The 53,802-nt window shown below is 64.2% G+C and carries 53 protein-coding genes, 6 tRNA genes and 2 pseudogenes; 35 read left to right on the top strand and 26 right to left on the bottom strand.

The window, feature by feature from the left end; genetic code table 11:
* Positions 1 to 214 precede the first annotated feature (214 nt).
* Positions 215 to 556, bottom strand: coding sequence for a septal ring lytic transglycosylase RlpA family protein (locus ACYQ1H_RS08145; RefSeq protein WP_460027551.1), 342 nt, complete (start codon positions 554 to 556; stop codon positions 215 to 217).
* Between the two features lie 416 nt (positions 557 to 972).
* Positions 973 to 2,574 carry an FAD-binding protein gene (locus ACYQ1H_RS08150; RefSeq protein ID WP_460027552.1) on the bottom strand — a complete coding sequence of 534 codons (1,602 nt, stop codon included), beginning with the start codon at positions 2,572 to 2,574 and terminating at the stop codon, positions 973 to 975.
* 89 nt (positions 2,575 to 2,663) lie between these two features.
* Between ACYQ1H_RS08150 and ACYQ1H_RS08155 the strand changes: the two genes are divergently transcribed.
* On the top strand, positions 2,664 to 3,677 hold the full coding sequence (locus ACYQ1H_RS08155; protein ID WP_460027553.1) for an NAD-dependent epimerase/dehydratase family protein: 1,014 nt from the start codon (positions 2,664 to 2,666) through the stop codon (positions 3,675 to 3,677).
* A gap of 56 nt (positions 3,678 to 3,733) precedes the next feature.
* Positions 3,734 to 4,858 carry a Rieske 2Fe-2S domain-containing protein gene (locus ACYQ1H_RS08160; protein ID WP_460027554.1) on the top strand — a complete coding sequence of 375 codons (1,125 nt, stop codon included), beginning with the start codon at positions 3,734 to 3,736 and terminating at the stop codon, positions 4,856 to 4,858.
* Between the two features lie 49 nt (positions 4,859 to 4,907).
* Here ACYQ1H_RS08160 and ACYQ1H_RS08165 read toward each other — a convergent pair whose 3' ends face one another.
* On the bottom strand, positions 4,908 to 5,501 hold the full coding sequence (locus ACYQ1H_RS08165) for a YqiA/YcfP family alpha/beta fold hydrolase (protein WP_460027555.1): 594 nt from the start codon (positions 5,499 to 5,501) through the stop codon (positions 4,908 to 4,910).
* Positions 5,502 to 5,632: 131 nt separating this feature from the next.
* Between ACYQ1H_RS08165 and bfr (ACYQ1H_RS08170) the strand changes: the two genes are divergently transcribed.
* Positions 5,633 to 6,097 carry a bacterioferritin gene (gene bfr / locus ACYQ1H_RS08170; RefSeq protein WP_460027556.1) on the top strand — a complete coding sequence of 155 codons (465 nt, stop codon included), beginning with the start codon at positions 5,633 to 5,635 and terminating at the stop codon, positions 6,095 to 6,097.
* A gap of 81 nt (positions 6,098 to 6,178) precedes the next feature.
* On the opposite strand, the gene ACYQ1H_RS08175 is transcribed toward bfr (ACYQ1H_RS08170), so the two are convergent.
* Together ACYQ1H_RS08175 and bfr (ACYQ1H_RS08180) are read right to left on the bottom strand one after the other, a co-directional pair.
* Positions 6,179 to 6,385 (bottom strand): (2Fe-2S)-binding protein, encoded by a 207-nt coding sequence (locus ACYQ1H_RS08175; protein WP_460027557.1) that lies wholly within the window; start codon positions 6,383 to 6,385, stop codon positions 6,179 to 6,181.
* A gap of 107 nt (positions 6,386 to 6,492) precedes the next feature.
* Entirely contained in the window at positions 6,493 to 6,960 is a 468-nt protein-coding gene (gene bfr / locus ACYQ1H_RS08180; RefSeq protein ID WP_460027558.1) for a bacterioferritin, read from the bottom strand.
* A gap of 93 nt (positions 6,961 to 7,053) precedes the next feature.
* Here bfr (ACYQ1H_RS08180) and ACYQ1H_RS08185 point away from each other — a divergent pair, with 93 nt between their 5' ends.
* From ACYQ1H_RS08185 to ACYQ1H_RS08200, 4 genes are read left to right on the top strand one after another with little or no spacing between them, the layout of a single operon-like run.
* Positions 7,054 to 7,629 carry a YcxB family protein gene (locus ACYQ1H_RS08185; protein ID WP_460027559.1) on the top strand — a complete coding sequence of 192 codons (576 nt, stop codon included), beginning with the start codon at positions 7,054 to 7,056 and terminating at the stop codon, positions 7,627 to 7,629.
* A 39-nt stretch (positions 7,630 to 7,668) separates the two neighbouring features.
* Positions 7,669 to 9,555 carry an ABC-F family ATP-binding cassette domain-containing protein gene (locus ACYQ1H_RS08190; protein ID WP_460027560.1) on the top strand — a complete coding sequence of 629 codons (1,887 nt, stop codon included), beginning with the start codon at positions 7,669 to 7,671 and terminating at the stop codon, positions 9,553 to 9,555.
* A gap of 22 nt (positions 9,556 to 9,577) precedes the next feature.
* Positions 9,578 to 10,081 (top strand): hypothetical protein, encoded by a 504-nt coding sequence (locus ACYQ1H_RS08195; RefSeq protein WP_460027561.1) that lies wholly within the window; start codon positions 9,578 to 9,580, stop codon positions 10,079 to 10,081.
* A gap of 14 nt (positions 10,082 to 10,095) precedes the next feature.
* Positions 10,096 to 10,539: a universal stress protein gene (locus tag ACYQ1H_RS08200; RefSeq protein WP_460027562.1), complete on the top strand. Its 444-nt coding sequence runs from the start codon at positions 10,096 to 10,098 to the stop codon at positions 10,537 to 10,539.
* Between the two features lie 22 nt (positions 10,540 to 10,561).
* On the opposite strand, the gene ACYQ1H_RS08205 is transcribed toward ACYQ1H_RS08200, so the two are convergent.
* Genes ACYQ1H_RS08205 through def form a run of 6 tightly spaced genes read right to left on the bottom strand, consistent with a single transcriptional unit; the run spans position 10,562 to position 17,387 of the window.
* Entirely contained in the window at positions 10,562 to 11,929 is a 1,368-nt protein-coding gene (locus ACYQ1H_RS08205) for a sigma-54-dependent transcriptional regulator (protein WP_460027563.1), read from the bottom strand.
* Positions 11,926 to 14,091, bottom strand: a complete 2,166-nt coding sequence (locus ACYQ1H_RS08210) for a sensor histidine kinase (RefSeq protein ID WP_460027564.1) — start codon at positions 14,089 to 14,091, stop codon at positions 11,926 to 11,928. The genes ACYQ1H_RS08205 and ACYQ1H_RS08210 overlap by 4 nt, the downstream gene beginning before the upstream one ends.
* A complete protein-coding gene (locus ACYQ1H_RS08215; RefSeq protein ID WP_460027565.1) occupies positions 14,073 to 14,633 on the bottom strand; it encodes a DUF4390 domain-containing protein in 561 nt (186 codons plus the stop codon). The genes ACYQ1H_RS08210 and ACYQ1H_RS08215 overlap by 19 nt, the downstream gene beginning before the upstream one ends.
* Positions 14,624 to 15,928 (bottom strand): 16S rRNA (cytosine(967)-C(5))-methyltransferase RsmB, encoded by a 1,305-nt coding sequence (rsmB, locus tag ACYQ1H_RS08220; RefSeq protein ID WP_460027566.1) that lies wholly within the window; start codon positions 15,926 to 15,928, stop codon positions 14,624 to 14,626. The genes ACYQ1H_RS08215 and rsmB overlap by 10 nt, the downstream gene beginning before the upstream one ends.
* Positions 15,919 to 16,851 carry a methionyl-tRNA formyltransferase gene (gene fmt, locus ACYQ1H_RS08225; RefSeq protein ID WP_460027567.1) on the bottom strand — a complete coding sequence of 311 codons (933 nt, stop codon included), beginning with the start codon at positions 16,849 to 16,851 and terminating at the stop codon, positions 15,919 to 15,921. The genes rsmB and fmt overlap by 10 nt, the downstream gene beginning before the upstream one ends.
* Entirely contained in the window at positions 16,848 to 17,387 is a 540-nt protein-coding gene (gene def, locus ACYQ1H_RS08230) for a peptide deformylase (RefSeq protein WP_460027568.1), read from the bottom strand. Before def ends, fmt begins: the two co-directional genes overlap by 4 nt.
* Positions 17,388 to 17,537: 150 nt before the next feature.
* On the opposite strand from def, the gene ACYQ1H_RS08235 reads away from it, so the two are divergent.
* From ACYQ1H_RS08235 to ispB, 5 genes are all read left to right on the top strand, one after another.
* A complete protein-coding gene (locus ACYQ1H_RS08235; RefSeq protein ID WP_460027569.1) occupies positions 17,538 to 18,575 on the top strand; it encodes a LysM peptidoglycan-binding domain-containing protein in 1,038 nt (345 codons plus the stop codon).
* Entirely contained in the window at positions 18,575 to 19,690 is a 1,116-nt protein-coding gene (gene dprA, locus ACYQ1H_RS08240) for a DNA-processing protein DprA (protein WP_460027570.1), read from the top strand. Before ACYQ1H_RS08235 ends, dprA begins: the two co-directional genes overlap by 1 nt.
* Positions 19,691 to 19,726: 36 nt before the next feature.
* Positions 19,727 to 20,194, top strand: a complete 468-nt coding sequence (locus ACYQ1H_RS08245) for a Smg family protein (RefSeq protein ID WP_460027571.1) — start codon at positions 19,727 to 19,729, stop codon at positions 20,192 to 20,194.
* 64 nt (positions 20,195 to 20,258) lie between these two features.
* Complete coding sequence (gene topA / locus ACYQ1H_RS08250; RefSeq protein WP_460027572.1) at positions 20,259 to 22,586, top strand: type I DNA topoisomerase; 2,328 nt, start codon at positions 20,259 to 20,261, stop codon at positions 22,584 to 22,586.
* Positions 22,587 to 22,723: 137 nt separating this feature from the next.
* Positions 22,724 to 23,722: an octaprenyl diphosphate synthase gene (gene ispB / locus ACYQ1H_RS08255; protein ID WP_460027573.1), complete on the top strand. Its 999-nt coding sequence runs from the start codon at positions 22,724 to 22,726 to the stop codon at positions 23,720 to 23,722.
* Here ispB and ACYQ1H_RS08260 read toward each other — a convergent pair.
* Positions 23,668 to 24,527, bottom strand: a pseudogene (locus ACYQ1H_RS08260) (IS5 family transposase). The gene ispB and the pseudogene ACYQ1H_RS08260 overlap by 55 nt on opposite strands.
* A 177-nt stretch (positions 24,528 to 24,704) precedes the next feature.
* Here ACYQ1H_RS08260 and ACYQ1H_RS08265 point away from each other — a divergent pair.
* Positions 24,705 to 24,781: transfer RNA gene (locus ACYQ1H_RS08265), tRNA-Pro, on the top strand.
* A 296-nt stretch (positions 24,782 to 25,077) separates the two neighbouring features.
* Here ACYQ1H_RS08265 and ACYQ1H_RS08270 read toward each other — a convergent pair.
* Positions 25,078 to 25,166, bottom strand: a tRNA-Ser gene (locus ACYQ1H_RS08270).
* A gap of 341 nt (positions 25,167 to 25,507) precedes the next feature.
* On the opposite strand from ACYQ1H_RS08270, the gene ACYQ1H_RS08275 reads away from it, so the two are divergent.
* The 6 genes from ACYQ1H_RS08275 (at position 25,508) to ACYQ1H_RS08300 (ending at position 29,586) form a co-directional block, all read left to right on the top strand.
* Positions 25,508 to 25,855 carry a c-type cytochrome gene (locus ACYQ1H_RS08275; protein ID WP_460027574.1) on the top strand — a complete coding sequence of 116 codons (348 nt, stop codon included), beginning with the start codon at positions 25,508 to 25,510 and terminating at the stop codon, positions 25,853 to 25,855.
* Between the two features lie 353 nt (positions 25,856 to 26,208).
* Positions 26,209 to 27,573: a transglycosylase SLT domain-containing protein gene (locus ACYQ1H_RS08280; protein ID WP_460027575.1), complete on the top strand. Its 1,365-nt coding sequence runs from the start codon at positions 26,209 to 26,211 to the stop codon at positions 27,571 to 27,573.
* A gap of 7 nt (positions 27,574 to 27,580) precedes the next feature.
* Entirely contained in the window at positions 27,581 to 28,081 is a 501-nt protein-coding gene (locus tag ACYQ1H_RS08285; protein WP_460027576.1) for a CreA family protein, read from the top strand.
* Positions 28,082 to 28,304: 223 nt separating this feature from the next.
* Positions 28,305 to 28,664 (top strand): DUF488 domain-containing protein, encoded by a 360-nt coding sequence (locus tag ACYQ1H_RS08290; protein WP_460027577.1) that lies wholly within the window; start codon positions 28,305 to 28,307, stop codon positions 28,662 to 28,664.
* A 497-nt stretch (positions 28,665 to 29,161) separates the two neighbouring features.
* The gene (locus ACYQ1H_RS08295; protein ID WP_460027578.1) at positions 29,162 to 29,317 is read left to right on the top strand and encodes a hypothetical protein; all 156 of its coding nucleotides are present in this window, start codon (positions 29,162 to 29,164) and stop codon (positions 29,315 to 29,317) included.
* Between the two features lie 14 nt (positions 29,318 to 29,331).
* Positions 29,332 to 29,586, top strand: coding sequence for a cupin domain-containing protein (locus tag ACYQ1H_RS08300; RefSeq protein ID WP_460027579.1), 255 nt, complete (start codon positions 29,332 to 29,334; stop codon positions 29,584 to 29,586).
* Positions 29,587 to 29,757: 171 nt separating this feature from the next.
* Here ACYQ1H_RS08300 and ACYQ1H_RS08305 read toward each other — a convergent pair whose 3' ends face one another.
* From ACYQ1H_RS08305 to ACYQ1H_RS08330, 6 genes are all read right to left on the bottom strand, one after another.
* On the bottom strand, positions 29,758 to 30,444 hold the full coding sequence (locus ACYQ1H_RS08305; RefSeq protein ID WP_460027580.1) for a DUF2076 domain-containing protein: 687 nt from the start codon (positions 30,442 to 30,444) through the stop codon (positions 29,758 to 29,760).
* A gap of 209 nt (positions 30,445 to 30,653) precedes the next feature.
* Positions 30,654 to 31,946 (bottom strand): dicarboxylate/amino acid:cation symporter, encoded by a 1,293-nt coding sequence (locus ACYQ1H_RS08310; protein WP_460027581.1) that lies wholly within the window; start codon positions 31,944 to 31,946, stop codon positions 30,654 to 30,656.
* 122 nt (positions 31,947 to 32,068) lie between these two features.
* A complete protein-coding gene (locus ACYQ1H_RS08315) occupies positions 32,069 to 32,857 on the bottom strand; it encodes a ParA family protein (RefSeq protein WP_460027582.1) in 789 nt (262 codons plus the stop codon).
* A 94-nt stretch (positions 32,858 to 32,951) separates the two neighbouring features.
* Positions 32,952 to 33,680, bottom strand: a complete 729-nt coding sequence (dnaQ, locus tag ACYQ1H_RS08320; RefSeq protein WP_460027583.1) for a DNA polymerase III subunit epsilon — start codon at positions 33,678 to 33,680, stop codon at positions 32,952 to 32,954.
* 2 nt (positions 33,681 to 33,682) lie between these two features.
* Entirely contained in the window at positions 33,683 to 34,138 is a 456-nt protein-coding gene (gene rnhA, locus ACYQ1H_RS08325; protein ID WP_460027584.1) for a ribonuclease HI, read from the bottom strand.
* Positions 34,135 to 34,758: a class I SAM-dependent methyltransferase gene (locus tag ACYQ1H_RS08330; RefSeq protein ID WP_460027585.1), complete on the bottom strand. Its 624-nt coding sequence runs from the start codon at positions 34,756 to 34,758 to the stop codon at positions 34,135 to 34,137. Before ACYQ1H_RS08330 ends, rnhA begins: the two co-directional genes overlap by 4 nt.
* Before the next feature lie 187 nt (positions 34,759 to 34,945).
* Here ACYQ1H_RS08330 and ACYQ1H_RS08335 point away from each other — a divergent pair, with 187 nt between their 5' ends.
* Both ACYQ1H_RS08335 and rsfS read left to right on the top strand, forming a co-directional pair.
* The gene (locus ACYQ1H_RS08335) at positions 34,946 to 36,778 is read left to right on the top strand and encodes a lytic transglycosylase (RefSeq protein ID WP_460027586.1); all 1,833 of its coding nucleotides are present in this window, start codon (positions 34,946 to 34,948) and stop codon (positions 36,776 to 36,778) included.
* A 99-nt stretch (positions 36,779 to 36,877) separates the two neighbouring features.
* Positions 36,878 to 37,249, top strand: a complete 372-nt coding sequence (rsfS, locus tag ACYQ1H_RS08340; RefSeq protein WP_460027587.1) for a ribosome silencing factor — start codon at positions 36,878 to 36,880, stop codon at positions 37,247 to 37,249.
* Positions 37,250 to 37,365: 116 nt separating this feature from the next.
* Here rsfS and ACYQ1H_RS08345 read toward each other — a convergent pair whose 3' ends face one another.
* The gene (locus tag ACYQ1H_RS08345; protein WP_460027588.1) at positions 37,366 to 37,746 is read right to left on the bottom strand and encodes a (2Fe-2S) ferredoxin domain-containing protein; all 381 of its coding nucleotides are present in this window, start codon (positions 37,744 to 37,746) and stop codon (positions 37,366 to 37,368) included.
* Between the two features lie 101 nt (positions 37,747 to 37,847).
* On the opposite strand from ACYQ1H_RS08345, the gene ACYQ1H_RS08350 reads away from it, so the two are divergent.
* Both ACYQ1H_RS08350 and ACYQ1H_RS08355 read left to right on the top strand, forming a co-directional pair.
* Positions 37,848 to 39,428 (top strand): peptide chain release factor 3, encoded by a 1,581-nt coding sequence (locus tag ACYQ1H_RS08350; RefSeq protein WP_460027589.1) that lies wholly within the window; start codon positions 37,848 to 37,850, stop codon positions 39,426 to 39,428.
* 51 nt (positions 39,429 to 39,479) lie between these two features.
* On the top strand, positions 39,480 to 39,617 hold the full coding sequence (locus ACYQ1H_RS08355; RefSeq protein WP_460027603.1) for a hypothetical protein: 138 nt from the start codon (positions 39,480 to 39,482) through the stop codon (positions 39,615 to 39,617).
* A 115-nt stretch (positions 39,618 to 39,732) separates the two neighbouring features.
* Here ACYQ1H_RS08355 and ACYQ1H_RS08360 read toward each other — a convergent pair.
* The 3 genes and pseudogenes from ACYQ1H_RS08360 to ACYQ1H_RS08370 all read right to left on the bottom strand — a co-directional run.
* Positions 39,733 to 39,852 (bottom strand): annotated as a pseudogene (locus ACYQ1H_RS08360) (PsiF family protein); the annotation flags it as partial.
* Between the two features lie 253 nt (positions 39,853 to 40,105).
* Entirely contained in the window at positions 40,106 to 40,786 is a 681-nt protein-coding gene (locus tag ACYQ1H_RS08365) for a DUF2231 domain-containing protein (RefSeq protein WP_460027590.1), read from the bottom strand.
* Positions 40,787 to 40,929: 143 nt separating this feature from the next.
* Entirely contained in the window at positions 40,930 to 41,436 is a 507-nt protein-coding gene (locus ACYQ1H_RS08370; RefSeq protein WP_460027591.1) for an NUDIX hydrolase, read from the bottom strand.
* A 117-nt stretch (positions 41,437 to 41,553) separates the two neighbouring features.
* Here ACYQ1H_RS08370 and ACYQ1H_RS08375 point away from each other — a divergent pair, with 117 nt between their 5' ends.
* Positions 41,554 to 41,850 carry an FmdB family zinc ribbon protein gene (locus ACYQ1H_RS08375; RefSeq protein WP_460027592.1) on the top strand — a complete coding sequence of 99 codons (297 nt, stop codon included), beginning with the start codon at positions 41,554 to 41,556 and terminating at the stop codon, positions 41,848 to 41,850.
* 194 nt (positions 41,851 to 42,044) lie between these two features.
* A complete protein-coding gene (gene aspS / locus ACYQ1H_RS08380) occupies positions 42,045 to 43,832 on the top strand; it encodes an aspartate--tRNA ligase (protein ID WP_460027593.1) in 1,788 nt (595 codons plus the stop codon).
* Between the two features lie 112 nt (positions 43,833 to 43,944).
* On the opposite strand, the gene ACYQ1H_RS08385 is transcribed toward aspS, so the two are convergent.
* From ACYQ1H_RS08385 to ACYQ1H_RS08395, 3 genes are all read right to left on the bottom strand, one after another.
* Positions 43,945 to 44,100 (bottom strand): hypothetical protein, encoded by a 156-nt coding sequence (locus ACYQ1H_RS08385; RefSeq protein ID WP_460027594.1) that lies wholly within the window; start codon positions 44,098 to 44,100, stop codon positions 43,945 to 43,947.
* Between the two features lie 79 nt (positions 44,101 to 44,179).
* Positions 44,180 to 45,586, bottom strand: a complete 1,407-nt coding sequence (gene pntB / locus ACYQ1H_RS08390; RefSeq protein WP_460027595.1) for a Re/Si-specific NAD(P)(+) transhydrogenase subunit beta — start codon at positions 45,584 to 45,586, stop codon at positions 44,180 to 44,182.
* Between the two features lie 18 nt (positions 45,587 to 45,604).
* A complete protein-coding gene (locus ACYQ1H_RS08395; protein WP_460027596.1) occupies positions 45,605 to 47,149 on the bottom strand; it encodes a Re/Si-specific NAD(P)(+) transhydrogenase subunit alpha in 1,545 nt (514 codons plus the stop codon).
* Positions 47,150 to 47,447: 298 nt separating this feature from the next.
* Here ACYQ1H_RS08395 and ACYQ1H_RS08400 point away from each other — a divergent pair, with 298 nt between their 5' ends.
* The 10 genes from ACYQ1H_RS08400 (at position 47,448) to ACYQ1H_RS08445 (ending at position 53,597) form a co-directional block, all read left to right on the top strand.
* Complete coding sequence (locus ACYQ1H_RS08400) at positions 47,448 to 48,401, top strand: ABC transporter ATP-binding protein (protein ID WP_460027597.1); 954 nt, start codon at positions 47,448 to 47,450, stop codon at positions 48,399 to 48,401.
* On the top strand, positions 48,398 to 49,153 hold the full coding sequence (locus ACYQ1H_RS08405) for an ABC transporter permease subunit (RefSeq protein WP_460027598.1): 756 nt from the start codon (positions 48,398 to 48,400) through the stop codon (positions 49,151 to 49,153). Before ACYQ1H_RS08400 ends, ACYQ1H_RS08405 begins: the two co-directional genes overlap by 4 nt.
* Positions 49,150 to 50,562 (top strand): GldG family protein, encoded by a 1,413-nt coding sequence (locus ACYQ1H_RS08410; RefSeq protein WP_460027599.1) that lies wholly within the window; start codon positions 49,150 to 49,152, stop codon positions 50,560 to 50,562. The genes ACYQ1H_RS08405 and ACYQ1H_RS08410 overlap by 4 nt, the downstream gene beginning before the upstream one ends.
* A 2-nt stretch (positions 50,563 to 50,564) precedes the next feature.
* The gene (locus ACYQ1H_RS08415; protein ID WP_460027600.1) at positions 50,565 to 51,536 is read left to right on the top strand and encodes a DUF4340 domain-containing protein; all 972 of its coding nucleotides are present in this window, start codon (positions 50,565 to 50,567) and stop codon (positions 51,534 to 51,536) included.
* 35 nt (positions 51,537 to 51,571) lie between these two features.
* A complete protein-coding gene (mutM, locus tag ACYQ1H_RS08420) occupies positions 51,572 to 52,387 on the top strand; it encodes a bifunctional DNA-formamidopyrimidine glycosylase/DNA-(apurinic or apyrimidinic site) lyase (RefSeq protein WP_460027601.1) in 816 nt (271 codons plus the stop codon).
* A gap of 108 nt (positions 52,388 to 52,495) precedes the next feature.
* Positions 52,496 to 53,110: a methenyltetrahydrofolate cyclohydrolase gene (gene fchA, locus ACYQ1H_RS08425; protein WP_460027602.1), complete on the top strand. Its 615-nt coding sequence runs from the start codon at positions 52,496 to 52,498 to the stop codon at positions 53,108 to 53,110.
* A 128-nt stretch (positions 53,111 to 53,238) separates the two neighbouring features.
* Positions 53,239 to 53,315, top strand: a tRNA-Pro gene (locus ACYQ1H_RS08430).
* A gap of 4 nt (positions 53,316 to 53,319) precedes the next feature.
* Positions 53,320 to 53,396, top strand: a tRNA-Arg gene (locus ACYQ1H_RS08435).
* 21 nt (positions 53,397 to 53,417) lie between these two features.
* A tRNA-His gene (locus tag ACYQ1H_RS08440) sits at positions 53,418 to 53,493 on the top strand.
* Positions 53,494 to 53,521: 28 nt separating this feature from the next.
* Positions 53,522 to 53,597 (top strand) — tRNA-Lys (locus ACYQ1H_RS08445).
* Positions 53,598 to 53,802: the final 205 nt, after the last annotated feature.

Genomic DNA, 53,802 nt, shown 5'->3' on the forward strand with positions numbered 1-53,802 from the left:
AGCGTCCCGCAGGTGACCGCGGAAGGATCGGGCGGGGCTATCCGGGCTCGCCCGATCCGGAGGGGGAAGTTAAGTGGATAGGGGGATTGGTGACATTGCTGGCGATTCCGGAGTGCCGTGGCGGCTCCTGTTCCTTTCGCCAATTCCTCTATCTACGTGGCTTGACGGTCCTGTCGCTGCTCGCCGGAGGCGAGGAGCGTCCGCCGAGTGTGCCTCAGTCCAGGGCGGTGACTTCTACCTTGCCGATACCGCGGAGGCCGATGGCGCGGGCAGCCGCCTGGGAAAGATCGATCAGGCGGCCGCGCGAAAAGGGCCCACGGTCATTGATCTCGACGACGACGGATTCGTTGTTGGCCAGATTGGTCACCCGCACATGGGAGTTCAGGGGCAGGGACTTGTGCGCCGCGGTCAGCGCATGCCGGCTGAAGCGTTTCCCGGAGGCGGTCTTGTGGCCATCGAAACCGGGACCGTACCAGGAGGCATGGCCCACGGCCTGGTAGGCCATGGTCTCGCCGGAAGCCAGCAAGGTTGTCGCAAACAAGAGCTTTTTGATCATTTTTCACCTCGATCATAGGTTGTCATGAGCCATGGGTTGCATGGTTTCATCACGGGTTGAGCAATCTCGCGCCCACGCGAAACGGTCTTCGGTGGAGGCCGATCCCGTTTGCGGTGTCAGGTGCCAGGATTGCCGGGGAGAATCAGCCTCTCGGCTGACAGGCCAGGAACCCACCGTCGCCGGGCGGCGATTGCCACGTCGGTTTCGCGCTGGGTACCGTTCGGTTCACGGACGCCATGGCCCGTGGATGTTGTTCAGGTAAGTCGCATGGACTGGTTGACAGTGGTTACAGTGTAACCATGATGGTGGGCGACGATCAAGCCCCGGCCGACGGTGCCGCCACTGCCGCCTTGCCGTATGGGCGGCATGCCTCCCCGATACCGCGCCCGGATGGTCAGGATGGGCGTTGTGCCGTTCTAGCCTGGCGATGCGCCGGCGTCGCGTGACCTGAGCTTGCGCATTTCCACCGGAGAAATGCGTCCGCGGGCGGAAACCTTGTCGTAAATCTCGCCGAAGGCCTGCTTGCAATAGGGCAGCTGCTCCCGCAGGTGGTCGTAGGCGCTGTGGTCGAACATGCGGCGGAAATCGGTTTCACTCAGCAGGGTCTTGGCGTAGAGCGCCTGGTAGCCGTGGTGCTCGATGACGAAGCGCTCCAGCAAGGGCAGGGCGGTGCGGCCGTCGAAGCCAGCCTTTTTCGCTGTGCCATAGGCGCCGATGTCCACGTACATTTCGTCGACCTTGCCTCGGGCGTCCCGATACGGGTGGACCAGCCCCAAGTGCCGGGGATTGTCGAAGATTGCCATCGGCGAGAGCCACAGCGGGTAGATGTCGAAGTGCTCGTCGAAGTATTCGATGGACTGTTTCAGCCAGGCCATCGGCATCAGCATGTCCTGTACCACATGATGCTTTTCGCGCAGCCGGCGGGTGGTCTCGGTCTCGGTGTATTTCAGCAGTTCGATGCGCGGCGGCAGCGCCCAGCCCAGCAGCCAGCGGAACAGCGGATGATTGCCGAACGGGATGATCTCCTCCATTGCCCAGAAATAGCTCCGGGTGTGGCGGTGCAGATAATCGCGCAGGGGAACGTACTCGACCACCGGCCGGCCGGCCTTGAGCAGGCTCTCGACATGTTTGTAGAACCAGGGCTGGTACCAGCGGCCGATGCGGTTGACCGGACCCTCCTGCCCCGGCGTGTCGGTCAGCGTCCCGGTCATGATGACGCCGGTATCGCGGCTGTAGACCAGTGCCTCGACGTACTCGTTGGCGTCAACCTTGCGGCATTCGCGGTCGAAGCCCGCACACAGCTCGTCCAGGGTGGTGACCGGCTGGTAGTGGACGCGGACGTATTGCCGCGCCGGAATGATCTTCAGCTCCGCGGCGACCAGGAAACCCAGCGTGCCATGGCTCCAGGGGATCAGATGGAACAGCTCGCTGTTCTCGGTGGCGCTGCAATGCACCCGTTTGCCCTCGGCGGTGACGATGTCGAAGGACTCGCAGATGTACTGGAACAGGCCGTACTTGTGGCTGCTGGTCTCGACGCCGAAGCCCATGATCAGTCCGCCGACGGTGAGGTCATCCAGCTCCGGCACCACCGGCAGGATCCAGCCCTGGGCGATCAGGGTGCGCGAGACCTGTCCCATGCTGGCCAGCGGCTCGACCCGGACGGTCCCCTTTTCGGTATTGATCTCTAGGACATCGTAGAGGCCGATGCGGATGTTGCGCCGCGACAGTTTGTACTTCGGCACCATCTCGCTCATGGCCTGCCAGCCCGAGCGGGCGGTGCAGAGCTGTTCCCTGGCGCCGGCCTGCTGCCAGTCCTCGATCTGCCGGATCACGTCCCGAACCCGCTGCTCGTGCCGGCTCGGGGCCGAACGCAGGCGAAACAGGATATGGTTGCGCAGGTAGACGTAGCTGCTGTAGAGGCAGGAGATCGGCAACAGCACCAGGGTGGCGAACAGCCCGCGGTGGTGGGTCAGGATGTACTCGAACAGTTGGCCGGCCGGCTGCTTGTCTTGGCTCATGGAAACCCGTGCTTGGTGGCATTGTCGGCGGTTGCGCAGATTTCGACATGGTACCATTGACGGCTTATGCGAGACTGCGTCAAATATCGATGGGCCACGGCAAGATACTGCTGACGGGGGCGACCGGCCATCTCGGGGCCAACCTGCTCAGGCGTCTGCTCGCCGACGGCGAGGAGGTCAGGGTTCTGGTGCGCCCCGGGCGCGACAACGGTGCCCTGGCTGGGCTCGATGTGGAGCGGGTCGAGGGCGATCTGCGCGATCGGGGCTCGGTGTTCCAGGCCATGCGTGGTTGCGACCGTATCCACCATTGTGCCGCCCTGGTCTCGACCATCCACGGCAATGCCGCGCACCGGCGCGAGGTGTTCGATACCAATGTCCTGGGCACTCGCCATGTGCTGGATGCCGCGCTCGAGCTGGGTGTCGACAAGGTTGTCGTCTCGGGTTCTCTGAGCGCCACCGGCTACGAGGGGGATCGGCCCAGTCACGAGGCGATGCCGTTCTATCCCTTCGATCGGCATCTGCCCTACGGTTTCACCAAGCATCTGGTGGAGCACCATTGCCTGCAGGCGCATGCCGATGGACTGAACGTGGTGGTGGCCACCTCCTGCGCCATCGTCGGTCCCCATGATTACGTCCCCTCGCGTATCGGACAGGTGCTGGTCGACTACGCTCACGGTCGCCTGCGAGCCTATATTCCGGGCGGATTCGAGTTCGTCTCCGCGCGCGACATGGCCGAGGGGCATGTGCTGGCCATGCAGGCAGGGCGTTCGGGACAGAAATACATCTTCAGCACGGCCTATTCCAGCGTCGATGACCTGCTGGGGCTGTTCGGCGAGGTCACGGGCAAGCCCAAACCCCGCCTGCGCCTGCCGCCGCCGGTCATGGCCGCCATGGCCGAAGTCGCCGACAGGACCTGGTTCCGGGTTTTCCCCAATCGTCCGCGCCGCTTCACGCCGGCGGCGGTGCGCCTGCTGCGCATGCGGCGCCGTGCCGACCACGGCAAGGCGCGCGAGGAACTGGGATTCCGTCCCACCTCGTTGCGCGATGCCGTGCGGGACGCCTACGAGGATTTCGTGCGCCGGGGCTTCATTCGGCCTCGCTGACCGGGGCGCCGCACGTCCCGCGCTGTCCATCACCCAAGCCATGGAGACCATCGCCCATGCGGAATGCCCTGCACCCGACCCGAGAGACCTTGCCGCCGCCCACCTTTGAGGACGCCCGCAATACCCGCCAGAAGGCCCGCGCCTCGGGTCTCGATCCCGAGCGCTGGTATGCGGTCGAATACGATCAGGCCATCAAGAAGGGCGAGGTCAGGGAAATCGTCTTCTGGAACCTCTCCATCGCCGTATTCCGGGGCGAGGACGGGGTCCTGGGCGCGGTACAGAACCGCTGTCCGCATCGGCACCTCAAGCTCAGTCATGGCGCCGTCGACAAGTGCCAGCTGCGCTGCGCCTACCATGGCTGGTCCTTCGACCGTGACGGCTGGCTGACCGACTATTCTCACGACAGCTTCGGCAAGTCGCTGATCAAGCATCAGCTGCGCACCTACCCCATCCAGGTGCTGTATGGCCTGATCTGGATCTTCCCGGGCGATGCGGAGCAGGCGGAAACCCTCCGGCCGCCACAGATTCCCGAGCTGCTGCGTGACGATCCCTGGGCCGGTTTCACCGTCGACTACACCTGGAAGACCCATCATTCCATGGTGATCGACAATATCTGCGACTTCGCCCATGCCTTCCTGCACCGGAAGTACCAGCCCTTCGTCGACGCCAAGCTGACCCATTACGAGGCCGATGACGACCGGGTCTATCTGACCTACGACACCTACATGGCCGAGGGCAAGTTCTCCAAGTATTTCGTCAACCGTCAGCGCGTCAACACGCGGTCCATCGAAATCTGCTACGAGTACCCCTACCAGTGGTCGAACACCGGTGACAGCATCAAGCATTACTGCTTCCTGCTGCCTATCGACGAGCGCACCACCCGGGTGTTCTTCGTGTTCTATTTCGACAGCGTGAAGATCCCGCTGATCGCCATGAACGCGCCCAAGTGGCTGACCCAGATGGTGCTCAATGCCTCGGTGCCGCTGCTGTTCAAGCCCTTGCTGGCCGAGGACGGGGTGGCGCTGGAGGCGGAGCAGATCGGTTACGATGCTCATTGGGATGCCCCGCCGATCGAGCTCAACCCCGTGGTGCCGCTGTTGCAGAAGCTGACCGTGCAGAAGTGGCAGGATTTCCTGGACCGCTCCGGGCCTGTCCGGGTCGCCCGCCGCCAGGCGGGCTAGGGGGTACGCGCGCCGGATGGAGGGCTGTCCGGCGCCGGGGTTTTTGCCGTCAGTCCGGTTGCTGCCCCGCCGGCTGCGATGCCAGGCCGGCCTGGCTCAGGATCTCGTCGAGCAGCCGCGGGAAGCTCTGCAGGCCGTGGTCGCCACCCTCGATGACGGTCTGGCGGGCACCCGCATAGCGTGACACCGCCTCGCGGTAGTCGAGCACCTCATCGCCCGTCTCCACGATCAGCCAGAACCGTGACGGCTGCCGTAGCGTCGGCACAGCCAGCGCCTTAAGTTCCTCGATGTGGCGCCCGGTGAACGCGAAGGTCTCGCCCGTGTAGAGATTGGTGTGGGTGCCGATCCAGGGTTGCAGCGTCCTGTCGGCATAGGTGGCGGGGTTGATCAGGATGGCCCGCAGGTCGTGTTTCTCGGCCAGGTAGGTGGCGTAGTAGCCGCCCAGCGAGCTGCCGATGAGCACGGGTTTGCCATCCTGGGCGGCAATGGCGGCCTCGACCTGGTCGATGGCCTGACGTGGGCTGACCGCCAGCTGCTCGCACCAGAGCCGATCGCCGAGCCCCTGCTGCTGCAGGCGGGTGTGCAATAGCCGAGCCTTGGTCGAAGTCGGTGCCGAACGGAAGCCGTGCAGGTAGATGATCATCGGGTGAGGTGCTGGTGGGTGGCCGGCGATGCGAGGGCGCCGCCCCCGCGATTGCTCGGCGGGCAGCAAGGCGTTAGGCTTTGCCATAATCTGTATCTGGGTCGTAAGGATATCAACCGGAGGCAATCCCGATGAAAGGCGATAAAAAAGTCATCAAGCATCTCAACAAGGTCCTGTCGAATGAGCTGACCGCGATCAACCAGTACTTTCTGCATGCCCGCATGTTCAAGAACTGGGGGTTGAGCAAGCTGAACGAGAAGGAGTACCACGAGTCCATCGACGAGATGAAGCATGCCGACCGGGTGATCGAGCGCATCCTCTTTCTGGAGGGGTTGCCGAACCTGCAGGATCTGGGGAAGCTCAAGATCGGCGAGCATACCAAGGAGATGCTGGAATGCGATCTCGCCTTGGAGCATGAGGCGCTTCCCGAACTGAAGGAGGCGATCGCCTACTGTGAACAGATCGGCGATTTCGTCAGTCGCGACCTGTTCCAGTCGATACTGGAAAGCGAGGAGGAACATATCGACTGGATCGAGACCCAGCTCGATCTCATCGCCCGGATCGGCGAACAGAACTATCAGCAGTCGATGATGTGATTGCGGGGGCGATGCGGAGCCGTTCTCTCGTCTCCGCCATTCGCGACGCCTGCCGGATCGGCCGATCCGGCAGGCGTTCTGTTACGCGGCCGTCAGCAGATGGCGGTCATGATGCCGGGTTTCGTCGACGCACTCGCTGATCAGCTGTCGGGCTTCCGGTGCGCACTTGCCACACTGGTCGCAGGCGCCCAGTTCGCGGCGCAGGCCACGTAGATTGCGTACCCCCTTATCGCGCACGCACTTCCTGATCTGGCTGTCGGTCACGCTTTTGCAAATGCAGACGTACATGGCTTGTTCATCCGGTGGAGTCGGATGACATCCTAGAGCAAACAAGAACGGTTATCAATAGGCGCCGATGTCATTCCCTCTGCCGTGGTAACCGATTCCAGTCACGCCTACAGCTGCGCCTGGAGATAGTTGTCCAGTCCGATCTTGCCGATCAGTCCCAGCTGGGTTTCCAGCCAGCGGGCATGATCCTCCTCCGTGTCCCTGAGCAATTCCAGCAGCAGGTCGCGGGTCGGGTAGTCCCGGACCTTTTCGCACAGGGCGATGGCCTCCCGCAGCTCGGCAATCACCCGGTACTCGAGGCTCAGGTCGTTACCGAGGATTTCCGGCACATCGCGCCCGATGTGCAGCGGTTGCCGCTGATCCAGGCTGGGGATCTCGCCGAAAAACAGGATGCGGCGTACCAGCGCGTCGGCATGTCCCTGTTCCTCCTGCATTTCATGGGCGAGATGTTCATGGAGCCGGGTCAGGCCCCATTCCCGGCACAGCCGGCCATGGAGGAAATACTGGTCGATGGCGGTCAGCTCGCCGGCCAGCAGATGATTGAGCGTGGTGATGACATCGGGATGGCCTTGCATTGCGGTATCTCCTGTAAAGAGGGGCTGCGGCCTGGGTGACAGGCGCCCGGTAGAAGCGGTAATCTGCCAGTGAAGTGCGTATACTAACTCGCTTTGAAAAGCCAGCAGCGACTGGCGCGCCGTTTCTTCCTCAATCCCCCCGTTGCCATGACCGAAATCCAGTACGAGTTGCGCGAGAAGGATTTGCTCGCGTTCAACGATCATCAGCTGAAAAGTGCCGAAAAGCTGCAAAAGACCCTGCGCCGGCATCAGGCGACCATACCCGGCCTCATGATCCTGATCGCCATGGTCGTGTGGTTTTATTACCAGGATACGCTGACGGCCGCCTGGATCGGCGTTGCCGCGGTGGTTTGGGGGCTGGCGGCGCCGTTCTACATTCGCTGGAGCACGCGGCGCAAGATTGCCCGCCTGTACACGGACGAGGACAAGACCCGCATCCTTGGCGACTACACGCTGCGGATCGAGCCCAAGGAACTGGTGGAGCAGAGCAAGGAAGGCGAATCGCGCATACGCTGGGACGACATCCTGCGCATCGAGGCGATCAAGAATTATGCCTTCATCTTCGTCTCGCTGGATTCGGCGCTGATCATCCCCCGGGCTACCGTCAAGCAGGGTGACATCGTCGAGTTCTTCAAGGAAGCCGAAAAGCGCATTGAAAAGGCGTCCTGATCCCGGCTCCGGCCAGTGCCAGACTTCGCGGATTCCAGCATGATCAATGCCCGCTCGCTGACCCTGCGCCGCGGCACCAAGGTTCTGTTCGAGAATGCCAGCTTCACCCTCAACCGGGGTGACCGGATCGGCATCACCGGCGCCAATGGTGCCGGGAAATCGAGCCTGTTCGAACTCATGCTCGGGCATCTGCAGCCCGAGGCCGGCGATCTGAGTCTGCCGCCCGGCCTGGAAATCGCCCATGTCGCCCAGGAAACCCCGGCGGTCGAGGATACGGCGCTGGATTACGTGCTGGAGGGCGATCGCGAGCTCAGGTCGATCCAGCACCAAATCAGCGAAGCCGAGTTGGCCGGTGATGGTCTCGGACTGGCGCAACTCCACGTCCGCTTCGAGCAGATTGGCGGCTACGACGCGCAGGCCCGCGCGGCGCGCCTGCTCCGTGGACTGGGTTTCGCGCCGGGGCAGGAGACCTGGCGGGTATCGCAGTTCTCCGGCGGCTGGCGGGTACGTCTCAATGTCGCCCAGGCGCTCATGTGCCGGTCCGACATCCTGCTGCTGGACGAACCCACCAACCATCTCGACCTGGATGCCGTGATCTGGCTGCAGGACTGGCTGGCCGGCTATCCCGGCACGCTGTTGCTAGTGTCCCACGACCGCGACTTTCTGGACGATCTCGCCACCCACATCCTGCACATCGAGCAGGGCCGGGTCAGCCTGCACACCGGCAATTACAGCGCCTTCGAAACGCGCCGGGCGGAGATGCTGGCGCAACAGCAGGCGGCCTACCAGCGGCAGCAGCGGGAACTGCAACGCGTCCAGGGCTTCGTCGACCGCTTCCGTGCCCAGGCCACCAAGGCCCGGCAGGTACAGAGCCGCATCAAGGCCCTGGACCGCATGCGCCTCATCGCGCTGGCGCAGGCGGATTCGGCGCTGGAATTCCGCTTCGAGCGCCCGGAACGGTCGCCCTCGCCGCTGCTCAAGCTGGAGGCGGCCGCGGCCGGTTACGGGGCGCAGGTCATCCTCGACGGTGTGGGTCTGACCATCAACCCCGGCGACCGGATCGGCCTCCTGGGCCCCAATGGCGCGGGCAAGTCCACCCTGATGAAGGTCCTGGCCGGCGAGTTGTCGATCCAGGCCGGCGAACGCCTGCCGGCACAGGATCTCCGGATCGGCTATTTCGCCCAGCACCAGCTGGAGCAGTTGCGCCCGGAGGAAAGTCCCCTGTGGCATCTGCAGCGCCTCGATGGCCGGGCGGGCGAAAAGGAGCTGCGCAATTACCTCGGCTGTTTCGGCTTTCGCGGCGAGCAGGCGCTCGCTCCCATCGGCCCCTTTTCGGGTGGCGAGAAGTCCCGGCTGGTTCTGGCCTTGCTGGTGTACCAGCGGCCCAATCTCCTGCTGCTCGATGAGCCGACCAATCACCTCGATCTGCAGACCAGGGACGCGCTGAGCCTGGCCTTGCAGGATTACGAGGGTGCCCTGGTGGTGGTCTCGCACGACCGCTACCTGCTGCGAACGGTTGCCGATGATCTCTGGCTGATTGCCGATGGCCGGGCGAGCCCCTTCGACGGCGATCTCGACGACTATCGCCGCTGGCTGGGCGAGCATCGCCTGTCCCTGGCCGGGAGATCGCAGCCGGCTGATGCGTCCTCGCCCAGGCCGCAGCGGCGCCAGGCCGCCGACCGGCGGCGGGCGCTCAGACCGCTGATGAGCGCGGTCGAGAAGGCCGAACAGGCCATGAACCACTGGCTGGTCCAGCGTCAGGCGATCGAGGAAAAGCTCGCCGATCCCGGGCTGTATCTGTCTTCGGCCAGGGACAGCCTGCAATCGCTGCTGGCCGAGCGGACCCGCATCGAGGCCGCCATCGCCGAAACCGAGCACCGCTGGCTGGTCGCCGCGGAAGCGCTGGAAGCCGCCACGGACGAATAGCCCTCTGCCATCGCGTTCGCCAATGCCCCTGATCAAGCTGTTCCTGGATATCTGCCGGTTTCGCCTTGGCCCCCAGGACGTGCCCCGGTCGGGTTTCCTGCTGGGTCTGGTGCTGGCCCTGAATGCCCTGGCCAGCCTGTTGCTGGGGCTGCTGGAGGTCGACATGGCGACGGCAGGGTTGCAGACTCTGGTGGCGCTGGCCCTGTTGACGGCGTTCATCTTCGCCAGTCTGCGCCTCTCGCGCCATCCCGGCCGGTTCCAGCAGACGCTGACGGCGGCGCTGGGCTGCGATGCGCTCATCACGGCGCTCGCGCTTCCGCTGTTGGCCGCCGGTCTGCTGCTGCCGTCGGTGCAGGTGACCGTCAGCCTGATGCTGCTGGCCACCATGCTGTGGGAAATCGCCGTGATCGGGCATATCCTGCGGCATGCCCTGGACCTGCCCTATCTGGCCGGACTGGTGGCGTCGCTGGTCTATACCATGCTGAGCCTGAAAGTCATGGCAACCGTTTTCCCCGCGCTGCATTAACACTGGAGGATGCGATGACCTACGCAACCATTCTGCTGGCCCATGACTTCTCGGCCGGCGGCGGCAAGGCACTGGAGCGGGCGGCGGCGCTGGCCGGAACGTTCGGCGCCCAGCTGCACCTGCTGCACATCGTCGAATATCTGCCACCGGTCGATACCTCGTTCGGCGCCGTCTCGCCATTCGAGGTTGATCTCACCGACCAGATGATCGCCTCGGCCAGGAAGCGCGTGCACGCCTTGGCGGGCGAGCAGGGCATCGTCGTCGAGCATTGCTGGGTCGAGGTTGGCAGCCCGAAGCTGGAGATCATCCGCATCGCCAGGGAAATCGGCGCCGACCTCATCGTCCTCGGCACCCATGGGCGGCATGGGCTGGGGCTGCTGCTGGGTTCCACCGCCGCGAGCGTGGTCAACCACGCCCCGTGCGACGTACTGGCGGTACGCCTGCGGGACGCGGATTGACCCCGGCCCCGGCGAGCATCCGCTAGCGCTTCTCGCGAAAGCGGATGCCGAGCGAGTTCAGCTTGCGGTAGAGATGGGTGCGTTCCAGCCCGATGGCGGCCGAGAGCCGCGCGACGCTGCCGGCGTACTTGTCGAGGTGAAATTCGAGGTAGGCCTTCTCGAAACGCTCCCGGGCCTCCTTCAACGGCAGGTTGTAGAAATCGGGTAACGGCTGTCGCCCGCCGGCGGATTCGACCACCGGTTCACCGACCGCCAGCTTGACCTCTTCCAGTTCCACCTCCTCGCCATTGCCGAGGATCAGCAGGCGCTGAACCAGATTCTTGAGTTCCCGGATGTTGCCGTGCCAGGGATAGTTGCGGAGAAAGTTCTGCGCCGCCACCGGGAACTTGCGGAACGGCAGTTTCTCGCGACTGACGAAATAGTCGACGTAGAACTTGAGCAGGTCGGGTATGTCCTCGCTGTGCTCCTTCAGCGACGGCACCTTGAGCGAGACCACGTTCAGCAGGTAGTAGAGCTCGGCCCGGAAACGGCCGCTGCGGACTTCCTCTTCCAGCGATTTGCAGGTGGAGGCGATGATGCGGACATCGACGTGCAGCAGCTCGGTCCCACCGACCCGGGAAAAGGAGTTGGATTCCAGTGCGCTCATCAGCCGCACCTGGGTTTCCGGCTCCATGTGTGCCACCTCGTCGAGAAACAGCGTGCCCCCGTGGGCCTGCTCCAGCAGCCCATGCTGGATCGTCTCGCCATCGACGCGGCCGAAGAATTCCACTGCCGAGTTGCTGCTGGCGATGGTGCCGACGCCGACATCGATGAAGGGGCCCTCGCGCCGGGAGCTGTTGGCGTGCAGGTAACGGGCCAGGGTTTCCTTGCCGGAGCCCGGCTCGCCGATCAGCAGTACCCGGGCGTCGTGCTGGGCCAGCCGCCTGATCTGCTCGCGCAGGCGCTCCATCACCAGGCTTTTGCCGATCGGCTCCACCGGTACGTCCATGCGCCGCTTGAGTCCCAGGTTTTCGCGTTTCAGTTGCGCGGTTTCCAGCGCCCGCTCGACGGTGACCAGTAGCTTGGCCATCGACAGCGGCTTCTCCAGGAAGTCGTAGGCGCCGAGGCGGGTGGCCTCGACCGCCGTTTCGACGGTCGCATGACCCGACATCATCACCACCGGGCACAGGTCGTCCTCGCGCAGCCAGTCCTTCAGCAGGCTGATGCCGTCCTCGTCGGGCATCCAGATATCCAGCAGGATCAGGTCGGGGTGGTGCTCCAGACGCAAGGTGCGGGCCGTGCCGGCGTTCTCGGCCGCGTGGATGATGTAGCCCTCGTCCTCCAGGATGTCCTGCAACAGCTGGCGGATATCCGGTTCGTCATCGACCACCAGGATGGTTTTTTGATTCATGCGCTGTGTTCACCTTTGGCCTGGAGTGGCGCCACCGGCAGTTTGATGAGGAAGCGGGCACCGTCCGAATAAGTCATGTCCAGGCGGATCTGGCCGCCCAGCTCCTCGATGATCCGCTTGACGATGGCCAGTCCGAGACCGGTTCCCTTGGTTTTCGTCGTCACGTAAGGCTCGAAGATACGCTCCGCCCGGTCGACCGGGATGCCGGGACCGTTGTCGCTGACCGAAATTTCGACGTGGGCATCGACGGCGCGAGTCGCAATTCTCATTTTACCTGATTGTCCCTGGGGCATTGCTTCCTGAGCATTCTTGATCAGGTTGTGCATGACCTGCCGCAGCTTTACGGGATCGGCCTGGACAACGGGCAGGTCCCCGGCCAGCGTCAGTTCGAAGCCGATGCCGGAAGCCGAGGGATACAGCCCGGTGACCTCCTCGATCAGGGTGTTCAGCGCCACCGGGCGCAACTGGGCATGGCCGGGCTTGGCGTACTCGGCGAAGGCGTTGACCATGCTCTTCATGGCTTCCACCTGCTGGACAATGGTTTTCGTCGATTTTTCCAGCACTTCGAGCTCGCCATCGCGCAGGGTCTTGGCCAGCTTGTGCCGCAGCCGTTCGGCCGAGAGCTGGATCGGCGTCAGCGGATTCTTGATCTCGTGCGCCAGGCGCCGCGCCACCTCGCTCCAGGCGTTGCTGCGCTGCGCTTGGATCAGGGTGGTGACATCATCGATGACCAGAACCGTGCCGACGGTTTCACCGGCCGGGCCGAGCAGGGGCGTGCCCCGACACAGCAGTTCCTGGTGACCATCGGGGCCGATCAGGCTGATCTCCTCGCGCCAGCCCCGCTCGCCGCCAGCGTTCAGGTGCGGCGCCAGCTTTTCCATCAGCGGCAGAAGATGCGGGTGGGCGCCGCCGAGCACCTCCAGCGGCCAGCCGAGATACTGGTGGAATTCCGCGTGCAGCACGCTGTTGGCCGCCTGGTTGGCGGTCTGCAGATGTTGCCGGGCGTCCAGCCCGATGACCGCCGACGACAGGTTGGCCAGCACCGTCTCCAGATAGGCGTGCTGCCGCTCGACTTCGCGCTGGGAACGCTGGGCCTCGTCCCGGGCCTGGGCGATCTTGTCGGTCATGGCATTGAAGGATTCGACCAGAAAGCCCAGTTCGTCCCGGTGCCGGACCGGCAGGCGCATTTCGTAGTCGCCCTCCGCCAGCGCGCGGGTGCCGACGGCCAGCAGGCGGACCGGCTCGATGATCCGGCGGATGCTGAGAAAGGCCGCCCAGATGGCCGCCAGCAGGCTGAGCAGCAGCACCAGCGACAAGGTCAGGCCGAAGGTCAGCTTCAGCGAGTTGCGCAGGAAGGTCAGTTCCTTGTAATGGAGATACGCCGATTCGACCGTGTCGGTGAGCGCCGCCAGGCGCAGCGGTACCGGATAGATGGCCTGCAGGAAAATGGCGTCCTCACCAATCAGCGAGACCACGGCACGTATCTGCATGCCCTCCGGCTGTGCCGGTTCCAGGCCGACATAGGGCTTGCCCTGCCGGACCTGGACCATGATGCCGATCTCCGGCAGGTCGGGCAGGATACTGTCGGTCTGCGCGCCGCTGACCGCGATCACCTGGCCCTGGCGGGTAAAGAGCGTCAGTTCGGCATCCTCGCTTTCGTTGAGTTCGCTCAGCCGCACCGACAGCAGCGAGATGGGCGAGGTGGCAAGCTGCTCGGCGGTCCGCTCGGTCTGGGTGAGCAGGCTGCGCATGCGCTCGTCCAGGGCGTTGCGGCCGAGTTGCAGGGCATCTTCCATGGCATGGTCGATACGCACGTCGAACCAGCTGTCTATGCTGCGGTCGAGGAACTGCATCGAGTAGTAGAAGACGATCGACACCGGTGCCAGGGTCAGCATGCTGAACAGGAATATCATCCGCGACGTCAGGTGCGAGCCGGCCTCGCGCTTGCGCAGCTGGCGCACCAGCCAGACGGCGTTGACGACCACCAGTCCCAGCAGCAGCAGCGAGGCCAGCGCGTTGATCAGCACCAGTCCCGAGTACAGTTCGCTCAGGCGGGAAGCGTCCTGCGTCGCCGAGCTCATCAGGTGCAGGGACGCCACGATCGCCACGAACAGGGCGATGATGGAGACGGTCAGGGGCGGTTTCAGGGTTCCAGCGGCCATTCGAACGGGGGGCTGTCGAGCTGCCAGTTCGGTGCCAGATAGGCAACCACCCGCAACGGCAGCGGCAGTGATTCCACATCCAGCCGCAGTTGCAGGCAGGCACGGTAGCGCTGCCGGGGCTCCAGCCGGTAGTCGGCGCCGATCTGCCAGCCGCGGAGCCGGCTGAGCGTTTCCAGCATGGCGGCGAGGCCGGCGAAGTTCTGTACCGCGCCGCTGACCTGGTCGGCAATCTGGTAAGACTTGGCCAGGGGGTGATAGCGCAGCTCGATGCGCCGTTCCTCCTCGGCAATGGTTTCGGCGAACCAGAACGGACGCTCCCGACGGATGGCGAACTGTACCAGCAGCGTCAGCGGCACGCCGTTTTCCAGTGCCTCCAGCATGGCGGGCTTGAATCGGTAACTCACGTCCGCGCTGATGCTGCTGGTGTCGTTGCGCCGGCTTAGGCTGGCGCTCTGGATGAAGATGCCGTAGGGCTCCTCTGCCATGGCCACCGGCAGCGCCAGCATCGCGGCCAGAGCCAGCAGCAGGACTTTCAGCGGCATGGGGTGTCCGGTGTCTTGCTCAGCCGGGCATAGTAGAAGCCGTCCATGCCCTCGCTCGCCGTCAATATCTGCCGCCCGTGGTGGACCGCCACGCCCCAGTCGGCCGTGATCGGCTGTTCCCGCGCCGCGGGATGGTCCCGAAGGAAGCGGGCGATGGTCTGTTCGTTTTCCTGTCGCAGGACCGAACAGGTGGCATAGACAAGTTCCCCGTCCGCCGCCAGCATCTGCCAGGCCGCTGCGAGGATGCGCTGCTGCTGGCGGGCGAGTTCGTCGATGTCGGCTGCCTGGCGGAGAATCTTGATGTCGGGATGGCGGCGGATGACGCCGGTGGCCGAGCAGGGGGCGTCGACCAGGATGCGGTCGAATGGCCGTCCGTCCCACCATGCCTCGGGCCGGGCGGCATCGGCGGCGATCAGTCGGGCGTCGAGTCCGCAGCGGTGCAGATTGTCCCGGATCCGCTGCAGACGCTCGGGCGCGATATCCACGGCCACCAGCTCCGCGAGGTCGGGGCAGGTTTCCAGCATGTGAACGGTCTTGCCGCCGGGAGCGGCGCAGACATCCAGCACGCGCTGGCCGGCGCGCAGGTTCATCAGGCCGGCCGCAAGCTGCGCGGCACCATCCTGCACCGATACCAGGCCCTGGTCGAAGCCGGGGATGGCGTCGACCGGCAATGGCTGCTCCAGCGTCAGCGCCGAGCTGCAGTAACCGGCCGCGCGAGCCGGAATGCCTTGCCGGGTCAGTTGTTCCAGGTAGTCGTCCCGCGCAATCCGCAGGCGATTGACGCGCAGGGTCAAGGGCGCCGGTTCGTTGTTGTGCTGCAACAGGTCGGCGCAGGTCTCGGGCCAGTCCCGTTGCAGCCACTCGACCAGCCAGGCCGGGTGGGCCGTGGCCGCGGCAAGGTCTGTCGCGGCCAGTTCCTCGAGCCTGGCCTGTTCGCGCTGGTAACTGCGCAGGATGCCGTTCAGCAGGGGCCTGGCCCAGGGACTCGCCGCCGCCACCGTCTCGCCGACGGCCGCATGCGGCTTGACGCGCATGTCCCGCAGCTGGAACAGGCCCAGCAGAGCCAGGGTACGCACCCGGGCATCCTTGATCGGCTTGCGGGTCAGCAGTGCCAGGATCTTCGTCAGCCGGAAATAGCCGCGCAGCACGCCATAACCGAGCGCCTGCACAAAGGCGCGATCATTGGCGTTCGGTATCAGGGCGAGGGTCGATTCCAGGCGTGCCGTGAGGGATTGGCCGCCCTCGATGACATCGACGAGGAGATCGGCGGCGAGTCCCCGGGTGTTCAAGGACATGGGCCCAGTCGCAGATCGGAGCGGGGGTTTGCATTGAGGAAGTCCCGGGCGCTGATGCGTTTGCCGCCCGGCAGCTGGATTTCCAGCAGTTGCAGGGTACCCTGGCCGGTGGCGACTTCGAGTCGGTCGGCCACGATCGCCAGCATGCCGGGCGCTCCCCGGGACGCCTGATCGATGGCCCGGGCGCGCCAGATGCGCAGCGTCTGGCCGTCGTAGCGGGTTTCGGCCACGGGCCAGGGGTTGAAGGCACGGATCTGCCGCGCCAGTTCCTGCGCGGGGCGGGACCAGTCGAGGCAGGCCTCTTCCTTGCTGATCTTGGCGGCATAGGTCACCTGCGTCTCGTCCTGGAGCACCGCCGCAGCGGCACCCGACGCGATGAGCGGCAGGGCTTCCATCAGCGCCTCGGCGCCCAGCAGGGCCAGGCGGTCATGCAGTTCCCCGGCGGTTTCGTCCGTGCCGATGGGCGTAGCCTTCCTGAGCAGCATGGGGCCCGCGTCCAGGCGCGGCTCGATGGTCATGATGGTTACGCCGGTCTCCGGATCGCCGGCCTCGACGGCGCGCTGGATGGGCGCCGCGCCGCGCCAGCGCGGCAACAGCGAGGCATGGATGTTGACGCAGCCGAGGTGGGGCAGGTCGATGACGGCCTTGGGCAGCAGCAGGCCATAGGCCACCACGACCATGAGGTCCGGCGCCAGGCGGGCCAGCTCGTCCTGGGCCGCCGGATCCTTCAGCGTTTCCGGCTGGAACACCGCCAGGTTGGCGGCCTGCGCGACCGCTTTGACGGGGCTGGGGGTCAGCCTGCGACCACGCCCTGCCGGACGGTCCGGCTGGGTGTAGACGCCGCACAGGGTATGCCCGGAGGCGATGAGGGCCTTGAGGGGAGGGGCCGCGAATTCCGGGGTGCCGGCAAACAGTATCCTCACGCCACACCACGCAAGCGTGGCGACTCGTGCCCGGCCTCGCGCTGTCGCTGCTCCTTCTTGACCTTCTTGCGCGCCAGCTGGCGCTTGAGGGGCGAGAGGTAGTCGACGAACAGTTTGCCGTCGAGGTGATCCATTTCATGCTGGATGCAGACGGCCAGCAGACCATCGGCCTCCAGCTCGAAGGGCTGGCCATCCCGGTCCAGGGCCTTGACCCGTATTTTCTCGGCCCGCTTGACCTTTTCGAAGACACCGGGCACCGAAAGGCAACCCTCGTCGGATTCCTCCTCGCCCGTCTTCATGATCAGTTCCGGGTTGATGAAGGCTTGCGGGCTGTTCTTTTCCTCGGAGATGTCCAGCACCAGGATGCGCTGCTGCACGTTGACCTGGGTGGCGGCGAGGCCGATGCCGGGCGCGGCGTACATGGTCTCGAACATGTCGTCGATCAGCCGTCGGGTGCCGGCATCGACGATTTCGACGGGTTCGGCCTTTTTCCGCAGACGCTCGTCCGGAAACTCGAGTATGGTTAGGATAGCCATGGCATGGGATCTGTTCAGGTATCTGAATTTAGCGAGGGATTCTAACGAATCCCCCACTTCTTTGTATCGATCGGGTTGAGAGACCGCTGTCATCGGCAAGTTCCGGTCGGGCCAGCAGCACGGGAGGTAGGACAGTTGCGGAGGAGAACGGTGCAATCGTGCCTTGAGGGCTTTGCCTGCCGTTTTGGCTTGGCCGCCTGGCTGCTGGCCGTGTCCAGCGCTGGCGCGGTCGAATGGAATCCCGAACGCCCGGAGGCCTACCGCGTGGTCGAGGGCGATACCCTGTGGAGCATCGCCGGGCGCTTCCTGCAGCGGCCCTGGGACTGGCCGCAGGTCTGGCGGGGCAATCCCGGCATCGAGCGTCCGGACCGCATCTATCCGGGCGACCTGATTGTCGTCGAGGGCCGTGGCGGAGCGCCCCATCTGCACCTGCAGGGGGTGGCCAGCGAACGTCTCAGTCCGCATGTCCGTGTCACGCCGCTGGCGAATCCGGTGCCGGTGATACCGCTCGATGCCATTCGCCCATTCCTGAGCCGGCCGCAGGTCATCGAGGCGGAGGCCCTGGACAGCCTGCCCTATGTCGTCGATCTGGCCGAGGAGCATGTGATCGGCGGGCCCGGTGACCGCTTCTATGTGCGCGCCATTCCCCAGCCCCGGCCGGTCGACTACACCGTGTTGCGGCCGGGGGAGGCCTATCGCGAGGGTACGACGGGGGCCATTCTGGGGCATGAGGCGATCTACGTGGCCGATGCCGTCCTGGAGCAGGCCGGCGATCCTGCAACCTTGATGGTCAAGCGGGCGCAACGGGAGGCGCGCATCGGCGACCGGCTCCTGCCGACCCAGCCGCTCGAGATCGGTACCGGCTTCCACCCGCATGCGGCCCGCGCCGGGCTCCGGGGCCATATCATCAGCGTGCTGGACGGAGTCAGCCAGATCGGCCAGTTCTCGGTGGTGGCTATCGACCGGGGCCAGGCGGACCGGGTGCAGGTCGGCGATGTGTTCGAAATCTGGCAGAAGGGCGAAGCGCTGCGGGACACGATCAGGCCGCAGTTCGGCGAGAAACTGGTGGGCCCCGAGCAAAAGGCCGGCGTCCTCATGGCCTTCCTGATCTACCGCCGGGTCAGTTTTGCCCTGGTCATGCAGGCCGAGCGTTTCCTGCACGTGATGGACAGCATCCGGGCGCCCTGATGGTGGCCGTCACCGATGTCGATGCCGACGCGCTGCGTTTCTGGCTGGCCCTGCACCGGGCGCCGCTCATCGGTAACCGACGCTTTCACCGCCTGCTGGCGCATTTCGGCACACCCCGGGCGGTCTTCGCGGCGGGGCGGCCGGTCTGGGAAGCGCTGAACCTTCCCGCCCGTTCCATCGATTATCTGGCGAAGCCTGACTGGGCGCGGGTCGATGCCGACCTGGCCTGGCTGGCGGCCGGGGCCGATCGGCGGCTGCTCACCCTGGCGCATCCCGAGTATCCCACCCGGCTGCGGGAAGTCGATGATCCCCCGGCGCTCCTGTTCGTGACCGGGCAGGCGGCGGCGCTGGCCGGGCCATTGGTGGCCGTCGTCGGCAGCCGCAGTCCCACGCCTGCCGGCCTCAAGGCGGCCCGCGAGCTTTCCCAGGCGCTGGCGGCGGCGGGGATCGGCGTGGTCAGTGGCCTTGCCGTCGGTATCGATGCGGCGGCCCATCAGGGCGCCCTGGCCGGCGGTGGCGTCACGCTGGCCGTTGCCGGCACCGGCCCCGATCAGGTCTACCCGCGCTACCACGCAAAGCTGGCCGCCGAGATCGTGGTCGGCGGCGGTGCCCTCGTCAGTGAATATCCGCCGGGAACGGGACCCCTCGCGGCCAATTTTCCGCGCCGCAACCGGATCATCAGCGGCTTGTCCCACGGCACGCTGGTGGTGGAGGCGGCGCTGCGTTCCGGTTCCCTGATCACTGCCCGGCTGGCGCTGGAGCAGGGGCGGGACGTGTTCGCCGTGCCGGGCTCGATTTACAGCCCCCAGGCGTGCGGCTGCAACGCCTTGATCCAGCAAGGCGCCAAGCTGGTGCAAACGGTGGCGGACATCTTGGAGGAGTTGCCGGCCGGGATATGCCTGCGGCCGGATCCCGGCTCCGCTGGCGAGTCTGGCGCCATGGCTGGCGAGCCATCCGGCATCCTGAAATATATTGCTTATGAACCGGTGACTGTGGATACTCTTGTCGCCGCCACGGGTCTGTCCGCCGACCGTATCAGCACGGAATTGCTGGAGCTGGAGCTACAAGGAGCGGTGAATGCCCTGCCCGGTGGAGCCTATATCCGGGCCGAATGACCGGGACTGGCGCCCTCTGAACAGCATGAGCCCTCAATGAAAGAAAACGTTTTCGACGTTCTGATCTACCTCTTCGAAAAATTCCTCGACGACGATATCGATATGCAGCCGGATGCCGAGGGCGTCCGCAGCGACCTGCTTGAAGCGGGCTTTCCCCAGGGTGAAGTCACCAAGGCTCTGGACTGGCTGGATACCCTGACGCACCGGCACGAGGCGCCGGTGGTTTCCTCTCCCTCCTTTCGCGTGTTCTCGTCAGCCGAGATGGCGCGGCTGGATGCCGAGGGGCGCGGTCTGATCATGTTTCTCGAGCAGTGCGGCATCCTCACGCCGGCCAGCCGGGAACTGGTCATCGACCGGGTGATGGCCATCGACGAGGAGCGGCTCACGCTCGAGAACCTGAAGTGGATGATCCTCATGGTGCTGTTCAGTCAGCCGGACGAAGAGCTGGCCTTCGCCCGCATGGAGCATCTGGTATACGGCAACCTGCCGGCCTATCTGCACTGAACCGGCCTGCCGGCGCGGCTTGCAGCCCTTCGTTTCCCTGATTCCCACGCATTGACCGTCACCGATGAGTCGCAATCTCGTCATAGTCGAATCGCCCGCCAAGGCTAAGACCATCGAAAAGTATCTCGGCAAGGACTACCAGGTCTTCGCCTCGTATGGGCATGTCCGTGACCTGGTGCCCAAGGAGGGCGCGGTCGATCCAGACAATGATTTTGCCATGCGCTACGAGCTCATCGAGCGCAACGAAAAACACGTCCAGACCATCGCCAAGGCGGCCAAGCAGGCTGATGCCCTGTTTCTGGCCACCGACCCGGATCGCGAGGGGGAGGCCATTTCCTGGCACATCCACGAGATTCTCAAGGAGCGCAAGCTGCTGGGCGACAAGCCCGTGCACCGTGTCGTCTTTCACGAGATCACCAAGCGGGCGGTGACCGAGGCCATCGAGCACCCGCAGCAGCTTTCCGGTGATCTGATCAATGCCCAGCAGGCCCGGCGCGCGCTGGATTACCTGGTCGGCTTCAAGCTCTCGCCGCTGCTGTGGAAAAAGATCCGGCGCGGTCTGTCGGCCGGGCGCGTGCAAAGCCCGGCCTTGCGCATGATCGTCGAGCGCGAGCAGGAGATCGAGCAATTCGTCAGCCGGGAGTACTGGACCCTGGTGGCGGACGCCGCCAGCGAGGGGCAGCCTTTTGCCGCCAGGCTGACGCATCTTCGCGGTGAAAAGCTCGAACAGTTCAGCCTCACCCAGGAGACGCAGGCCTTCGGTGCCCGTGATGGGTTGCTGGCTGCCGCCCGGGGCAGGCTGACCGTCAGCAAGGTCGAGGAAAAGGAGCGCAAGCGCAATCCTGCCGCGCCATTCACCACCTCGACCCTGCAACAGGAAGCCTCGCGGAAACTCGGCTTCACCACCCGCCGCACCATGACGGTGGCACAGCAGCTGTACGAAGGTATCGACCTGGGTGGCGAGTCGGTTGGCCTGATCACCTACATGCGTACCGATTCGGTCACCTTGGCCAATGATGCCGTCCAGGAGTTGCGCAAGCTGATCGCCCAGCGTTTTGGTGCCGACAACGTGCCGGCGACACCGCCACAGTACAAGACCAAGAGCAAGAATGCCCAGGAGGCGCACGAGGCCATTCGTCCAACCTCGGCCTTCCGCGTGCCGGAACAGGTCAAGTCCTTCCTGAGCCCGGACCAGTTCAAGCTCTATTCGTTGATCTGGAAGCGGGCCGTGGCTTCGCAGATGATCCATGCGACCATCAGCACTGTCGCCGTGGACCTGGCCTGTGGCCAGGCAGGCGAGGGTGTTTTTCGCGCCAACGGTTCGACCGTGCTGGCGCCGGGCTTCATGACCGTCTATCTGGAGGGGCGTGACGACGCGGCGCCCGCGGAGGAAGAAGAGGGGTTCCTGCCCAAGCTGAAACAGGGGCAGGTGGTGGATCTGGTCGATATCGCCGCCCTCCAGCATTTCACCGAGCCACCTCCCCGCTATACCGAGGCCAGTCTGGTCAAGGCCCTGGAGGAATACGGTATCGGTCGGCCCTCCACCTATGCCTCGATCATTTCCACGCTGCAGCAGCGCAAGTATGTGGAACTGGAAAACAAGCGCTTCCATCCCACCGATGTCGGTCGTATCGTCAACAAGTTCCTGACGGAGCACTTCACCCGCTACGTGGACTACAACTTCACGGCGCACCTGGAGGACGATCTGGACGCCGTGTCGCGGGGTGAAAAGAACTGGATCCCGCTGATGCGGGAATTCTGGGGGCCGTTCAGCAGCCTCATCGAGGACAAGGATGAGAGCCTCAAGCGTGCCGATGTCACCCACGAGGAGATGGACGAGGCCTGCCCGGAATGTGGCAGCAAGCTGTCGATCCGGCTGGGCCGGAACGGCCGCTTCATCGGCTGCACCAACTATCCGACCTGCAAATACACCCGCAATCTGAAGGATGATGGTCCCCAGGCCGCGCCGGAAATCGTCGAGGGGCGGACCTGTCCCAAGTGCGATTCGCCACTGGTCATCAAGAGCGGCCGTTACGGCAAGTTCATCGGTTGCAGCGGCTACCCGGCCTGCAAGCATATCGAGCCGCTGGAGAAGCCTGAGGACACCGGGGTCGGCTGCCCGGAATGCGGGAAAGGCAGCCTGATCAAGCGCAAGTCCCGGTTCGGCAAGCTGTTCTACTCCTGTTCGACCTATCCCGACTGTTCCTATGCTGTCTGGAATCCGCCGCTTGCCGAGTCCTGCCCGAATTGCGCTTGGCCGGTGCTGACCCTGAAGGTTACCAAGCGCAGGGGCGCCGAAAAGGTTTGTCCACGCAAGGAGTGCGGTTATGCCACCCCCTTCGAGGGACCCTTGCCGGCCGACCATCCGGATGGGCCGGCGGCTTCTGCCTGATCGCCAGGCAGGCGCGATGACCGGCTCGCTCACGTGTCGTCGCCTTGACAGGCCAGTGCCCCACCCCTAGCATTCCCCGATTTTTTCAACGGCATCCCCACTCGCGATGGAGCGGGCGCCGCCTTCCGATGCGTCCCATGACTGCCACCGAAACCACAGCTCCGCGGCCCGACTTTGCCAGCATCCGACGCCTCGTCGAAGAACCCATGCAGGCGGTTGACCGGCTGATCCTTGACGAGCTGCGGTCCGAGGTCGTGCTCATCAACCAGATCGGTCATTACATCGTCAACAGCGGTGGCAAGCGCCTCCGCCCCATGCTGTTGCTGCTGGCGGCCGAGGCGATAGCCTGTACCCAGCCGCACAAGGTGACGCTGGCGGCGGTGATCGAGTTCATTCACACCGCCACCCTGCTCCATGACGATGTGGTTGACGAGTCCACCCTGCGGCGCGGGCAGGAAACGGCGAATGCCCTGTGGGGAAATTCCGCCAGTGTTCTGGTCGGCGATTATCTGTATTCCCGCTCCTTCGAGCTGATGGTCAGCGTGCGGAGTCTCAGGGTCATGGAGATACTGTCCCGCACCACCACCGCGATCGCCGAAGGCGAGGTGCTGCAGCTGCTCAATTGCAATAATCCCGCGACCACCGAAGAGGATTACCTCAAGGTGATTTCCCGCAAGACGGCCATCCTGTTCAGCACGGCGGTACAGCTGGCGGCGGTGCTGGCCGAGGCGCCTGCCGCCATCGAGCAGGGCCTGAAGGATTATGGCCTGCATCTCGGCATAGCCTTTCAGCTCATCGACGACGCGCTCGATTACCGCGCCAAACCCGAGGAACTCGGCAAGAACCTGGGCGATGATCTGGCGGATGGCAAGCCGACCTTGCCGCTTATTTATGCCATGGCCCATGCCGATGCCGCGCAGGCCGAGATCCTGCGTCATGCCATCGAGCAGGGTGACCGCGACGCCTTCCGCGATGTCTTTGCGGTGGTCCAGGCCACGGATGCCATTGCCTATACCTCGCGGCGCGCCGTGGAAGAGGCCGACAAGGCCGTGGCTGCCCTGACGGTATTGCCCGACTCGGTCTATCGCCAGGCCCTGATCGATCTGGCCCGGTTCTCGGTCGAGCGCAATTTCTGAGAGCCTGTTCGCGATCTTCTGATGAGCAGGACGAGAAACGCCAAGTGGAAGAACTGCAAACTGGTGTTGAGCTTGCGTTCGCAGTTCTTCCACAATCGGCGACACTTCTCCAGCCAGCCAAAGCTACGCTCTACCACCCAGCGCTGGGGCAACACAGCAAACGTGTGCAATTCATCGCGTTTAACCACTTGCACGGTGGCGCCGAGCTTCTCCTTAACTGCCTCGGCAAACGGCCGTCCCGTATAGCCGCCATCGACCAGCACGCTCTCGACCCGTGTCAGGTTGGCCGCACACCGGTCCATCGCCTGCCTGCAGGGCGCCCTGGCGATCGGTCACCTCCGCCGTCGTCACCGCGATGGCATGCGGTAACCCTTGGGTATCCACCGCAATATGGCGCTTGATGCCCGAAACCTTTTTGCCCGCGTCGTAGCCTTTCTGATCGGCGCTGTCGGTGTTCTTCACGCTCTGCGCATCAACAATCAGAAAACTCGTCCGGGCTCGGCGCCCCTGGCCGGTACGGGCCGCGCCAACCTGATTTTTTTAATGCTCGCTCCAGCACGCTGATGCCGTCCGGGCCCGGTTCGCTCCACTTCGCAAAGTACGAATGCACCGCCCACCATTTCGGAAACTCCCCGGGCAGCATCCGCCACTGGCAGCCGCGCCTGAGCAGGTACAGCACCGCGCAAAACACTTCGTACAAATCCACCACACGGGGCTTGGTCTGCTTGCGTACACCCTCCAGCAAACTCCTGATCTGTTCGAACTGCTCTCGGCTGATGTCACTTGGGTAGCTCTTCTTCCGCATAGCCCCCATTTCCAATTAGATGGAAGATCGTGAACAGGCTCTGAGCGCCTGTTTGGCATTGGCGGGCGTGATCTTTTGCGTATTTCAGCGTTGAGTTGAAGCGCGGCAGCCTGTATAATGCGCAGCTTGAATCCGCTGTTGCATGATTCGCTTTACAGCGATTAAGTCCGTTTCAGGCGGGGTGTAGCTCAGCTTGGTAGAGCGCTACCTTCGGGAGGTAGAAGTCGGAGGTTCGAATCCTCTCACCCCGACCAATTCATACGTAATAACCCACCATGTGGGTGGTCCTTGCCTAAGGCATGAAGGTTCCGGGCCCGATGGGTCTCCTTCATGGCTGCGGTCCCTCTGATTTTCCACCAAAACAGGATTCTCTCCCCATCTGGCTGGAATCCGGCATTCGTTTCGCCACAAGCATCCGGTCGTGGATGGAGCCTTCGATCCAGGCTGGCCTGTGAGTCGAAGCTTCAGGCGCTCGTCGGGATGGATGCGAGGGGGGGAATGTTGCCGCTTATGGCGTGGCCACGAACGGCCGCCATTGCGCAGCAGGGAATGGCGGAAGCGGTGAGATTCGAACTCACGGAGGGGGTTGCCCTCGGCAGTTTTCAAGACTGCTGCCTTAAACCACTCGGCCACACTTCCGACGATACAGCTTCATGGCAGGAGGTCCGTGGTTGTGACCTTTGCCTTCGTCTGCCGGGTCCCGTTCACTGTGGAGACCACCGGGCAGGGCCGCAAAGCATACCCGAGAAATGCGCGCGCTACCAGAGCGGATGCCCGCACCCCGGGCCGGCAGGGGTTGCCATCGCGTCGGTCTCAGGCACTCGCCGACCCGCTGATTCCGGGGTGTCACGGGAGTGATTTCCCTTGTGACCCCCTGTTGAGTCTGAAATAATCCCGTGCGTTCGCGCCGGCACGTCCTGCCACAGGCCGGCCGGGGCGGGCACAAAGTACTTTGTCGTTCCAGAAGAGATGGAAATAACATGATGAATGTAAAGCCTTTGAAGGGTTTGTTGCTGATCGCGGGTCTGGTCGTTGCCGGTGCTTCCCTGGCTGGCGAACCCACCGCCGAAATTGGCGAAAAGATCTATACCCGCGCCTTCGGTCGGGGTTGCGGCACCTGCCACGATGTTCAGCCCAACCCCAATCTGTTCGAAAGCGTGAACAAGCTGAGCAAGGAAGAGCTGACCAAGGTTCTGGTCGAAGGTCGTAACGCCATGCCCAAGGCCATGGATCAGATCATGGCGCTGGGCCCCGTCAAGAGCGCAGGCCTTACCCAGGATCAGGCTATCGACGCGCTGATTGCCTATCTGAAGGCGGGCAAGAAGTAAGCCGGTCGCGTTGACCCCCCATAAACGCCGGGCTTCCGTGCCCGGCGTTTCGTACCGTGCGCTGCGCGAGGGCGGCTGCATGGCGGAATTCCCATCCCTGATGGCATCAACCCTCTTCTTGTCTGGTCAAGCCTAGCTGTGGAGGCAAGTCTGTGCTGAGTCGGTCCTGCGTCCCATTCAGTCAAGAGTTTCCGGCTGCCCGGGTATCCCTTTTCCCTCTGGCGCTGGCGGCAGTGTATTTCAGCGGCTGCGCCACATCGACCCCAGCTGTCTCGCCGACGAGTATTGCCGCCCGCGCGGGCTCTGGCCGGCCGGCCACGGTGAGTCTCGGGCCGCGCAGCGGCAACCCGGCCATGACATCCTCGCCGATCTCGGCCGTCAGCTATCTTCCCGAGCTCAACTTCGGCGATGCTTCCTTTACCACTGCCGCCATGATCGATCGTGTGGTGGCCCGCCATCGGCAGCAGCAGGCCGAGCTGGACCGTAATCGCCTGCGGGGGGCATCGGCGAAAAAACGGGGTGCCCTGGCGCACGCTGGCCGGAGTCGCAAGGGGCAGGCTCTGCCTGACGCCGGCCACCTGGCTGCCAACGGTTCGGGAGCCGCGGGTGATGCCTGCGCGAGTGCCATGGCCCGGCCCGCAAGCCATGCCGGGATGCGCGGTTCAGCAAGTGCGAGGCGGGGTTGTTTCCTGGCCGCTACTGCGCCGGCGGACGCGCCGGACATGGCCATGGTGCAGCGGACCTCCTGGCGTCAGGGCGATGTCTGGAATGCCGTGCGCGGTGGCCTGGTTCTGCCGGGCGTTCAGCATGAGTGGCTGGATGCCTATCTTGAACAGTTGCGGCAGCGACCGGGTTCGGTCGACTTCCTCCTGGCCCGCGCCGAGCCTTATCTGCCATACCTGCTGGACGAGATCCGTCGTCAACGGCTGCCCAACGACATCGTCTTCGTGCCCATGGTCGAGAGCGCCTTCCAGACCACCGCCGTTTCCAGCAAGCAGGCGGCCGGGTTATGGCAATTCATCGCCAGTACCGGCCAGCGGTATGGTCTCCAGCTGACCGAGGACTACGATGGCCGCTTCGATACTCATCCCGCCACCCAGGCCGCATTGAAGTACCTGAGCCATCTCAACCGGCTGTTCAATGGCGACTGGCTGTTGAGCTTCGCTGCCTACAATGCCGGTGAGGGCGCCGTGCAGCGGGCCATTCAGGCAAACCGTCAGGCCGGGGGCAGCGGCACCTTCTGGGAGCTGGAACTGCCGGCCGAGACCCGTCAGTATGTCGTCAGGATCGTCACGCTGAGCAAGGTGGTTGCCAATCCGGCGGCCTACGGCTTCAAGCCGCGCCATGCGTCCCCGCGCAACACCCTGGCACGGATCGAGACTCGCCCGGATGTCACCGTGGCGGAACTGATTGCCCGCTCCGGCATCGCGCCCGACGAGTTCTACAGGCTGAATCCGGCCTACAAGCCGGATGTCGAGCCGCCGGTGCAGGCGCGCAATTTCCTGCTGCCGCTGGAGCAGGCGGAAATCCTCATGGCGGCCAATCTGCCGGGCGCCAAGGTCTTCGCCCCGCGCAAGGTGGTCGTGAAGAAGGGGGAGACCCTGACCGCCATCGCCCGCCGGCATGGCATACCGGAGATGAAGCTGGCCGAGTGGAACGGTCTCTCGCCGAGCGCACCGCTCAAGCCTGGCCAGGAAATTCTGGTATTGGGGGTCTGATCAGCCGATGAAACCGGTCAAGCATTCCACGACGAGCGGCAAGCCCGTCAGGCTTCATCCAGGCCGCTTGCTGCTTCTCCTGCTGCTGAATGGTCTCGCTTCAAGCGGAGTGGCCGAGGAAATCGGCTCGGTCAACTATCGTTTCAAATGGCTGGGTCCCAGCGACAAGATCGTGGTCGAAGCCTTTGACGATCCGCAGGTGGCCGGTGTCACCTGCTACCTCTCGCGGGCGGAGACCGGCGGCGTCAAGGGGCTGATGGGACTGGCGGAAAACCCGCCCAAGGTGTCGCTGGCCTGTCGCCAGATCGGTCCCATCGACGCGGTTGCCGTGACGCGGCTCAAGGACGCCCAGGAAGTGTTCAGCGCCCGCGCCTCGGCGATTTTCAAGACGACCCAGGTGGTGCGCTTCTATGATGAAAGGCGCGCCGTTCTGGTCTACCTGACCTATACCGACCGCATCATTGATGGCAGTCCCGAAAACGCCATCAGCATCGTGCCGGTACGCTGAGCCTCGGGTCGTCGCCGGCAAGACCCTGTCCCGGTCGGTCACCGCCGTTTCCGGGATGCCGTCGCAGGGTTCGAGCGAGCGGAACCGGGCGCTTGCGATCCTCTGCCGAGCAACGGGCCGGGCCGGTCATCACCATCAAGGTCCAGGACAGGCTCTGTCACCCCGGGCGGGCCCTTGGGCTCTCGCATCGATGATCGGGTCAACCGCCGCGTGAGTCCTTGCCATGAACATCACCGTCCGACGCGTTTATGACCGGCCTGTCAGGGAGGATGGTATCCGGGTTTTGGTGGATCGCCTGTGGCCGCGTGGCCTGTCGAAGGCCAGCGCCGAGATCGATGTCTGGATGAAGGAGCTGGCCCCTTCCTCCGCACTTCGTCAGTGGTACCGGCACGACATCCAGAAATGGCCCGAATTCAAGGCGAAATACGTTGCCGAACTCGATGCGAATCCCGAAGCGCTTGGCAAGCTGATCGAGCTTGCGACTCGCAACCCGGTGGTCCTGCTGTACGGAGCCCGCGAAGCGCGATGCAACAATGCCGCGGTCCTGAAAGAGTATCTCGAGGCCAGGTTGAGCGGGGCATGACCGGCAGCTGGCCGGCTTTCATGACGGCGGCGTGAGGTGCGCCACGACCCCGGCGATCTTCGTCAGGCATGCGCCAACGCATGCGCAGATCGCCACTGCGGTTTCCATTCACCGATTTGTATCGGCGCGTATCGGATTTTTCACCGGATACAGGCCGATACATAAAGGCCGGATCAGGCCGATGACAGCGTGACCGGTGGCAGTCAAAAATCTCCCCGCAAGCAAGGCCCGATCGTCGGGTGATTCTTATATTCGTGCCGGTGGAGAGAAAATGGAAAGCTCAAGCAAGATGTTGCGCAGTCTGTCGTTCGCGGTCGGCCTCCTGAGCCTCGGTGGATTGTCGGCGGCCTGGGCGCATGGTCCCGCTTGGCCTATGCCGTATCCCCCCGCGCCCGGCATCTCCATACAGTTGCCGCCCGTCATGGTCGGGGTACCCTTTGCCCCGCTGCCGCCCCCACCTCCCGTATATTGGGGCGGGGGGATGCATCACCACCACCATGATTGGCACCCTCCGCATTACCATCACCCGCATCGGGGCCATCATCATCACCATGGCCACTGGCATTGATCATTTCGGCATCGGGCCGGCAGGGACAGGGCAAGCGCCGGAGATGGCCGGTGCGGCAGGTGGTGGACGCCTGGCTAGCGCCTGAACCGGGAGGTAACGATGGATATCAAATCGGTGCGACAGGACTGGCAGCAGCGCGGGTTCACCTGCGATCTGTGGGTGGGCCCGCCGGGTCAGCGCTGGGAGGGCTATGTGCACGCCACCGATGAACGGGTGATGGTCGTCGAGGGTATGGTCGAATTCGAGGTGGCGGGCATCGTCCATCGTCCTGCTCCGGGCGTGGCGCTGCGCATACCGGCAGGCGTGCTGCATTCCGTGCGTAACCGCAGTCAGTCGCCGGCCCGGTGGCTGTAGGGCTATGGCCGGCGTTGCACCGGGCCGGGGAGATCCTGCTTGATCCTCCCGGCTGGGGGAGTATCCTCGCTGTGTGATCAGGGCGCCGAAACGCCAGGGCGCGGGCCGACGCGCGCTGTGGCGTTCGGGTCCAGCGTTGCGGGTTTCGCCGGCATGTCGTCCGCGCGCTGGTCAGACATCCAGGCTGTTGATGTCGCCATCGACGGCCCAGTCATCCAGGCTGGCTGGCGAATCCTCGCCAAGGCGGTTGTCGAAGCCGGCCTCTTGGCCGGCGGGGCTCATGTCTCCGCCATAGTAGCGGTTGATGGTGACGTTTTCCGGTGCCATGTGAGCATCCTGGGGGCTCGCTTCACTGAGCCCATGGCCGGCGCCCGGATGTTGCCCCAACAGGCTTTCGAGGCCGTGAAACAGGAAGGCGCCGCCCGCCACGCCCGCGGCCGTTGCCGCGGCGGCGCCGAGGAAACTGCCGAAGCCACCCCCCATCGGCGTCGATCCCGGCAGGGGATTGGCGCCGGCGCCGGACGCCGGCTGTCCCGCCCGCAACAGCGGGGCGGAGCCCGTCGTGGCGGGGTGTTGTGCCCAGGGTTCATGGCCGAGAAAACCGCTGGGCGCCGCCGTCAGACCGCTGTTCCGGGCCCGGCGGAGCTGGTCTTCCAGCTGCTCGATACGGGCTTGGGCGGCCCGCAGCCCCTGTTCCTGCAGTAGCGCCTTCTGAACCAGCAGGTACAGGGCATCGGGCTGGATCTGTGCGGCGCGGGCGATCAGTTGCTCGGCTTCGGGGTCCTTGGCAAGGCCGCGAATGTTTTCCAGCTGCGCCAGAAATTCGGTCAGCAGCTTTTTTTCGTCGGGATTCATCATGCGGGACGGAGAGGGTTGCTGGGGGTTGGGAGAATCAGTCTTGCGTGGACAGCGTCACGGCATGGGATGTATGGCGTCGATCCTGCCATTCAAGGGGCAAGCCGGCAACGTTGGCACGCGTGATCTCGCCTTGACGAGGCGGGATTGCCGTTCATTTGGGCGCGGGGCACCCGTCGGCGTCATGTCGGGCGCCTGAAACAGCCACCCGGTCAGTCATTCGGGTAGCGTTTTTCCCAGGCATCCAGCAGGATGGCGACCAGCATGTCGCTGAGCACGTTGACGGCCGAGCGGAGGCGGGCCAGCAGCCAGTCCACCGGCGCGATCAGGGGGATGGCTGCCGCTACAACGGTTTCCGGCAACCCGGCGGCGCTCAGCACCAGCGGCAGGACGATCAGCCCGGCTTCGGGGACACCGGCGATACCCATTCCGGCCAGCAGCGCGGCCAGGGCGACCTGCAATTCCTGGCCGAATTGCAGGTCGCTACCCAGTGCCTGCATCAGGAACAGTGCGGTCATCACTTCGTAGAGGGTGACGCCGTCATTGTTGAAATTCGTGCCGGCACAGGCGGCGAGTCGCGCCGAGCGATCGCCGACACCTAGGCGCTTGAGGCAGCGCAGGGTGACCGGCACCGTCGCCAGGCTGCTGTTGGTGGAGAGCCCGGTCAGTATCGCATCGGCTCCGTGTCCGAGGTAGGCGCGGGGCGGTTGTCTGGCGACCAGCCAGGCCATCAGGGGGTAATAGACCAGCCCATGCAGGATGAGGCCGAGCGCGATGACACCGAAATAGCCGGCGAGATCGGCGAATATCCCCAGTCCAGCCTTGCCCACCGCCTGGGCCACCAGGCCCAGTACCGCCAGGGGTATGAACTGGACTAGCCAGCCGAGAACCTGGCTCAGGACCGCGTAGAACGCGCTGATCGACCCTGTCAGCGGCGTCAGGTCGATGAGGTCGCCATTGCCCGGTTGACGCCGCAGGCGGGCAATGGCGGCACCGAACAGCAGTGCCAGCAGCACCACGCCGATCACGTTACCGTTCAGGATGGGATCGAGCAGACTTTGCGGGACGAGGCTGCCGAGACTTTGCAGGGGCTCCAGCGAAGTCTTGGGCAAGCTGCTCGCCGGTGCCGTTGGCGGTGCACTGATCCTGGTCATCAGCTCGTCGAGGTGACCCCGCCAGGCCAGCCCGGGCTGGAGCAGGCGCATCAGGCTGAGTCCGAGCGCGAGCGCCACCGTGACATTGAAAAGGCAGATGCATATCAGGCGCCTGCCACTGCGTGCCGAGATGGGATGCCGGACGAAGGCGTCGAGGATGCCGAAGAGGATCAGCGGAATGGCCAGAGCCTTGAGCAGGCGGATGATCAGCAGGCCGATCTGGCCGAGATCGGCGTTACCCAGACCCCGGAGATAGGGCTCGGAGCCGCCGGCAACGCCGAGGATCATGCCCAGTAGCAGGGCGAGCAGAACCCGCACGGAAAGTGGCCAGCGGGCAGGGTGCAGGCTCATGGCCATTGCTGCGGGGAGAGCGGTTACCGTCGCGCCGTGGCGGCAGCATGGCTCGCCGGGACAGGATGGGCGCGGGTGCTGGGCATGGATAGCCGGCGGCAACGCGCCCGTCAACCGGCGATCTAGCCGGTGCGACGCTGGTCAAGTTCGCGGTGCAGGGCGCGGAACTCCTCGCTCAGCTTGTGTTCCGGCACGTAGTGGATCAGGGGGCGCGAGAGGCTGTGCGACTCCCGCACCTTGACCGAGGGCGAGAGCTTGGTATCGAGTACCGGCTGGCCCTGGTTGAGCAATTCATCGACCAGCTGTTGCGGCAACTTGGCACGGGTCTGGAACTGGTTGACGATAACGCCCTCGATTTCCAGGTCGGGATTGTGGTCTGCCCGGATTTCTTCCAGGGCATTCAGCAGGTTGTAGAGCGCCTCGCGCGAGAAGGCATCGCAGTCGAAGGGGATGAGGCAGCTGCGGGCGGCGATCAGCGCCGATCGGCTGTAGAAATTGAGCACCGGTGGCGTGTCGATGTAGACGTGCTCGAAGCTCGTCAGGCTCTCCAGCGCCTCGCGCAGCTTGTAGATCTTGTAGCGCGATTCCAGTCGCGATTGCAGGGGTTCCAGTTCGGGGTGCGAGGGCAGGACATGCAGGTTGGGATAAGGCGTTTCGTGGATCAGATCATTCAGGTGATCGCCCTGGCCCTTGCCGAACAGGTTCAGGCTCAGCGATTCCTTGAAGAAGTGGGCGATGGTGGCGTCGGCATCGGCAACCTTGTCGCCGAGCAGGTAGTGCGAGGAGTTGCCCTGGACGTCCAGATCGATGACCAGGGTTTTCCTGCCCTCCGCTGCGCTGATGGCCGCCAGGTTGCACGTGATCGTGGATTTGCCCACGCCCCCTTTCTGATTGAATATCACCCTGCGCATTCGGTATTCCCCGTTGGATTGGTGCCTCCGAAGTATAAGCAAAAATCCAACCCTCCCCAATGCCCTCCCTCGCGAAGGATGGGCGCGGCGGGTTTCAACCGGCCTGTTTCCAGAGGCAATGGCCGCCGCTGGCCTTGTCGATGGCTTCGAGCCGGGCGGCATGGGCGGCCAGTTCCGCGTCCGTGCAGCGAAGTATCTTCAGCGGCAGGCGTTGACGCGGTCTGGTTGCCGCGAGGTCCATCGGTTGCGCCGCGCCAGGCCCCGGCTGGGGCAGCGGCTCGGGTTCCAGCAGCAGGGTGGTCTGGCCGCCGGTCATGGCCAGGTACACCTCGGCCAGGATTTCGGCGTCCAGCAAGGCACCGTGCAGGTTGCGGTGGGTATTGTCGATCCCGTAGCGCTTGCACAGGGCATCCAGGCTGTTGCGCTGGCCGGGATGTTTCTTGCGGGCCATCAGTAGCGTGTCGAGAATCGCGCAGTAATCGCCGATGGTTTTGTAGCCCGCGGTGAGCCGGTTCAGCTCGTGGTTGAGGAAGCCGACATCGAAGGGGGCGTTATGGATGATGAGTTCGGCCCCGGTGACGAAGTCGATGAAGTCCTGGACGATATCCGCAAAGCGCGGCTTGTCCGCCAGGAAGTCATTGCTGAGGCCATGCACCGCGACGGCACCGGCGTCGACTTCCCGCTCCGGATTGAGATAGACGTGAAAGCGGCTGCCGGTCAGCTTGCGATCCACCAGTTCGACGCAGCCGATTTCGATGATGCGGTGTCCCTGCGCCGGTTCCAGACCGGTCGTCTCGGTATCCAGGATGAGTTGTCGGGCCATGATCAGGAACCTTGCTTGCGGGTGGTCAGGATTTCGTCGATGCCGCGATTGGCCAACCGGTCGGCCCGCTCGTTCCCGGGATGGCCGGCGTGTCCCTTCACCCAGCGCCACTCGACCCGGTGCGGTGATTGGACCGCTACCAGCTGTTGCCAGAGATCGGCATTTTTGACCGGGGTGTTGCTGGCAGTACGCCAGCCCTTGCGTACCCAGTTGGGCAGCCACTCGGTGATGCCTTTCATCACATAGGTGGAGTCGGTGGTGATGATGGCCGCGCAGGGGCGCTTGAGCGCCTGCAGCGCCTGGATGGCCGCCATCAGTTCCATGCGGTTGTTGGTGGTATCGGGCTCGCCGCCATAGAGTTCCAGTTCGCGGCTTCCGCAGCGGAGCAGGGCGCCCCAGCCACCGGGGCCGGGATTGCCGCGGCAGGCGCCATCGGTATAGATCTGCACGGATGTCATGTCGTGGTGCGGTTGGGGTTCAGTTGCGGTGTTTCGATCAGTTTGCTGGTTACCAGCTGGCTCAGGGATGACCATTCCGGCTCGATAGGGATGAGGGTATAGCTGCGCTTGATGGCCTTGATCGCATAGGCCAGCGAGAGGCCCGCCTTGACCTCTTCCCAACCCGTTTGCGGATTTCTCAGCGCCTTCTCGCGCAGGCTGTCGAAGGCCGCCACCAGTTCGGCGTCGAATTTCAGCAGGCTCAGCCAGTCCAGCAGGTGATGGCCGGCGATCAGCCGCGCCTTCCAGAACGAGTCGTGCTGGCCCAGCTTCAGCAGGCGGCGGGGGCTCCAGGGGTTGAGGCCGAGGATGAACAGCCGGCCCTCGGGCTTCAGCACCCGTTCCGCCTCGCGCAGCACCTGGTGGCGGTCGGGGACGAACTCCAGCACGTGCGGCAGCAGCAGGATATCCATGCTTTCGGTCGCAAAGGGCAGGGCGCCGGCGCTGCCCTGCACAAAGGTGGGAAAGCTTCGCGGCCCCTGCCGGTCGAGCAGGGCGAACCCGCCAACGAAGTCGGCATCGATGTAGCGGCTCTCGCAGCCGAGCCGGCCGACCTGCAGCGTCCGGGTGCCGTAGGCCATGTTGAGGTTCGTGCGGAGATACGTGGATTCAAGGGCTTGCAGCGCTTGTCCCAGACTGGCCACGTGATACCATTTGAGGAACTCGTGTCGAGAATGAGGGTTGGCCGATTGCATTTTTACTTGTGTATCCGGCGCGTCAACGCGTTCAGGACTGGTTCAACCCGACAAGATGAGGGCTACCAAGGCAATGCTGCTGAATAAATCCCAGATCAGAATGATCTGCTGCGTTTCCATCGTTGCATCAGTCCTGGCAGGATGCTCCAGAAACGAAGTCAAAAGGAAACCCACTATACCCGATAGCGCGGAGGCCTCGTCAACCGTCGGCAAGGCCAAGAAGAAGGCCTCCCGCGGCTCGCAATATGACACCCTCTGGGACCGCCTGTTCGCTCTCTACGCGCTGCCGAATATCGATCACCCTGACATCGATCGCGAGCTGAGCTGGTTCGCCAACCACCCCAGCTACCTGGAGCGGGCGCAGAACCGTGCCGAACCGTTCCTTTATTCCATCGTGAAGCTGGTCGAGAAGAAGAAGATTCCCGGCGAGCTGGCGCTGCTGCCGATCGTCGAGAGCGCCTTCCAGCCCAATGTGGTCTCGCCCGCCAAGGCTGCCGGCATCTGGCAGTTCATCCCCTCCACCGGCTCGAACTATGGGCTCAAGCGCAGCCACTCCTATGATGGGCGCCGCGACGTCTATGCGTCCACCAAGGCGGCCATCAAGTACCTCCGGAAGCTGCATGGCGATTTCGGTGACTGGCTGCTGGCGATAGCCGCCTACAATTGTGGCGAAGGCGCCGTGGCCCGCGCCATACGGCGCAATGAGGCCGCCGGCTTGCCCACCGATTTCTGGTCGCTGAATCTGCCCCAGGAAACCCGTGCCTATGTGCCCAAGCTGCTGGCGGTTGCCCGGCTGTTTGCGGATGCCGAGCGCTATGGCATCGCCCTCAAGGATCTGCCCAATGTGGCGCGGTACAAGCCCGTCAAGATCAACAACCAGCTGGATCTTGCCTTGGCCGCCGATGCTGCCGGCATCTCCCTGGAGAAACTCTACGAACTGAACCCGGGTTTCCGCGGCCAGTTTGCGGATGTCGACGGCAGCTTCCACCTCTATATTCCCGCGGACAAGAAGGCTGCCGATTTCCGCCAGGAAGTCGAGCGGCTGTCGATGACGCGGCGTTCCTATCTGAGGTCCGATCCCTATGCGGAGGCGGAGAGCCTGCCCAGCGAGCCCGATGGCGCTTTCCAGAGCTTCCGTCGTGAATTCAGCCGGAATCCGCCGCCCCCGTCTGGAAGAATCACCGGGGGACGCTACATTCCGATGTCGGCGGCAATGCCGGCCGATGCCGAGCCGGATCCCAATCAGCCCGCCGTCGAGCGCAGCGTGACAGCGGAACCTTCCCGGCCGGCACGCATGGCCAGCCTTGCCCGCATGGATGCCGGCCGCTCCCCGGCCCCGACCCTGGCGGAATCGGTCCCCGTCGAACTTCCGGCAGCATTGCCCGGCGAACGCAGCGGCAGGCGAATGGCGGCTGAATCGCCGTCGCCACCGCCCGCCACCCGCCGTGCCGAGCCGGAGGAAGTCGCCACGATCGAGACCGCCAAGGCCAGGCCAAGGCCGGCCAAGGCCAGCCATCACGAGGTGCAGAAAGGGGAAACCCTCTATGCCGTTGCGCGGAGGTATTCGCTCGACGTGACGCAGCTGGCTGAATGGAACAACATTCCCATCACCACGCGGGTACAGGCCGGACAAAAGCTGGTGGTGAGCGACACTCAGGCGGCCAGGAAGGCTCCAGCCGCCGGTCTGGTTTCGGCCAAGGCCGCCGGCCTGCCTGCTACTGCCAGAACGCGAGGCTCGGCAACGGGCGGTACGGGTCCGGCGAAGCCGGCGGGTACCTCCGCTGCCACCAAGCATGCCGACAGCAGCAAAACCAGGGTTGCTGCCAGCAACGCGAATAACCGCAAAAAGCCGGGCGCCAATACCGCAGCGGCGGCCGACTTGCGCAAGGTGGCGGCCAACCGCTGAAGGCCGCTCTGGTCCCGCCGCGCCGGCAAGACCCGCGTCGCCGGCTATCCCGGCCCCGGGCGCCCGGGGCCTCCAAACCTTTCCATCCCGCTCATCCGCATGAATGCCGAACAGTTACTGAAGCTTGTGCTTGATACGCTTGAAGATGCCAAAAGCCGTGATGTTGTTGTCATGGATGTCCGCGGCAAGACCAACATGACGGATTTCATGGTCATGGCCAGCGGCACCTCGGAACGTCATGTCAGGTCCATCGCCGGGCATGTTGCCGAAGAGGCCAAGAAAAACCAGATCCTGCCGCTGGGGATGGAGGGCGAGACTGTCGGCGAGTGGGTACTGGTCGATCTGGGCGACGTCATCGTGCATGTGATGAAGCCCGAGACCCGCGAGTTCTACCAGCTGGAAAAATTGTGGCGGGGTGAGGCAGGGATGGCGGCAAACGCCGGCGAATTGCGCCAGCAGGTGGCCGCCTGAGGAGCGTCTCCCACCCCTCCTCGTGCTCATGGCGGGCAACTGCCCGATCCATGGTGATCCCCGCCGCCCTGCCGGTCCGGGAAGTCCCTGCCACCGGGAGGGTATGCCGACCTGTCTCAGGGCAGCCGGTCGGGACCCGCGAACTGGTAATCTCTGAGCGGGACGCCACCGATCAGGTGGCTCTGGATGATGGCTTCCAGCACCTCGGGTGTGCAGGAGTGATACCAGATGCCCTCCGGGTACACCACGCTGATGGGGCCCTGCAGACAGAGCCTCAGGCAGTTGGCCTTGGTTCTGGCCACCTTGCCGGGTTTCGAGAGACCCAGTTCATCGAGCCGTTTCTTCAGGTATTCCCAGGACGCCAATCCGGCCTCCAGGTCGCAGCACTTGGGTTTGCTCTGGTCGGCGCAGAGAAAAATATGCCGCTCGCTGACGCCTATGCCCAGGGCATCGGCAGCTTTTCGCAGTCGGGTGTTGGCGTTGCGGGTCTCGGGCATGTTCAGCTCCATTATTCGATGGGTGTATGGCTTTGGGCTTCCTGTGAGCGAAGCGGTTCGTGGACCGCGCGCTATAATCATGGGTTTTTTCCCTGCCTTCAATGTCTGATTTATCCGCGGAACTCGAACGGCGGCGCACGTTCGCCATCATCTCCCATCCCGACGCCGGCAAGACTACTCTGACCGAGAAGCTGCTCCTGTTCGGTGGCGCAATTCAGCTGGCCGGCTCGGTCAAGGGCCGCAAGGCGGCCCGCCATGCCACCTCCGACTGGATGGAGATGGAAAAGCAGCGCGGTATCTCGGTGACGACCTCGGTCATGCAGTTCGAACACCGCGCGCGGATCTTCAACCTGCTCGACACGCCCGGCCACGAGGATTTCTCCGAGGACACCTACCGCACCCTCACCGCTGTCGATTCGGCCCTGATGGTCATCGACAGCGCCAAGGGTGTCGAGGAGCGGACCATCAAGCTGATGGAAGTCTGCCGGTTGCGCGACACGCCGATTCTCACCTTCGTCAACAAACTCGACCGCGAGGGCCGGGAGCCCATCGAACTGCTGGACGAAGTCGAGCGTATACTCAGGATCCGGTGCGCACCCATGACCTGGCCCATCGGCATGGGCAAGCGTTTCAAGGGCGTCTACCACCTGTACCGGAATGCCGTGCAGTTGTTCAGCCCTTCGCACGGCGACCGTATCGTCGAGGGCGAGATCATCGAGGGGCTGGATAATCCCCGGCTGGACGAAATCCTGGGCGATCAGGCGGACGAGCTCCGCATGGAAATCGAGCTCGTGCGCGGCGCCAGCCATACCTTCGATCAGGCGGCCTACCTGGCCGGGAAGCTGACGCCGGTGTTCTTCGGTTCGGCCATCAACAACTTCGGTGTGCTGGAACTGCTGGACACCTTCGCCGATTTCGCGCCCTGTCCGCAGGCGCGCCAGGCCCGTGAACGGGTGGTCCTACCGGAGGAGGAAAGGTTTTCCGGTTTTGTTTTCAAAATCCAGGCCAACATGGATCCGGCGCACCGTGACCGCATCGCCTTCCTGCGCATCTGCTCGGGCAAGTACACCAAGGGCATGAAGATGACTCATGTCCGCACTGGCAAGACCGTGCAGATCGCCAATGCGCTGACCTTCCAGGCCGACAGCCGCGTCAACGTCGAGGATGCCTATCCGGGCGACATCATCGGCCTGCACAACCACGGTACCATCCAGGTCGGCGATACCTTCACGCAGGGCGAGTCGCTGAAGTACGAGGGCGTGCCGTATTTTGCCCCCGAGCTGTTCCGCCGCGTGGTACTCAAGGATCCCCTGCGTGGCAAGGCCTTGCAGAAGGGCTTGCAGCAACTGACGGAGGAGGGGGCCACCCAGCTGTTCAAGCCGCTGAAGAACAACGATCTCATCCTGGGTGCGGTTGGCGTGCTGCAGTTCGATGTCACCGCCTTCCGCCTCAAGTCCGAGTACAACGTCGAATGCGTCTATGACGCCGTGCCGGTGACCACTGCCCGCTGGGTTTCCTGCGACGACCCCAGGAAGCTGGAGGAATTCAGGCGCAAGGTGCACGACAGTCTGGCCGAGGATGGCAGCGGTTATCTGGTCTACCTCGCCACCAGCCGTGTCAACCTGTCCCTGGCCCAGGAACGCTGGCCGGATATCCGGTTCAGCGCGACGCGCGAGCTTTGACGCTGTCCAGCGGCCAAAAAAATGCCCGATGCCTGGCGAGGCATCGGGCGCTTGACCGGAGCCAGTCCGGCGCCGAAGCTTATCGAGCTGCTGGAGCTGCTGGAGCTGCTGGAGCTGCTGGAGCTGCTGGAGCTGCTGGAGCTGCTGGAGCTGCTGGAGCTGCTGGAGCTGCTGGAGCTGCCGCCTTGACCGGTGCCGGTGCGGCGTTGGTGGCCGCCGGAGCCGGAGCCGCTGCCGGCGCTGCCTCGCCCGGTTTCTTCGACAGGCATCCCTTCATGAAACTCTTGCGAGCTTCTCCCTTGAGAGACTGGGTTTTGGCCTCGGCATTGCAGGTTTTCATCTTCTCCTGTTGGGCGGTCAGCGCAAACGCCGAGTGTGCGCCGAATGCAAGCATTGCCGCGACCAGGATGACGGGTTTGTTCATGCTGTTGACTCCTTCTTGATTGAGAGCTGATATAAGGGACGGAATCGTCGGCCATCAGTCCGCGATGCCGCCCGGTGAAGTCTAGCAGCTGATGGAACCGGCGTGGACCGGGTCGACCTGGAAAGAGGGAAGCATGGATTGCCGTTCGGCCGGAGCCGGGCATGTGTCGCGGACCCCGGACCAACGGCAATCCGGCTCGTGGCGGGCCGTCACTGGCAGGCGTGATCGAACGCGCTTCTTTCTCCGCGCCATCTCAGGGCGTGTCTCCGCTGGCCGGCGTTGCCACTTCTGTGTCCGGGCTGCCGTGCAGGTGATGGTGGTGTTCCTCGTTGGTTTGCAGGCTTTGCACGCCGACGCCGTGCCGGTAGACCATCATGCCGCCCAGGTCGGCACCCAGGAACAGGATCAGGGACATGAGGCCGGACAGCATAAGACTCAGGGCCAGCGCCATGCTTGAGTGCGGTATGCCGCCGATTCGGCGCCAGAGTGCAAGGGCAACGGACAGCGAGGCAACGGTAAGGCCGGCGCGCTCGTGCCATTCCATGATGTCATGCACCCGAGCGCCATGCGGGACCGTTTCTGCGGCGATCAGTCCGGAGGCAGCGGTGACGACCGCCCCGAACGCCCCGAGGTAGAGAAGGCCACTGGCAAGTTGCCGGGCCGCCCTGTTCCTGAAGAGCAGGCCATAGAGCTCGACCAGGAAAAACCCCATCAGAAAGGCAATGGGGAAATGCAGGACCAGCGGATGAAGGTTGGTGCCCAGCGTTTCGACTCCGCCCAGCAGGTTCCAGCTGCCGGGGCCATCGCGGGTGATGGCGGCCAGGAAATGGTCTATCAGGGCCACCAGTCCGCCGCTCTGGTCATGGCCGGCATGCACGCCGGGGAGCAGGTCGCTGGGGTCGGCGCCGCCGAAGTCGAGGGAAAATATAGCCATGGTGTGCTCTGTGACGGTGTTGGGGGTGTTGTCGGTTGGTTTTACCCTGCCTTGGCGCAGTTAGTCCCGAGTGTCGTATTCAAGTTTCCGTCGGCACCGGACGCGGTGGGTCGGCGGATGTGACCGTCGCTAGCGGCCCGTGATTATCGGGCCGACCGGGCACAGCCGTACAGCCAGCCAGTCGCAGCATCCGCAACCAGCCCCGAGCCGTTGTCACGACTGTGCCGGCCGGCACGGATCACGGCGTCCAGCCCATCCACCAGCGGCCATGCCGCCAGTGCCTCGGGGCTTGCCCAGCGTGCCTCCGTCGCGTCCGAGGCAGCCTGTGGCAGGGCTGGCGTGCCTAGCTGGAGGTACGCCAGGAAATCGATGATCACGTAGTGGAAGCCTTCGATGCGACGATCGGCGATAGCGATGATTCTCTCCGGCAGAACGAGCAGCCCCGTTTCTTCCCGTACCTCGCGCCGGCAACAGTCTTCCACGGTTTCGCCATACTCCAGCCGGCCGCCCGGCAGATGCCACTGTCCGGCGTGCGGCGGGTGCGCCCGGCGGACCAGCAGTACCTGCCCTTCGGCATCGAACACGAGCGCGCCGACGCCGATGGCTGGCGGCAGCCGGCTTGGTGTGACAACGGTTGTACTATCCGGCATGGGGGGTCCGCCCGCTAAAATGCCTTGCATTATGCGCAAATTGCCGCCTCGTGGGTTCTTGAAATTGCCACGGGTCGCCTTATCTCGTTTCAGTCCCAACTCAACAGGAGTCGATGCATGCCTATCTACGAATATCAATGCAAAGCTTGCGGCCATGAGATGGAAGCCTTTCAGCGGCTTTCCGACGACCCGCTCAAGGAGTGTCCGGCGTGCGGCGATCTCGAACTGACCAAGCTCGTTTCGGCGGCGGGTTTCCGCCTGAAGGGTGGCGGCTGGTATGAAACCGATTTCAAGGGCAAGCAGGACAAGAAAAGGAACCTGGCCGGCGATACCGGTTCGAGCGGGGGTGACGCCGGCAAGGGGGCCGGCAGCAGCACGGGTGGCGACGCCAAGCCCACCTCGACGGCCGGCTGAGCCCGTCTGGCAGGCCGGAGTGGCCTGCCAGACCCTGGCCTTGCGTTTCCCGCGGCAACGGCCTTGCCTGCGGTCCCATGGTGCCCGGCGTCCGGTGTCGTCCGGTTCCTGACCGGCGGGCGTGGCCGCCGGTTGTATCCCCCCCTGCAAGTCCCTAAAATTCACGCCTTTTTCACCGAATTCGAGAATCAGACATGCGTAGCCACCGATGTGGGGAAGTAACGGAAAGCCATCTGGGCCAGGAAGTCGATCTGTGCGGCTGGGTCCATCGGCGGCGCGACCATGGCGGCGTCATCTTCATCGACCTTCGGGACCGGGAGGGTCTGGTTCAGGTTGTATTTGATCCTGATTACGCGGAAGCCTTCGGTCTGGCGGAGTCGGTGCGCAGCGAATACGTGCTGCGGGTGCATGGCAAGGTGCGTGCGCGCCCGGCCGGTACCGAGAACCCGAACCTGACAACCGGCAAGATCGAGGTGCTCGCCACCCGGCTGGAAATCCTCAACAAGGCCGAGACGCCGCCGTTCCCGCTGGAGAGCGAGGTCGAGGTCAGCGAGGAGACGCGCCTGCGCTACCGCTACATCGACCTGCGTCGTCCCGTCATGCAGCAGCGCATGCGTCTGCGCCGCGACATCACCCGGCACCTGCGCAACTTCATGGACCATCACGGCTTCTACGAGATCGAGACGCCGTTTCTGACCAAGGCCACCCCGGAGGGTGCGCGCGATTACCTGGTCCCCAGCCGCACCCATCCCAATCACTTCTTCGCCTTGCCACAGTCACCGCAGCTGTACAAGCAGCTACTGATGATCTCCGGCATGGATCGCTACTATCAGGTGGTGCGCTGCTTCCGCGACGAGGATCTGCGCGCCGACCGCCAGCCGGAATTCACCCAGCTCGACATCGAGACCTCGTTCATGGACGAGAGGGCCATCACCGACCTGATGGAGGCGATGATCCGCGAGCTGTTCCGGAAGACGCTGGGTGTCGAACTGCCCGATCCGTTCCCGCGTCTGACCCACGCCGAGGCCATGCGACGGTTCGGTTCCGACAAGCCCGATCTGCGCATTCCGCTGGAGCTGGTCGACGTCGCCGACCTGCTCGAGGACATCGAGTTCAAGGTCTTCGCCGGCCCGGCCAGGGATCCGGATGGCCGGGTGGTGGCATTGCGCCTGCCCAAGGGCGGTGAGCTGTCGCGCAAGGAGATCGACGAACTGACCCAGTTCGTCGCCATCTATGGTGCCAAGGGGCTCGCCTACATCAAGGTCACCGATCGGGCTGCCGGCATCGAGGGGCTGCAATCGCCCATCGTCAAGTTCCTGCCGCCGGAAGCCGTCCTGGCCATCCTGGATCGGGTCGGGGCCGAAAGCGGAGACCTGGTGTTCTTCGGTGCCGACAAGGCCAAGGTCGTCAACGAATCCATGGGTGCCCTGCGGCTCAGGGTGGGACATGACCGCGGCCTGGCGCAAGGCGACTGGGCGCCGCTGTGGGTGGTGGATTTCCCCATGTTCGAGTGGGACGACAAGGAGAACCGCTGGTTTGCCCTGCATCATCCGTTTACCGCGCCCAAGTGCACGCTGGAGGAACTCCGGGCCAATCCCGGCCAGGCGATCTCGCGCGCCTACGACATGGTACTCAACGGTACCGAAGTCGGCGGCGGTTCGGTGCGCATCCACCAGACCGAGATGCAGGATGCGGTGTTCAAGCTGCTCGGCATTGGCGACGAGGAAGCGCAGCAGAAATTCGGTTTCCTGCTCAACGCGCTGAAGTATGGCGCCCCCCCGCATGGCGGCATCGCCTTCGGCCTCGACCGGCTGGTGATGCTGATGAGCGGCGCGACCTCGATCCGCGAGGTCATGGCGTTCCCCAAGACCCAGTCCGCTTGGTGTCCGATGATCGGCGCGCCAGCCGAGGTCAACGACCTGCAACTGCGGGAACTCGGGATACGCTTGCGCAAACCGGCCGAAACGGCAAAGGCGGAGTGACCCGAGGGGGCGGGGCGGTGCCGGCCCTTGGCGGGCGCCGGCACCCGCCGCCCCGGTGGTCGGATCGTTCGCCACAGCTGCGCCAAATCGGGGCGAGCCGGTCGGCTTGGCCCTAGCGACAGCGTCCGGTCTTGTAGGCGATGCCGGCCGGGCAATCGCCCGCTGGGACCGGCGGGGCTTGCTCCACGCCTTCCGGCGCGCGCGTATAGCTCGCGCCACAGCCGCTCAGCAGTATCAGCGCCAGCACCAGCGGCCAGCAGGGTTTCATGGCATGTTCCTCCCTGACGCGGTGCAACGCTCGATGGCTGCCGTGCCGCCGGGGAGGGCGGTGCGGCAGCCACCCGCTCTCAGGCTTGCAGGTTTTTCAGTACCTCGTCGAGCATCTTCTTGGCGTCACCGAACAGCATCCGGTTGTTTTCCTTGTAGAACAGCGGATTGTCGACGCCAGCATAGCCGGACGCCATGGAGCGCTTCATGACGATGGAGGTCTTGGCCTTCCACACCTCCAGCACCGGCATGCCGGCGATGGGGCTGTTGGGGTCATCCTGTGCGCCCGGATTGACGATGTCGTTGGCGCCGATGACCATGGCGACGTCGGTCTCGGGGAAATCCTCATTGATCTCGTCCATCTCCAGCACGATGTCGTAGGGCACCCGCGCCTCGGCCAACAGGACGTTCATGTGGCCGGGCATGCGGCCCGCGACGGGGTGGATGGCGAAGCGCACATTCACGCCCTTGTCGCGCAGCAGCTGGGTGATCTGCTGGACGGTGTGCTGAGCTTGCGCCACCGCCATGCCGTAGCCGGGCACGATGATGACATTCTGCGCGGCGCGCAACAGCTCGGCGGTTTCCTCGGCCGAGATCGGTGTGACTTCTCCCTCCGGGGCCGCGCCGGCTGCCGGACTGGTGCCGCCGCTGGTGCCGAAGCCGCCGGCGATGACCGACAGGAAGTGGCGGTTCATGGCCCGGCACATGATGTAGGACAGGATCGCGCCCGAGGAACCGACCAACGCGCCGGTGACGATCAGCAGATCGTTGTTCAGCATGAAACCGGTGGCCGAGGCCGCCCAGCCCGAGTAGCTGTTGAGCATGGACACCACCACCGGCATGTCGGCGCCGCCGATGGCCATGACCATGTGCACGCCGAAGGCCAGGGCGATGGCGGTCATCAGGTAGAGCGGCAGCAGCCCTTCGTGGCCCTCGACAGCGAGGAACCACCTCCCGATCACGATGGCGGCGGTCAGCAGGCCGAGGTTGAGAAAGTGCCGCGCCGGCAGGATGACCGGCTTGCCGGTGATCTTGCCGGACAGCTTGCCGAAGGCGATGACCGAGCCGGAGAAGGTCACGGCGCCGATCAGGATGCCGACGTAGATCTCCACCTCGTGGATGGTCTTCTCCACGCCGGTCAGGCTGGCGGACGGATCGAGGTAGTTGGCGTAGCCGACCAGCACGGCGGCGAGACCCACCAGGCTGTGCATCAGTGCGACCAGTTCCGGCATTTCGGTCATCTTGACCTTGCGGGCCGCGTAGATGCCGATGTTGCCGCCGATCAGCATGGCGACGATCAGCGGCGCGTAGCCGCTGCCGGTGACCTTGGGGCCGGCCACGGTGGCCAGGATGGCGATGGCCATGCCGAGGATGCCGTAGAAATTGCCCCTGCGAGCCGTCTCCGGATTGGACAGGCCGCCCAGGCTCAGGATGAAGAGGATGGTGGCGGCGATATAGGAAACGGTGACGAGTCCTTGTGAAAACATGGTGGCGAACTCCTCGGCTTACTTGCGGAACATGCCGAGCATGCGCTGGGTGACCCAGAAACCGCCGGCCATGTTGATGGAGGTGAGGACCAGAGCGATGCCCGCCAGGATGACGATCTCAGGCGAGGAAATCTGCACCAGGGCACCGATGGCGATGATGCTGGAGATGGCGTTGGTGACGCTCATCAGCGGCGTGTGCAGCGCCGGGGTGACGTTCCAGATGACCATGTAGCCGACAAAGCAGGCCAGCACGAACACCGTGAAGTGCTCCATGAAGGCGGCCGGGGCATTGGCGCCGACCCACCAGAACAGGAGGCCGGCGCCGCCGATGCTCAGGGCGGTTTTTGCCCAGGCCGGCAGCAGCGCTGGCTTCTCCGCCTTCACGGCGGGAACGGTGGGCGGCTTGGCGGCGGCGGAAACGGAAATCGGCGGTGGCGGCCAGGTGATGCTGCCGTCCTTGACCACGGTGGCACCACGGATCATCTCGTCGTCCATGTTGACGATAATGTTGCCGTCCTTCTCCTTGCACAGCTCCTCGATCAGGCGCAGCAGGTTGGTGGCGTACAGGGTCGAGGACTGCCGCGCCAGCCGGCTGGGCAGGTCGGTGTAGCCGATGATGGTGACACCGTGGCGCACGGCCACCTCGCCGGGCACGCACAACTCGCAGTTGCCGCCCTGTTCGGCGGCCAGGTCGACGATCACGCTGCCGGGCTTCATCGACTGGACCATGTCGGCGGTGATCAGCCGGGGCGCGGGCTTGCCGGGAATCAGCGCGGTGGTGATGACGATGTCGACGTCCTGGCACTGCCTCGCAATCATATCCCGCTGGGCCTTCTGGTAGGCCTCGCTCATGACTCTGGCGTAGCCGGTGGTCGAGACGCTCTCGTCCTCCCTGTAGTCGGGTTCGACCCACTCGGCGCCCATGGATTTGACCTGGTCCCGGACTTCCGGACGGGTGTCGCAGGCCCGCACGATGGCGCCGAGGCCGTTGGCGGCGCCGATGGCGGCGAGGCCGGCGACGCCGACGCCGATGACGAAGACCTTGGCCGGCGGCACCTTGCCGGCGGCGGTGATCTGGCCGGTAAAGAAGCGGCCGAATTCATGCGCGGCCTCGATGACGGCGCGATAGCCGGCGATGTTGGCCATGGAGCTGAGCGCGTCGAGCTTCTGCGCGCGCGAGATGCGCGGTACGCAATCCATGGCCAGCACCGTTGCCTTGCGGGCGGCCAGTGTCTGCATCAGTTCCGGGTATTGCGCCGGCCAGATGAAACTGATCAGGCTGGCGCCCTCCTTCAGGCTGGCCACCTCGTCGATGCCCTGTTCGGAGTGGGTTTCCGGCCCGCGCACCTTGAGGATGATGTCCGCCGCCGACCAGACACCCGCGCGCTCCGCGATCTCGCAGCCCACGGCACGGTAGGCCTCGTCGGAAAAGTTGGCGCCCGCTCCCGCGCCGCTCTCCACCGTGACGGAAAAGCCCAGCTTGATGAGTTTTTCGGCGACCTCGGGAACGGTGGCGACCCGCTTTTCCCCGGGGTGGACTTCTCTAGGGACACCAATTCGCATACGCGTTTCTCCTCGTTATAATTCGGCGCGCATCGCAGCCCGGACGGGTGTGCGCTGTTGGTTTATCGAATTTCTGGGTGGTGAATGTCCTTGAGCGGCGTTCGAAGGCTGCGCGGGATCTCTCCCTTGCCAGCCGCGTTGCCGCAAGGGGGTGACACGGGTCACTCCCTTGCGGGCCGCATCCCTGTGGGCGCCGGGTCTTTGTAAAGGAGATGCCGGGTGCGGTCAACATTTTCCTGGCGCCGCGACGAGGCCATCCGCCGCCGGACAAAGCCAGCTTCCCAACGCTTCAGACATCATGAATGAACTGATACAGGTCGACCAACTGACCCGCTATTACGACGACCACTGCGCCGTCGACAATGTCACCTTCAGCCTGCAGAAAGGCGAGATTCTCGGATTTCTGGGGCCCAACGGTGCCGGAAAATCCTCCACCATGCAGATGATCTGCGGGAATCTCGCGCCCACCTCCGGGCAGATTCTCGTCAACGGTATCGATATCCTCGACAATCCCAAGGAGGCCAAGCGCGAGCTCGGGTACCTGCCGGAGATTCCGCCGGTCTATCGGGAATTGACCGTCGACGAATTTCTGAACTACTGCGCGCGCCTGCACGGCATCGCCCGCGACCGGCAACGGGCCGCCCTGGAGCAGGCCAAGGAGCGCTGCGGCCTGACCGAGGTCGGGCAGCGGCTGATCGGCAATCTGTCGAAGGGTTACCAGCAGCGTGTCGGCATTGCCCAGGCGATCCTGCACATGCCGGCCGTCATCATCCTGGACGAGCCCACCGTCGGCCTGGATCCCTTGCAGATTCGCGAAATCCGCGAGCTCATCCGCGAGCTTGGCAAGGAGCACGGGGTCATTCTCTCGACCCATATCCTCCCGGAAGTGCAGGAGTCCTGCACCCGCGTACAGATCATCAACAAGGGCAAGCTGGTGCTGAATGACAGCATCGAGGGGCTGGAGCAGCAGATGCGCGCTTCCAGCCTGGTGGTCGAGACCCAGCAGCCGCCCGATCTCGCCCGCCTGGGTTCGGTGGCGTCGGTGCAGAAGATCGATGATCTCGGCGACCGGCGCTACCGCATCTTCCACGACAAGGAACACAACCCGGCCGAGCGGCTGGCCGAGCTGATCGTGTCCGCCGGCTGGGGGCTGCGGGAATTGACGCCCGAGCGACGCAGCATGGAACAGATCTTCATCGACATCACCCGGCAGACCTCGACCCCGGCGGACAATCAGGAGCAAACGGCATGATGGCCTTGGTCATTGCGGGACGCGAATTCCGCTCCCTGTTTCTTTCCCCGCTGGCCTGGACGATCCTGGGCGTGATCCAGATCATCCTGGCCTACATGTTTCTCGCCCAGCTTGATTACTACCTGATGGTGCAGGCGCGTATTGCCGGCATGGAGGAGGCGCCGGGCATCACCGACCTGATCGTGGCGCCGCTGTTCGGCAACGCCGGTGTCATCCTGCTGCTGGTCACGCCGCTGCTGACCATGCGCCTGATCAGCGAGGAGCGCCGCAACCGCACCCTGAGCCTGCTGTTCACCGCGCCGGTGTCCATGGCCGAGATCGTGCTCGGCAAGTATCTTGGGGTGATCGCCTTCCTGCTGGTCATGGTCGGCATGATCCTGCTCATGCCGCTCTCACTGCTGCTGGGCGGCGGGCTGGACGGCGGCAAGCTGGCGGCCTGCGTGATGGCCCTGACCCTGTTGCTGGCCGGGTTCGCTGCCGTCGGCCTGTACATGTCGGCGCTGGCGGCACAGCCCACGGTCGCCGCCGTCAGCACCTTCGGCGCCCTGCTGCTGCTGTGGATCATCGACTGGTCCTCGCAGGCCAGCGGCAAGGGCGGTGGCGTGCTCGAATACCTGTCCTTGCTGCGCCATTACGAGGGGCTGCTCAAGGGCCTCATCACGACGACCGATCTCCTCTATTTCGTGCTGTTCATCACCACCTTCCTGGTCTTGAGCATTCACCGCCTGGACAACGATCGCCTGCAAAAATGAAGATCAACCGCAAGACGCATCTCGAAATCCGCCTGCAGAACCTGCTCTTCAGCCTGCTGTTTCTGGTGGCTGTCGCCCTGCTGGCGTGGCTGAGCACCCAGTATTCCGCCCAGTTCGACTGGACGGCCAGCCATCGGCATACCCTGTCCGAGGCCAGCCTCAAGGTGCTGGGGCTGCTCAAGGAACCGGTCACCATTACCGCTTATGCCCGCGAGAACCAGCAGGTGCGCGATCCGATACGTGACCTGGTCGAGCGCTATCGCCGCACCAAGCAGGATGTCGCGCTCAGCTTCGTCAACCCGGACACCCAGCCGGAGAAGGTGCGCCAGCTGGGGATACAGGTCGATGGCGAACTGGTGATCGAGTATCAGGGACGTACCGAGAAGATCCAGGAGCCGGGGGAGACCAGCCTGACCAACGCGCTCCAGCGCCTGGCCACGGCTGAGGAGCGTCATGTGGTGTTTCTGGAGGGGCATGGCGACCGCTCGCCGCAGGGCAGGGCCAATCATGACCTGCAACAGTTCGCGGATGAGCTCAAGCGCAAGGGCATCAATGTCTCCATGGCCAATCTGGCCGTCACCCCGATCATTCCCGACAACACCGACGTGCTGGTCATCGCCGGTCCGCGCACGAACCTGCTGCCAGGCGAGGTGAAGCTGATCCAGGATTACGTCACCAAGGGCGGCAACCTCTGGTGGCTGGGCGATCCGGGCGATCTGCATGGCCTGGCACCGCTGGCGGAACAGCTGGGCGTGACGTTCCTGGCGGGTACCATCGTCGATGCTTCCACCCAGTTGCTCGGCATCGACGACCCGACCTTCGCCCTGGTCGCCGACTATCCGCCGCATCCGATCACCCAGGGGTTTCAGCAGATGACTCTGTTCCCCGCCGCGGCGGCGCTGGGGCAGAACGACAAGAGCGATTTCGAGAAGGAGCCGTTGCTGACCACCTTGCAGCGCTCCTGGACCGAGACCGGTCCCATCGAGGGCAAGATCGCCTTCGACGCGGATAAGGGCGAACGGCAGGGGCCGCTGGAACTGGGCTATGCCATCAACCGCGCCATCAGCCCGCCGGAACCGGCGAAAAAGCCGGATGCCAAGGTCGACGGCGGGCAACCGCCGGCGGCGCAAACGCCCAGTGAGCAGCGCATCGTCGTGGTCGGGGACGGCGATTTCCTCTCCAACGCCTTTCTCGGCAATGGCGGCAACCTGGAACTGGGTCTGAACATGATCCAGTGGCTGAGCCATGGGGATGCGCTGATCAACATCCCGGCCAAGGTCGCGCCGGATCGCAAGCTGCAACTCTCGCCGCTGGCGTCCGGTACCATCGCCGTCGGTTTCCTGTTTGTCCTGCCCATCCTGCTGATTGGCACGGGGGCCTGGATCTGGTTCAAGCGCCGGGGGAGCTGAGCATGAATTCGCGGCTGTTGATCAACCTGGTGCTGCTGGTCGTGATCGCGGTGCTGGGGCTGGTGGCCTACCTCAAGCCAGGCAAACAGGAGGCGGAAACCGTGCCGCTACTGACCCTGGACACCCAGTCCCTGAAGCGCATCGGCCTGCAGAACAAGACCTCAATGGCGTTCGAAAAGGACGTCACCGGGGTATGGCGTCTGAGCTCGCCATTTGCCGCACCGGTCAACTCGATACGCATCGGCCAGTTGTTGGATATTGCTAAGGCCAACAGCGAGGCCCGTTACCCGGTCAAGTCCGATGAGCTGGCCCAATTTGGCCTGGACAGGCCGGAGGCGACCCTGACCCTGGGCGATACCGTGCTGCAGTTCGGCGGCACCGATCCCATCAACATGCGCCGGTATGTCCGTTTGGGCGATACCCTGCACCTGGTGGATGACAGCTTTTTCCACCATCTGACCGCCTCGGCGGTGGATTACGTGGACAAGAAGCTGCTGCCGGAAGATGCCAGGATTCAGCGCATCGGCTTGCCGGGCGTCGCGTTCAGCCGGGGTGCCGACGGCCAGTGGAAGTCCGAGCCGGTGGCCGACGGCAAGACCGATCCCGCGGAGCTGGCGTCGGCCTGGGCCACTGCCCGGGCCATCGAGGTCAAGCATCTCGAAGTGGTGCCGGTGGGGGACGTGCTGAGCATTGCCCTGTCGGAGGGGGAGCCCATCGAGTTCGTGATCGTCCAGCGGCAGCCTGCGTTGCTGCTGGCGCGCAAGGATCTGCTGCTCCAGTACGAGATCACCAGCGACGTGGCCCGTGAACTGCTCAACCAGCCAGCGCCGGAAGCCAGTCCGCCATCCACGCCCGGCAAGCCGCAATCTACTTCCGGCACCAGCCCGGGGTATCACGAGGATGACGCCGACGAGCCCGATGAGGCGGCGGAATCGGTTGAGGACGATCACGAAGACGCCGCGGATCATGATTAGGCGACATCCTCGGCACTGAATCTTCCGTGCCCGCCGTGCCTGAGCTGCCCGAAGTCGAAACGACACTCCGAGGTATTCGGCCGTACCTGCACGGTCACTTGGTCCACGCGCTTCAGGTTCGCGAGCCGCGTTTGCGCTGGCCGGTCGCGGCGGATTTGCCCGAGCGCTTGCAGGGCCAGAAAGTCCATGCCTTGGAGCGGCGCGGGAAATACCTGCTGATCCGGATAGGGGAGGGGTGTCTGATAGTCCATCTTGGCATGTCGGGCAGCCTGCGGGTGACGGAATCGGCCACTCCGCCCCGCAAACACGATCACTACGACCTGCTTCTGTCCACTGGTCTCTGCCTGCGGTTTCACGACCCACGCCGCTTCGGGTGCCTGCTGTGGACCGATGCCGAGCCGCACCGACACCCGCTGCTGGCCGGTTTGGGCCCCGAGCCTCTGGAAGATGGATTCGATGGCCATTACCTGTTCGGGCGATCGAGGGGGCGCCGCCAGGCCGTCAAGCCATTCATCATGGACAGCAGCATCGTGGTTGGTGTGGGCAACATCTACGCCAGCGAGGCGCTGTTTCGGGCCGGCATTGCGCCCCAGCGTGCCGCGGGGCGGATTTCCCGCGAACGATATCAGCGGTTGGCCGAATCCATCTGGACAGTCCTGGCGGCGGCCATCGCGCAGGGCGGCACAACGCTGCGTGATTTCGTCAATGAGAGGGGCCAGCCGGGCTACTTCAAGCAGACCCTGCATGTCTATGACCGGGCCGGCCAGCCTTGCCGGCATTGCGCGACGCCCATCAGCGTCGACCGGCTGGGGCAGCGCTCCACGTTCTGGTGTCCGCGCTGCCAGCGCTGACTGGCGGAGCCCCGGGTAATCCCGGGACGCTGGACTGATGGGGGGCATCCGGCCCTGGACTATAATCGCGACCACTTTTTGAACCCCCGCTTGCAGGAGCATATCGGCATGATTCAGGACACTCCCATCCGTCAATTTCTGGATGAACTGGCCAGCGCGTCGCCGACGCCGGGCGGGGGCAGTGTTGCTGCCATCATGGGTGCTCTGGGCGCGGCCCTGGTGGCGATGGTTTGCCAATTGACGCTGGGCAAGAAAGGCTACGAGTCGGTGGATGCGGAGATGGCCGAGATCCTCCCCTCAGCCGAGGCATTGCGGGGCCGCATGCTGGCCCTGGTGGCCGCCGATATCGAGGCCTTCGATACCGTCATGGCGGCTTACCGGTTACCCAGGGAGCCTGACCCGGTCGCGCGCGGCGAGCGTATCCAGTCTGCCCTCAAGGCCGCCACCCGTGTGCCGCTTGACTGTGCCCATGCCTGCATGGAGCTGATTCAGCTGTGTCAGTCCGTGGCCGACAAGGGCAACAGGAATGTCATCAGCGATGCCGGCGTTGGCGTGATGGCGGCCAGCGCGGCCTTGCGCAGCGCCGCCCTGAACGTGCAGGTAAATACGGGGAGCATCCGTGACGAGGCGTTCGTGGCGGCGGCGCAGGAGGAGTTGAACGCCTTGCTCCGCGGACTCGAGCAGGTTGAAAGCACCTATGAGACGGTGAAAGCGAGGCTGTGAGACCACCGAGAAACCCGGCAACCGGCGAACCGGTTTCGGATGGTCATGAGGTCTTGACCTTCACCTGACAAGGTTATATAATTCGCTTTCTTGATGGAGCGTCCAGCAGCGACTCAAGTTAGGCTCTACGGGGTATAGCGCAGTCTGGTAGCGCGTCTGCTTTGGGAGCAGAATGTCGGGGGTTCGAATCCCTCTGCCCCGACCAAGAAGCGCTTGTAGCTCAGCTGGATAGAGCATCGGCCTTCTAAGCCGAGGGTCGCAGGTTCGAGTCCTGCCAAGCGCGCCACCATCAGCGACCCATGCCATGGTGACTGTAGCTCAGTTGGTAGAGTCCAGGATTGTGATTCCTGTTGTCGCGGGTTCGAGCCCCGTCAGTCACCCCACCCGCACCGACGGGTGTAACAAGTTTTCGGGCCGTTAGCTCAGCTGGTAGAGCAGTGGACTCTTAATCCATCGGTCGTAAGTTCGAATCTTACACGGCCCACCAAAAACACCATATAAATCAAGCGAGTACAGCAATGTACTCGCTTTTTTTATGTCCAAAATCTGCTTACACACCGCTAACACACGTAGATAAATTGTCCATTTTGCTTGCTGACTGTACAGTAGCAACACAATGGCACAGCAAGCAGCAACAACACACACAGTCATTCCTAAACAGGGCGCGCTCAAAAACCAAGTGCAACACCCTG

It is taken from the genome of Methyloparacoccus murrellii (genome assembly GCF_054657115.1).

Bases quoted from the DNA above. Each gene is read 5' to 3' on its own strand.
- ACYQ1H_RS08190 (WP_460027560.1), top strand. From the start codon at position 7,669: ATGATCAATGCCCGCTCGCTGACCCTGCGCCGCGGCACCAAGGTTCTG.
- def (WP_460027568.1), bottom strand. From the start codon at position 17,387: ATGGCTATCCTAACCATACTCGAGTTTCCGGACGAGCGTCTGCGGAAA.
- dnaQ (WP_460027583.1), bottom strand. From the start codon at position 33,680: ATGGCCCGACAACTCATCCTGGATACCGAGACGACCGGTCTGGAACCG.
- ACYQ1H_RS08285 (WP_460027576.1), top strand. From the start codon at position 27,581: ATGAAACCGGTCAAGCATTCCACGACGAGCGGCAAGCCCGTCAGGCTT.
- ACYQ1H_RS08400 (WP_460027597.1), top strand. From the start codon at position 47,448: ATGAATGAACTGATACAGGTCGACCAACTGACCCGCTATTACGACGAC.
- topA (WP_460027572.1), top strand. From the start codon at position 20,259: ATGAGTCGCAATCTCGTCATAGTCGAATCGCCCGCCAAGGCTAAGACC.
- ACYQ1H_RS08200 (WP_460027562.1), top strand. From the start codon at position 10,096: ATGACCTACGCAACCATTCTGCTGGCCCATGACTTCTCGGCCGGCGGC.
- ACYQ1H_RS08160 (WP_460027554.1), top strand. From the start codon at position 3,734: ATGCGGAATGCCCTGCACCCGACCCGAGAGACCTTGCCGCCGCCCACC.
- dprA (WP_460027570.1), top strand. From the start codon at position 18,575: ATGGTGGCCGTCACCGATGTCGATGCCGACGCGCTGCGTTTCTGGCTG.
- ACYQ1H_RS08210 (WP_460027564.1), bottom strand. From the start codon at position 14,091: ATGGCCGCTGGAACCCTGAAACCGCCCCTGACCGTCTCCATCATCGCC.
- ACYQ1H_RS08345 (WP_460027588.1), bottom strand. From the start codon at position 37,746: ATGCCCGAGACCCGCAACGCCAACACCCGACTGCGAAAAGCTGCCGAT.
- ACYQ1H_RS08275 (WP_460027574.1), top strand. From the start codon at position 25,508: ATGATGAATGTAAAGCCTTTGAAGGGTTTGTTGCTGATCGCGGGTCTG.
- ACYQ1H_RS08410 (WP_460027599.1), top strand. From the start codon at position 49,150: ATGAAGATCAACCGCAAGACGCATCTCGAAATCCGCCTGCAGAACCTG.
- ACYQ1H_RS08205 (WP_460027563.1), bottom strand. From the start codon at position 11,929: ATGAATCAAAAAACCATCCTGGTGGTCGATGACGAACCGGATATCCGC.
- ACYQ1H_RS08245 (WP_460027571.1), top strand. From the start codon at position 19,727: ATGAAAGAAAACGTTTTCGACGTTCTGATCTACCTCTTCGAAAAATTC.
- aspS (WP_460027593.1), top strand. From the start codon at position 42,045: ATGCGTAGCCACCGATGTGGGGAAGTAACGGAAAGCCATCTGGGCCAG.
- ACYQ1H_RS08215 (WP_460027565.1), bottom strand. From the start codon at position 14,633: ATGCCGCTGAAAGTCCTGCTGCTGGCTCTGGCCGCGATGCTGGCGCTG.
- ACYQ1H_RS08295 (WP_460027578.1), top strand. From the start codon at position 29,162: ATGATTGGCACCCTCCGCATTACCATCACCCGCATCGGGGCCATCATC.
- ACYQ1H_RS08150 (WP_460027552.1), bottom strand. From the start codon at position 2,574: ATGAGCCAAGACAAGCAGCCGGCCGGCCAACTGTTCGAGTACATCCTG.
- ACYQ1H_RS08415 (WP_460027600.1), top strand. From the start codon at position 50,565: ATGAATTCGCGGCTGTTGATCAACCTGGTGCTGCTGGTCGTGATCGCG.
- fchA (WP_460027602.1), top strand. From the start codon at position 52,496: ATGATTCAGGACACTCCCATCCGTCAATTTCTGGATGAACTGGCCAGC.
- bfr (WP_460027558.1), bottom strand. From the start codon at position 6,960: ATGCAAGGCCATCCCGATGTCATCACCACGCTCAATCATCTGCTGGCC.
- ACYQ1H_RS08335 (WP_460027586.1), top strand. From the start codon at position 34,946: ATGCTGCTGAATAAATCCCAGATCAGAATGATCTGCTGCGTTTCCATC.
- rnhA (WP_460027584.1), bottom strand. From the start codon at position 34,138: ATGACATCCGTGCAGATCTATACCGATGGCGCCTGCCGCGGCAATCCC.
- ACYQ1H_RS08395 (WP_460027596.1), bottom strand. From the start codon at position 47,149: ATGCGAATTGGTGTCCCTAGAGAAGTCCACCCCGGGGAAAAGCGGGTC.
- ACYQ1H_RS08195 (WP_460027561.1), top strand. From the start codon at position 9,578: ATGCCCCTGATCAAGCTGTTCCTGGATATCTGCCGGTTTCGCCTTGGC.
- ACYQ1H_RS08370 (WP_460027591.1), bottom strand. From the start codon at position 41,436: ATGCCGGATAGTACAACCGTTGTCACACCAAGCCGGCTGCCGCCAGCC.
- ACYQ1H_RS08330 (WP_460027585.1), bottom strand. From the start codon at position 34,758: ATGGCCTACGGCACCCGGACGCTGCAGGTCGGCCGGCTCGGCTGCGAG.
- ACYQ1H_RS08310 (WP_460027581.1), bottom strand. From the start codon at position 31,946: ATGAGCCTGCACCCTGCCCGCTGGCCACTTTCCGTGCGGGTTCTGCTC.
- ACYQ1H_RS08405 (WP_460027598.1), top strand. From the start codon at position 48,398: ATGATGGCCTTGGTCATTGCGGGACGCGAATTCCGCTCCCTGTTTCTT.
- ACYQ1H_RS08280 (WP_460027575.1), top strand. From the start codon at position 26,209: ATGACATCCTCGCCGATCTCGGCCGTCAGCTATCTTCCCGAGCTCAAC.
- ACYQ1H_RS08165 (WP_460027555.1), bottom strand. From the start codon at position 5,501: ATGATCATCTACCTGCACGGCTTCCGTTCGGCACCGACTTCGACCAAG.
- bfr (WP_460027556.1), top strand. From the start codon at position 5,633: ATGAAAGGCGATAAAAAAGTCATCAAGCATCTCAACAAGGTCCTGTCG.
- ACYQ1H_RS08305 (WP_460027580.1), bottom strand. From the start codon at position 30,444: ATGATGAATCCCGACGAAAAAAAGCTGCTGACCGAATTTCTGGCGCAG.
- ACYQ1H_RS08350 (WP_460027589.1), top strand. From the start codon at position 37,848: ATGTCTGATTTATCCGCGGAACTCGAACGGCGGCGCACGTTCGCCATC.
- ACYQ1H_RS08145 (WP_460027551.1), bottom strand. From the start codon at position 556: ATGATCAAAAAGCTCTTGTTTGCGACAACCTTGCTGGCTTCCGGCGAG.
- ACYQ1H_RS08155 (WP_460027553.1), top strand. From the start codon at position 2,664: ATGGGCCACGGCAAGATACTGCTGACGGGGGCGACCGGCCATCTCGGG.
- ACYQ1H_RS08175 (WP_460027557.1), bottom strand. From the start codon at position 6,385: ATGTACGTCTGCATTTGCAAAAGCGTGACCGACAGCCAGATCAGGAAG.
- rsmB (WP_460027566.1), bottom strand. From the start codon at position 15,928: ATGTCCTTGAACACCCGGGGACTCGCCGCCGATCTCCTCGTCGATGTC.
- rsfS (WP_460027587.1), top strand. From the start codon at position 36,878: ATGAATGCCGAACAGTTACTGAAGCTTGTGCTTGATACGCTTGAAGAT.
- ispB (WP_460027573.1), top strand. From the start codon at position 22,724: ATGACTGCCACCGAAACCACAGCTCCGCGGCCCGACTTTGCCAGCATC.
- ACYQ1H_RS08290 (WP_460027577.1), top strand. From the start codon at position 28,305: ATGAACATCACCGTCCGACGCGTTTATGACCGGCCTGTCAGGGAGGAT.
- ACYQ1H_RS08365 (WP_460027590.1), bottom strand. From the start codon at position 40,786: ATGGCTATATTTTCCCTCGACTTCGGCGGCGCCGACCCCAGCGACCTG.
- ACYQ1H_RS08315 (WP_460027582.1), bottom strand. From the start codon at position 32,857: ATGCGCAGGGTGATATTCAATCAGAAAGGGGGCGTGGGCAAATCCACG.
- ACYQ1H_RS08300 (WP_460027579.1), top strand. From the start codon at position 29,332: ATGGATATCAAATCGGTGCGACAGGACTGGCAGCAGCGCGGGTTCACC.
- pntB (WP_460027595.1), bottom strand. From the start codon at position 45,586: ATGTTTTCACAAGGACTCGTCACCGTTTCCTATATCGCCGCCACCATC.
- ACYQ1H_RS08375 (WP_460027592.1), top strand. From the start codon at position 41,554: ATGCCTATCTACGAATATCAATGCAAAGCTTGCGGCCATGAGATGGAA.
- ACYQ1H_RS08385 (WP_460027594.1), bottom strand. From the start codon at position 44,100: ATGAAACCCTGCTGGCCGCTGGTGCTGGCGCTGATACTGCTGAGCGGC.